The organism is uncultured Dechloromonas sp. (assembly GCF_945957265.1).
Lineage (GTDB): Bacteria > Pseudomonadota > Gammaproteobacteria > Burkholderiales > Rhodocyclaceae > Azonexus.
Window position 1 is genome coordinate 1 of record NZ_CAMFKO010000017.1, and the last position, 56,205, is coordinate 56,205.

Genomic DNA, 56,205 nt, shown 5'->3' on the forward strand with positions numbered 1-56,205 from the left:
GGGGCGCGGCAGTTTCCTGCCAAATGACCGTTTACACAAAAATTCTTACACGCCCCGACGCTCAGCCATTTTCTGGTGCTCGTCAGCAGCCCGGCGAACACCTTCGTCTGTCAATTCATCGAGAACGGTCTTGTGAAGTTGTTGCATTTGCATTTCAAGTGCCAGCCAATCCTTCCATGCAGCGCTAAACTTTGCATATAGAGCCTGCTCTTCTGCATCGGACGGCAGCGACTCATATCGCTTGATCGCCTCAGATGCCCTTTGCGTGGCGTCTAACTTTCTCTTGTAAGCAACCTGTAGTTCTCCGCGCTTTTTGTCCAACGTCGTTTGCCTCTCGGCAGAAATGACGGCATACAAGTTTCGCGATAGATCGGTAATGGCCTCCCTAACTACCAGAAGCGAATCAACCGAAGGCATTCTGTTGCCTCCGATATCCTCAATGGATGTCGTGTTTTTATTGAGCCCATGAAGACCGACCAAGGCTATTACCAGAAGGGAAAGAATGGCCCCAGCCACCAGACCCAGTAATTTTATTTTGATTGTCATCGCCAAATTTTCCTTAGTGTTGAGTTTGTGGTCCGGCCTTGCTCATGATGTTTAAGGTCACCTCGAAATCAAATCCCCGATCCGCCCTCTGCAATGAGTCAAACTCCTCTAATACAAATGCCTTCGCCAACAGTGCCGCATGTTCTTTCCCCTCGAGTAGCGATTGCCGAATCCGCTGTCCATATTTGAAATGCCCTTGGACGAATTTTTGAAGTATTTTGCGAAAGCACTCAGGTTGATTACCCGTAACGGCTAGCAGTTGTTAATCCGGCGGTGGATTCCGAGGTGCATCGACACGGCTTTGTTCAATCAGCGCTCTGGTTACTTCAAGATCATGCTCGCTGTCTTCATATCGCTTGGCAATTGCATGAACATCGTCCTGAATGGATACAAAGGCATCTAGCAACTCGGGATCGAAGTGTTTGCCTCCACCATTAACCATAATTTCCATGGCCTGTTCGTGCGGCATTGGCTCTTTGTAGACTCGGCGGCTGATTAGGGCGTCGTAGACATCCGCCAGCGCCATCAGCCTCGCCGAAAGGGGAATTGTTTCACCCGACAAGCCACGCGGGTAACCTGAACCATCCCATTTCTCTTGATGCGACAAAGCAATTTCGGCGGCCACCTCAAGAACAGGAATGCGCTGACCAACCCTTTCCATGGCCTTCTCGATAGCCTCATATCCCAGAGTGGTGTGGGTCTTCATGAGCTCAAACTCGTCCGGGGTCAGTTTCCCAGGTTTGAGCAGAATGCGATCCGGTATGCCGACTTTACCAACATCGTGTAAAGGGGCTGCCTTGAACAGAAGATCAATGACTTCGTCCTCCAGGGCGGAGGCGAAGCGAGGGTGAAGACGTGCCTTTAGGGCGAGTGCGCGTACATAGTTCTGGGTACGAAGAATGTGATTGCCGGTTTCGTTGTCGCGTGTTTCCGCGATTGAGGCCAGTGCAATCATCGTCATTTCTTGTGCCACCCTGGCTTCCTCCGCCCGGCGTCTGGCCTCTTCACTCCGGCGGGCGACCTCCTGCTCGAGGTAGGAATTGCGATCGCGCAAAAAGTCGGCTGCCGCTTTCAGGGCGAGGTGGGTTTTTACTCGGGCATGCACGATGGGCGGACTAATAGGCTTTAGGATGTAGTCCACTGCACCATTCTCCAATCCGCGGGCCTCGTCGGCCGGATCGGATTTTGCTGTCAGGAAAATGATCGGGATGCGTGCCGTGTCAGGATCTGACTTGAGGCGCGAACAGACTTCAAAGCCATCCATTTCCGGCATCATTACATCGAGCAGGATCAGATCTGGCTGCGGCTGCGCGTGAGCCAGCATTAACGCCCGCCCCCCTGATGCTGCAACTTTGACGCGGTATTCGTCAGCGAGGAGGGAGTCCATCAATTCGAGGTTTTCGGGAGCGTCATCTACCACCAGAATGAGGGGCCTGCTATTTCGTTCGATGTATGTCATACGTCCCCCCTAAGGTTTGAGTGAAAAAGCGTCTTGGCCAGTTCAAAGTCGTAGGTTCGGACAGCACGGCACAACGCTTCAAATACGTCGGGCCGATAATGGCGTGCGATGTCGACAGCGTGAGACTCCAGAAATCGGGAAGCCTTGGCATCATCGTTTTCGAGCAAAACGGCCAATTGCACGCGCCACTCCATATCCTGTTGTGGGGTATTTGCCGGAGCAATCATCTCTGTGGGCTTTAGGACGTTCTCAATTGCGTGACACAGATTTTCCAGTATGCGTTCAACGTCATGGAGCATGCCGGCCAGGTTTTCCATCGGATTGTGCGCATGAATGTCGACTTCCAGTCGGGCGGCTATATCGGCCAGTTCCTTCGCCGCAATCTGGCTGGCCAGTCCTTTCAGCGTATGCGCCAAACGTTCCGCATCCTGCGCTTTGCCTTCGAGCAACAATTGTCGTATTTCACCCGCCGCTCCCCGCTTATTTTCGAGAAAGCGACCGAGGAGTCGGGCATAGCGTTCGGCGTCGCCGGCAGCCAGACTCAACCCGCGATCGACATCCAGCCCGTCGATGCAGGAGGGCAATCCAGCCCCCGCCCCCCGTGCTGAATTTTCTCTATGATGGAAGCGTTTGCTGGAAGCCACGATCTCTGTTTTCATCCATTTACGCAGCAGGGCGTAGAGTTCATCGCAAATGATCGGCTTGGCAATAAAGTCGTTCATCCCAGCAGCAAGGCAGCGTTCCCTGTCTTCCTTCATTACATTGGCGGTCATGGCGATGATCGGAATCTCGGACACATTTGTCAGCGCACGGATTTGCTTCGTCGCTTCAACACCATCTAGTTCGGGCATCTGCATGTCCATAAGAACCAAGTCATAGGAACTCTCCTGAACCATAGTGACCGCTTCTCTTCCATTCTCAGCAATGTCGACAATCAGCCCGGCTATTTCCAGAAGTTCCTTGATCAATTCCTGATTAACCGGATTGTCCTCGGCTACCAAGAGACGTTGTCCCATAAAGCCGCCACCGAGTTTCTCCTCTGGCCTTTCGGGTATGTGCAAGATGCCTCGTTCGGAGTCCAGCATGCTCATAATGGTATCGAGCAATACGGAAGGAGAAACTGGCTTAACAAGAATGTTGCCAATCCCGGCAGCTTCGGCTTGATTGAATACCTCCTCGCGGCCGTAAGCCGTTACTAGCGCAATAGCTGGAGGTGGGTTGAGTTTTAACTCGGAGATTCGGCTAGCCGCCTCGATACCATTCAACCCGGGCATTTTCCAGTCGAGAAGAATGATACGGAATGGTTCGCCGCGGGCCTGGGCTTCCTGAAAGGCGCTGACCGCCGCGCTACCTGAACTGACCGTCGCGACTTGAAAGCGCAGGTGTTCAAGCTGCTCAGCCAGCGCTTGACGCGCGCCATCGTGGTCATCAGCCACCAGAACCCGGATACCCCGCAAGCTAAGTGCTTCGGGGCGTGGAGATTTGTCCTTGCCGATGCCTAGGCGGATGGTGCACCAGAAAGTTGAGCCAGAACCGAGTTGACTGTCTACGCCGACTTCGCCATGCATCATCTCGGCAAGCCGTCGCGAAATGGCTAAGCCGAGTCCCGTGCCTCCGTACTTCCGGGTAGTGGAGGCATCTGCTTGTTCGAAGCTTTGGAACAGTTTTTGTCTTTGCTCCTCGCTCAGACCAATTCCGGTATCGCTAACCGCAAGGCGCAGTACCACCTCGTTCTCTTCGCGGCGAACTACGCTGGCCGATACGCATATTTCGCCACGCTCGGTAAATTTGACCGCGTTGTTTCCATAGTTGATCAGTATCTGGCCGAGTCGCAACGGGTCGCCGATCAAGACGGAGGGAACGTCGGGCGCGATGTGGAAGAGCAACTCCAGCCCTTTGTCGCCTGCTTTTTCCCCGATCAGGTTGGCGACGTTACGAACGACACTATCAAATTCGAATTCAGTCTCTTCAATGGCCAGTTTCCCGGCCTCGATTTTTGAAAAATCGAGGATATCGTTGATTATCCCCAGCAAATAGGACCCCGATTGCAGGATCTTTTGTACATAGTTCTCCTGCCGCTTCGATAATGGAGTTCTCTGCAACAAATGACTCATGCCGTAAATAGCATTCATCGGAGTCCGAATTTCGTGGCTCATGTTGGCCAGGAATTCTGATTTCGTTCGAGCCGCTCCGTCCGCTCGTTCCTTGGCAACTAATAGTTCGGCGTTTGCCTCTCTTAGTTCGGCTGTTCGAATTTCTACCATCTCGGCCAGATAAAGCCGATGCTTCTCGAGTTCAACCTCGTTCTGTTTACTAGCCGTGATATCGAAAACGACACCGATAAGGTAGTCGGCATGACCGTCGCTGCCGATGTGGGCAGACCCCCTTTCACTCACCCAATAAATCAGGCCGTTTGCGGCCTTTATTCGATACTGCATTTCATAAGCTCGACGATTGTTGACCCCCGCTGCAACGGATTTCTCAACAAGCTCAATGTCATCCGGGTGAATGATGCTTGAGTACGACCGAACCTTGTTATCGATAAGATCTTCCGCTGGATAACCGGTCATTTCCACAAAGCCCGGGCTGAGGTAATTCATTGTCCACTCAGTGTCCAATTGGCAAAGGTAAACAAATCCCGGAATACTTTCGATGAGTCCTCTGAAGCGAAATTCGCTGTCCGCCAATTTCGTTTCAGCTTCCTTGCGTTCAGTGATGTCAACTGTGATTCCGAGATAGCCGGTCGTCGCATCTTTCTCATCCAGTAGGCTGGAAAGAGAAAGAATGACAGGTATAGACCTTCCCTCGCGCGTTACGTAAGTCCATTCACATTCTTCGCCAATATTGCTTTCCACACATTGGACAAGAACATCAAATGTTGGCTCGAACGCTTGTCCGGACTTAACGTTAATCATCCCGGCGATGTTTTCTAGTTCTTCCTTCTTGTGCCAGAGAAGTGGCGTATGAATACCAATCACTTCATCAGCTCGATAACCCAGCATTCGCTCGGCAGCCCGATTAAAACTCGTAATAAGGCCATTTTTGTCTGTGGAGATGATTGCGTAGTTAGCACAATCCAAAATTGCTTGGCGAGCCAAGGTTGCACGGATCAACTCGGCATCGGCATCCATCTGCCGTCGTGCGGTGACACGAAAAGCCAGATATCCGATCAACTGCAACGATATGAACAATAGTGATGGCAACATGAGACTTGAGAGCCATCGCTGCACGATTGCCGTTCGGTCTGTCGATGCAGCAGCCCAGACATCATGATTCCCAACGTGCTCAACGGCACCGTAGCGTACAACCCCTCCACCCTCGACGCCGCTCTTGGGAGTTTCATGCCAACCTGTGGCAACCTTGGAAGACAAGGCACGCAGCGCACTCATGGTGGCATTGTCCAGCGGGGTGGCGTAGACACGCTGAACGACTTCAGCGGGAGTTGATATCGTAACCCCGCTAGTGAAGAGCAAATACCCGTGACTGCCTATCAGCGAAGCCCTTACCCCTGAGGGTAACGCCATGTTCTCCCAAGCGGCTAACCCACCTTGCACCCGAAACCCGGATGTCATTACCCCTATTACGTTCCCGCTTTCATTACGCAGCGCAATTCTCATTGGCACCACCCATTCGCTCAGTTGCTTCATGAAGTAGGGGCGACCAATGATCATCCGTTGTGCATTGAGAGCAAAGAGGAAACTTTCTGCGGAAGAATCGCTTGCGAGCAAGTTAGGTAAGGGAGTGCCGGCCTTGACGCCACTGACCAGAATAAGCTGACCATCCGTTCGTGCAAGGCCATAGCCTGCAATACCCAAATCAACCGCCCTGATGCGTTCGATCATGGCACGACCGTTTTCCGGATTTGCCAGCGTTCCCTTAGCTACCAGTTCCATGCCGAAGGCCTGCAAGGACGCCTCCTGACTAGCAGCTGTCATGCGAACGCTCTGCGCGAGCATTGACGTTACATGGATAACTTCCTTACGTACTTCGTCAACCGTCTGTTGCCAGAGTTCGTAACTGGTATAGAGAAAAATGAGAAATCCGAGCCATCCGAAGATGCTAAAAAGGCCGCGCAGCGCCTTGGTTTTCGTTTCTGGCAACGGATTTTGACCTGAATGGCTCATGCCACTAGCTGGAGGAAACTGCATTCGATGAGCTTGTCGGTCATGTGCAGCCTCCTTTAGCGGTACATCAACGCAATCATGGCAATTCAGGCGCTTTTGATGTTTCCGATTATACGAGACTTTCTTTGTCGCACGATGTTCCACCATCCCATTCTGGGATGGTGGAACATCTCCAACCTCTTGTTCGCCATAGAATTGAGACAAAATCTTTCGGCAACGTTAGTGGCAATACTGCTAACCATCTGACCGAGCTACCACCCGACTAAAAGGCTTTGAGCGGACTTACATCAGATGAAATCGCCTCAGGAATTTGAATTAAAACTGGAACGTCATTTTCTACATCTGACGATGTTGGTTAACCGCCATCTGATGGATCATCTACGTCGAATCTCAAACGAGCTTGAGATGGATTTTCAGAGTGCTTATCTCTGGGGGACGTTATCCCAAATGAATCTACCTTACGCTCGTATGGGATTGCCATCTTTAAGTCTGAACATCAATGCTGTGGAAGCAAACTCTCTTGGCGAGCTTCAAATCGTGCCCGTGCGACTGGCCGATCTAAGCCAAGTGACAAAACTACCAAAAGAAACCGTGCGACGAAAACTGGAAAACCTACGCCAACGTGGAAAGGTCGAGAGAAACGAAAGGGGCGAATGGTGGATTACAAGACTGGCGTTGACGAGCGAACTTATGAGTTCACGAAGGAAACCATCCGAAGATACGTTAAGGTGGCAGAAGAATTACGATGGATTCTCGACGCTCCTTGAGGATGTAAGAATTTTTGTGTAAACGGTCACCCGGCAGGAAACCGCCACATTGCTGCCCGATGCCAGCCGAAGAGCCAAGGTCGACATTGGCCGATCAACCGCCTGTTGCCGATGGCATTAGGTCGGTTTCAACAAGCTGCATTTCGATACGCCTGTTTGATGGACGTCGATTGAATAGCTCAAACCAAAAAAGAAACACATCGATCGACAGGGGACCGAAGTCCCCTGTTGAATTCGTGTCAGTTACAGTTCCTCAAGTCCTGCATTTGAAGATCAGACTTTTTCACCCAACCGACAAACTTTCCAGCCCCTGCATCCGGATTAGGCTTCGAGTAGTCCGGAACAGTTGCCAACCCGACATATTTCCCACCACTGGCTTGTGCGACCGTATAGGCCAGGTTTTCATTAAAGCCAGCGACCTTGTTGGTGGCACTTTGATCTACGTAGGCAACTACACCAGACTTCGCAGCGATCACGCACTGACCGGCCCACTTGTCCTGAACGGGCACTGGTGCAGGAGCTGCAGCAGGCTTGTTTGCGATGCCGTAATTCAGCGTCAGCTGGGCAACATACGTGTTGAACTCGGACATGGTGTCGTTCGAGCATTTCCAGTTCGAGCACGATGCCGTCTTGCGATCAATGTACTGAGCCTTGGCTTGCAGTTCAGAGAACTTCTCTTGCATGAACTTCGGATTCTGCTTCAGGTTGTTAATCTGACGTTGAATGTTGTTCAGCATCTCAAACGTACAGTTCTCAGCATTCCAGTTACAGGCTTGAGCAGCCGTGACAGACAGCAGGCCACACAGGGCCGCTAATAGCTTTTTCATGTGCGCTCCTTGATTCCGAATGCGCTGCACTCGGGCTTACTTCATGTATTTGACGGTGACCGTACCGGCCAACTTGTTCTTGGCAATCTCGTAGTCGGGATTGAAGGTGGCGAGGTTATGCAACCCGATGCCGACCGCCGCGCCCAGTCCGACCACAGCAGCCGGACTGAAGGTCGCTGCCATCGCCGCCGAGCGGTATTCGGAATAGACACGACATTTGAGACCCTGCTTTTCCAATCGCCCTTCGATTTTTTCGACGACGGCACTGATGTTGGAAACCGCGACAACCTGGAACGACTCGTGCTGCATAGCGAGCGTGTCGAGCTTTTCCAGGGTGAGTTCGTCGGCCGTAAATTTCTGAATATCAATCGACATGCTGATCCTTTGAGTGTTGGGCGATTAGTTCGCCGGTTGCGGATTACGGGGAAACGACTGGGCCTGCGGTGCGGCCCTGATGCTTCATCCATTTCCCATAGGCGGAAACAGCGATCACCGAGAGAGCACCTGCAACAAACGTGATCGCATAACTCGCCAGGGTTTCGAGGGGTGATTGGTTGTACATAGAAACGGCTCCTTAAATGGGTCGTAAATGCCGTGGTCGTGAATGCATCATATCGTCACGATTCGCGGCATGGCAAGGGTTTCCGCAAAGCTCGATCTCAACCAGGACCTCGTGAAACTGGGTAGCGCCATCCGCGCACGACGGATGGCTTTAGCTCTATCCCAGGAGGCCCTGGCCGACTATGCCGAGATCGATCGCTCCCATATGGGCAAGATCGAACGGGGCGAACGGAATGTGACCTTCTTGAACATCTTGCGGATTGCCAAGGCCATTCAGTGCCAGCCGTCTGATCTGCTGATCGACGCAGGACTCTGATGGATCAAGCGGAAGTGAGGGCTTCTGCCTTGGCTTCCAGTTTCTGACCCAGCGTAGCGTGCTGTGGCGTTGCTGGAACAGGTGACGTTGGTAGCGAGTCTGCCTCCGGTGATGTAGAGAAGAACTCCTCAACCACCGCACCGCCATCTTCCTCCCCATCTTCAAACGCCCCATTCCCCAGCCCTTGCTTGGCCGCCTGATCCAGAGCATCCTGATCAAACCCAGCCTGCCGACGTGCCTGATCCAGTTGTTTGGCCTGCAGCAGCATCTCCTCCGTCGACAACCCCGATCTCGGGGTGATATCCACGTAGTAGATCGGCGTGCCCATACTCTGCCGCGTCGATTTCCCACGCAAGCGCAATTCAAGCGCTAGGCAGGACAGCTTGTTTCCCGAGATCGCCTGGAAGTATTGCAGTCGCGCACTCAGTGTCCGGATACTGTTGAAGCCGGTCGTCCGGAAGACAAAGCTCCCAAGCGGATCATCATCACCCAACGCAACATTCAAGCGTCCGTAGGGTTTGCAACCGGCCTTCGCCAGCGGACAGGCATCCGGCGAAGGACACGGAAACGATTTGATGCCCTCTTCCGTCTGCCGCTTGCAGCTTTCGCCATTTCCGACACAGAGCGGACGACCGGTTGTCCGGTCAAACAAGCTATATTCGGCCCGGAAGTTGAGATCGGGGTCGTTGAACAACAAGCGGATCGGAATACTGCGAATTTTGTCTCCTTGTTCCTTACGCAGGGTTTCATCCAGCGGATGCGGCAACCAGCCATCCTTGTTCTGTACCTGGCTGGTGATGGTGAATTGATCGTCCTTCTCTGGCAGACGCTTGCCGTTCTTCTCGATCACCTTGCCGATGGAAATTCTGCCCAGTACGGGTGGCGTGATGGCTAGACCTTTCAACATAATTTGTGACTCCTGTAAAAAAATGCCTTCCGCCTGCACCGCTTGGGTTGCAGGTTGGGAAGGCGGATTGCGCTGTAATGGGATACCTGAGTCGATCAGGTCATCGGGAAGCGCCGGCTAGCGCGGGTCAGACGCGACCATGAAGATGACGTTCAGCCAGAACATCACGCGCATGCGCGTCGATGGCCATCCAGTCCACCGTCTTGCACGCATAGCCTTGGATAAAACGCCCGATTGCTTCCCGTTTCTCTCCTTCGCTCAGGCCATAGGCCTCGTCGCTATCAACATCAGCGAAAGACCAGAGCGCAGGGGAACCGAAATGCTCGAATTCGCGCATCGCTGCGACGAGGCCGTGCTTTATTGATTCGGGTAGGTAGGCCAGCGCTGACTGACAGGCATTGAGCAGCCGATCAACGGCGGACGATTGCGGCAGAAAGTTGAACGATTCCATGTCTCTCCATCCTTTTAGCCAGCAACAGAGATAAAGGCAGCGGCCTGCTCTTTATGATGACAATCGCCACACATCGCATCATCTCGGTCGTCAAATACCTCGTCAGCAAATATCGCCCGGCCTGATGCTTCCCCAATGACGATATGCACGTTGTCGCTGCCACAGTCTGGGCACGCCAGCGTGACGTCACTCATGGTTTTTTCCATTGCTTGCCTCTTGTGATCAAAAATGAGGTTGATGGGTATCGCTCAGGCCACCAGGAAGCGCCGGCTGCCGGTTTTGGTGACGGCGTAGCGTTGCTGCAGATCGGGCTGATCCTTGAGCAGTCGGGTGATATCGAGCCCGACGCTGTCCTTGGCTTTCTTCCAGGTGACGCTGCCGGTTTCGAAATTCGCCTTGGTGGCACTGCCCATGGCTTGCTGCAGGGTTTGCTTGAGTTGTGCTTCCAGTTTTTCGGCTTCGGCGATGCTTTGCCGAACCGAGAGCCAATCGGCGAAGGTGGCTGACAGGTTGCGCTCCTCGGTACAGTCGAGCGTCTGACCATCGTCGCCCGGATAGAGGCAACGTAAGGCCAAGTCGGCTGATTCGGTGCCATCGGCCGGTGGCGGCGTATCGCTCTCGACGTAGTGCCAGAAGTGCCGTTCGAGTTCGATCAATCGGGTAATCAAACGCTCATCGCGTTCGACCCGATGGATTTCGAGGTGTTGTCCACCAAGCAATACGGCCACATCGGCGGCTTGCTTGCCGGTGACGGCCAGCTGGTGCATGACCTGGAGTTGAACGTATTCAGGTACGCCGTCCTTCCAGAGCTTTACACCGTTGATACCGGCGGTCTTGCATTCGAGGATTTGTACCTCGCTGGAACCGGTGACTTCGCGGTCAATGTTGGCCAGCATCCAAGGCAGGCTGGGATCGGGATGCTGCAGGACGGCGTTGATGCGCCGTACCCGATTGCCTGTACGCCGGGTGTAGTGGGCAGCGACGATCGGCTCTAAGATGTTTCCCCAGTAGGTTGGGTTCTCCTCATCATGCGGATCGACCCTGGGCAAATTGCCATCACGACCGGTCTTCTCCAGCCACAGTTCCAGTTGGCTCTTATAGGGATTCAGTCCGCAGGCCGTTGCAGCATCCGAACTGCCAATGCCTTGTTTGCGAACGGCCAGCCAATCGTCACGAGGCAAGTCCTTGGTCTTGACCAGTTTAAGTGCCGGACGATGTTTGATCGGGATGGCATTGGGTAAGGCGTTGGGTTGCATGAGTTTGCTCCTTCCAGAAATGCAAAATGCCCAGTCCGCCAATAAACGGAACTGGGCATGTGCGAGGGATGAATGGTTAAACGCGGATTCAGGTGACGATCAGGCGACGAGTTGCAGGGCCGTATCGAGAGCGCGTTGCTTGAGGACGGCCCCCTGGCCGAACCAGGCAGAATCCATGCGGTATTCGGTGCTACGGGCACGGCGTTCGTGATCGACGTACTCCGTCACAGCGTTAAGTAATCCCCACGCAGTGTTCTTGGCGGCATCAAGTTCAGCCCCCTTGCCTTGTCCGTCGTAGAGGGCTTGCACCCGCTTCAAGGCACGTTCGTTAGCCAGTCCAGCCGGATCGATGGTGCCGGGCTGGACATCGCACATCACGCGCAGGAAGTAATTCATGGCTTCATGGCTCTTCACTTTGCGTTCGGCCAGTGTCTTCATGCGGTACATAAAAGCGTCATACTGGGATACGGCAATACCGAGTTGCTGCTTCACTGCCTGCGGATCGAACCGGGTGCTGTGCGGCACCTTGATCGCCTGACTCGCACCATTCACGGCAATGGTCAGTGTGTTGTTGCAGACCACACGGACGGTCGTGGGAGTTGCCGTGGTGGCGAGGGTTCCGTCACATGAAGTGGCCAACAAGAGGTAACCCCTAACTTGATCGTTACCCTTCAAGGCAGTGGATTGACCGGTCTTGGCAAGCGCCCAGAACTTCTTGCCGCCTTTCAATACACCAGCCGTCTCCAGCTGGTAGCCGGAAACGGTCGTGAGATCACGGTAGAACTCCAGGACTTCCTTGGGTTGAACCACCTGATAACGTTGCGAGACGACCGACAGGGCTTCCTTGGTGTCCGAGCGATACAGCACCTTCTGCTCTTCGAAGGAATGAATAGTGCCGAGACTGCCGATGCTGTCGGCCATGAAGCGAACCGGGGACTCCTGGATGGTCCAGTCCATGCCGGCGGATTTGGCCCAGACTTCGATGGGTTGTTTGGCCGGAAGACGATTGCCGAGGCCATGCCACGGTTCGGCGCCGACATAGGCCATTTGTTGGACGAGGTGTGCCATGAGATTTCCTTTCGGGAATGAATGCGCGCAGCCGCTCAACCGGATGCACGGCAGAGACGGGAGGCGTTGAATGAATGGGAGGAAAGACGAGAACTGCGATGCCGTCCATTGCAGACGGCAGAGGTCAACCAAGCCGATCAGTACGTGGTCGACTCGGGTGCGGTGAGGCTAAAACAGTGGCCGCAAGCAAGGCAGCGGTAGTTATCGAGGATGCGACGGTCGACAAATTCGCCCAATCGGGCACCAGACAGACCGCCGGCAGTACCGCCAACCACGGCGCCGAAAAGTGCACCGAGGACGCCGCCGAAGACCATACCTGGCGGACCGGCAACGATTCCGACAGTCATGCCGATTTCGATACCGGACAGGCTGCCGGTAGCGCCACCAACACAGCCGCCGACCGTGCCGATCAGGCCGGCAGTCTTGCGGGCACGATTGCGAGTGGTGATACGTGCAGAGTGACAGTTTGGGCATTGAATGTTCATTGTCTGACTCCTGTAGATGAAAAGGACGAACGAAATCAGCGAACGCCATTTCTGGCACTCGCTGATTTGAACGTAATGAGGAGTTAGGTACGGAGGCCAGCTGGTTGATTCTGGCCAATCTGCCATGTTTTGCGGCAGACGATCACCTTCTCAAGGAGGTGATATGTGATTGAAAAAAACTAAAATCCACAGGATATTGCGTGGGATCACTCAGCATGATCATTTCAAGCCATACATTCCCGGCTCGCAAAACTGGCCTGGTAGATAGTCAGAAAACGCGTGCGCTTCCCTGCGAAGGAGTGGCATGCAAATACTTCCTGCCCTACTCCACCCCAAGTTATCATGCTGAATTGATTAACAGGTGGTCGGTATAGTGTTGATCGCCACCGGAGCAACCAAGGAGCAACGGACAATGAAAAACAAAAAAGCCACTCCGAAGAATGGCTTAAGTGTTTGATTTTACTGGTGCCCCCGAACGGAATCGAACCGCTACCTGATGATTACAAATCAACTGCACGACCTTCATGCTACGGGGGCCCTTTGCAACGGGCCGCAATTATAGCCTGATCATCGAACATGAGCACATTGACGAATCCATTCGAGATTGCCCGCGAAACACTGCGGCTGCTGGCCGCCCGGCGCATTGCGCCAACTCCGGACAATTACCTGACGCTTTATCACGAGATTTCCGGCACCAAGGCGACCGCTCCCGGCTTCCCCGACACACAGCTCCGGTCGCTTGCCGCAGCGCTTCCCAGGACATCGCCAGACCAGCTGCGCCTGGCCAGGCAACTGGACGATGCCGTCAAGGCCGCCAATTGGGATGCATACAAAGGACATCTGGTCGAATTTGTCACGGCCTTATCGAGCAGCCAGAAGCTTGCCTGGTCCGACCTGATTGCGGACTTGCTGCGCCAGTGGGATGCCAAGCACCAAGGGCTCACGTCGGCACGCAAGCGCGAGTCGCTCGAACACGTCCTGGCCGGCAGTGGCGCCAATCCGGAAACCTTGTTCAACCGCCTTCAAGGACTACTCAAGTCATGGGGGCAGGGGCGGGATCAGGACAAACCGGAGGCGAGCACGGAAACCGCTGCCGAGGGCGGCCAGCCCGCCCCCGCAAGCGCGACCATGCCTGTTCAGGTCGAAGATTTACTGCCCGAATTACGCGAACTGTTCGCGTTTACGCTTGAAACGGCGATTGCCACGCAACTTCTTGAAACGCCGGCCTTATCGGTAGACGCGAAAACGCTGGCGCAGGATATCCGCGCGGCGGTCACGGCCAGCCAGCTTGCCGAGTTTCTGACGCGCCTGAAGCGCTTCGCCTTCAAACTGGAGTTGCTGGCCGAAGACCAGGCCGAACTGCGCCAAAGCCTGCTGAGCCTGCTCAGATTGCTGGTCGAGAACATTACCGAACTGACGCTCGACGACCATTGGCTGCACGGGCAGATCGAGGTCGTGCGGGAAATCATCGGCAAGCCGCTTTCGCAACGCGCCCTGGACGACGCTGAACGGCGCCTGAAAGAAGTTCTGTTCAAGCAGAGCCAGCTCAAGGCGAGCCTGTTCGAGGCCAAAGAAGCGATCAAGCAGATGCTGGCCGGTTTTGTCGACCATCTCGCCGACTTTGCCGAAGTCACCTCCGACTACCACGACAAGATCGAAAGCTACGCCGGGAAAATCACGTCAGCCAAGGACATCACGGAGTTGGGCGGCGTCCTTGACGAGGTCATGCGCGAGACGCGCGCCGTTCAGATCAACGCCCAGCGATCGCGCGACGAACTTCGCTCCACGCAAGAGAAGGTCAAGGAGTCCGAGGCTCGCATCCAGGAACTCGAACGAGAACTGGAAGCCACCAGCGACCTGGTGCGCCACGACCAACTCACCGGCGCCCTCAATCGACGCGGCCTGGAGGAAATATTCTCCAAGGAGTCGGCGCGCGCCAAACGCCACGAAACCCAACTGTGCGTTGCCCTGCTGGACATCGACAACTTCAAGAAACTGAACGACAGCCTGGGGCACGATGCCGGGGACAAGGCCCTGATTCACCTGGCCAACGTCTGCCGCGAAACCCTGCGCCCCCAGGATACGGTTGCGCGCTACGGGGGTGAGGAATTCATCATTCTGCTGCCGGACACCCTGATCGACGAAGCCGTCACGGCCCTGACCCGCCTGCAGCGGGAACTAACCAAGAAATTCTTCCTGAGCGACAACGAGAAGGTGCTCATCACCTTCAGTGCCGGCGTAACGCCGCTACGCCCCGAAGACGGGCAGCACAGCGTGATCAAGCGTGCCGACGAAGCCATGTATCAAGCCAAGCAGACGGGGAAGAACCGTGTGGTGGCGACAAACTGACACGACAGCAAAAGACTCCCGAGGAACCCTATGCTTGCGCTCTGCCCGGACTACTATCCGAAATTCCAATGTATCGGGTCGACCTGTGAAGATTCTTGCTGTATCGGCTGGCGGGTCCATCTGGACAAGGCAACTTATCACTTTTACAAACAGAACCAGCATCCCAATCTGCGTGAACGCTTCAAGAATACGATTCAGCGAACAGATATAAAGGGCGACACCCAGCATTTTGCCGTCATCGAGATGGCGGAGAGGGGGCGCTGCCCTTTTCTTGACCCGGACAATCTCTGCGCCATTCATCGCAATCTCGGCAGCACGGCACTCAGCAACGTGTGCGCGACATTCCCGAGGCGGGCGAATCTCAGCGGCAAGCAGCTGGAATACTCGCTATCGCTGGCGTGCCCGGAGGCCGCGCGCCTCGTGCTGCTGCAAAAGGAAGCGATGGGGTTTGTCGAGATACCGATCGACACCACCCTGGCAAGTGCCGCCCCCCCGGCCGAACTCTCACCTCACGAAGAACAAAGCAGCCTGCTGCTCAACGACCTGCGGGCGCTCATCATCGGCATTCTGCAGTTGCGCGAATTGCCCGTCGATCATCGACTAATCCTGCTGGGCCTGCTGCTCGAGGACTTCGAGGCGGCATCCCTGGCCAACGAAGCCCTGCCGCCGGTGTTGCACCGTTACGTCGGATTGCTCGGCGCCCCGGACTTGCTGCGGAATGAACTGGATAAAATCGAGCCCTGCCTCGCCGTCAAGATTCACCTCGTCGCCCACCTGATCGGCGACATACCGACACCCGCCCATAACATTCGCTTTCGCACCCTGCTGGACGAGGCGGCCCAAGGCCTGAAATTCGAGTCCTCGCAACACGACGGGCAACATGAGGCCTACGAACGCGACTACCGCCCCTACTTTGAAGCGCACCCCCACATTCTCGAAAACTACCTGGTTCACTACGTCATTCACAACCTCTTCCCCGTCGTGCGCACGTCGGTTGTCGTTCAATACCGGGAACTGATCTGCGACTATCTGGCGATCACGACCTTGCTGTTCGGACAAGCCGTTTTTCACCGGGGGATGACCGATGCGCTGGCCGTCAAGACGATTCAATCCTACACACGCTTCGCCGGCCACTACTCCCAGTTCAAGGAGACCGTCGCGCGCACCCTTGAACAGCAGCAGCTATCCGATCTGCGCCGGCTGTTCCAGCTGATCGCTCCCCCCAAATCAAGCCGGGCGCCAGCGAGCGCTGCATAATCCCTGCGACACTTTGCCGAGGCCAACCCTGATGCCCACAATCTACGTAGGAATGACCGTCGATGTTCTGCACCACGGACATATCAACATCATCACGGAAGCCAGCAAACACGGCGAACTCATCGTCGGCCTGCTGACCGACGCGGCCATCGCCAATCACAAGCGACTCCCTTACCTGAGCTACGAGCATCGCAAACAGATTCTGCAGAATATCAATGGCGTAGCACAGGTTGTTCCGCAGAACGAATGGGATTACGCCCCCAACCTGCGCAAGTACAAACCCGATTTGATGATGCATGGCGACGATTGGCACGAAGGCCCGCTGGCCCCCTATCGCGAGCGCGCATTGGCCGCACTGGCGGAATACGGCGGGCGCCTGATCGAAATCCCATACACCCCGGGCGTCTCGTCGAAAGCCATCATTGCCCAGATGCAGGCGCTCGGCACCTCACCGGAAATACGTCGCCAGACGCTCAAACGCCTGCTGGGCGCGAAACCGATTTCCCGCTTCATCGAAGCGCACAACCCCATTTCCGCCCTGCTCGCGGAACATGTGAGCATCCAGCGTGACGGCGCGATCCGCCAGTTCGACGGCTTCTGGTCGAGTTCCCTGACCGACTCGACAGTCCGGGGGAAGCCGGATATCGAAGCGGTCGACATCACCAGCCGACTCTCCAACATCAACGACATCTTCGACGTCACCACCAAGCCGCTGATCATGGACGCCGACACGGGCGGCAAACCGGAGCACTTCGAACTGCACGTCCGCAGCATGGAACGACTGGGCATCTCGGCGACGATCATCGAAGACAAGACCGGGCTGAAGAAAAATTCCCTGTTCGGAAACGATGTCGTACAAAGCCAGGACGACATCCCCCACTTCTGCGAAAAGATCCGCGCCGGACGAGCCGCCCGCGTCAGCGAAGATTTCATGGTCATCGCCCGCATTGAAAGCCTGATCCTGGAGCGCGGCATGGATGACGCCATTGCGCGCGCCCAGGCCTATGTCGAGGCCGGCGCCGACGGCATCATGATCCACAGCCGGCGCAAGACCCCGGACGAGGTTTTCGAATTCGCCCGCCGTTTCCGCCAGGATTTCCCCAGCGTGCCGCTGGTATCCGTACCCACCAGCTATAACAGCACCACCGAAGAACAGCTGGCGGAGCATGGATTCAACATCGTCATCTACGCCAACCACCTGCTGCGAGCCGCCTATCCGGCCATGGAAAAGGTCGCCCGACAAATTCTGGAAAACGGCAGATCGGCCGAAACCGACCGTGACCTGATGGACATCAACGCCATCCTCGAACTGATCCCGGGAACCCGCTGATGATAGACCCGAAGGACTTCGCCGCCGCACTGCGCGATGCCGGCATCCAATTCATCACCGGCGTCCCCGACTCCCTGCTCAAGGACATCTGTGCCCACCTCACGGCAAGCCTGCCGGCGGAAGCGCACCGGATCGCCACCAACGAAGGCTCGGCTGTCGGCCTCGCCATCGGGCATTACCTGGCGACGGGGAATCCGGCCATGGTCTATATGCAGAACTCCGGGCTGGGCAATATCGTCAACCCGGTCGCCTCCCTTGCCGACCCGCTCATCTATGGCATTCCGATGCTGCTGATGGTGGGCTGGCGCGGAGAAATGCTTCCGGACGGCAAGCAGATCAACGACGAACCCCAACACGTCAAGCAAGGCCGGATCACGCTGACGCAACTCGAAACGCTGGGCATTCCCTATCGCATCGTTGATGCCCAAACGACGGACATCCAGGGCTGCATCGCGGCAATGCGCGACCAATCGGTGCAACGTAACGGCCCTGTTGCCATGGTCGTCCGCAAACAGACTTTCGCCCCCTGCGCCCTGCCCGCCCGGAATGAAGCTGCCGAGCAGCCCAGCCGCGAAGAGACCATTCAGACGGTGGTCGACATACTCCCCCCCGATGCGGCCATCGTTGCCACGACCGGCATGGCATCCCGGGAGCTCTTCGAATACCGGCGCGCGCTCGACAGCGGCCACCAGCGCGACTTCCTGACCGTCGGCGGCATGGGGCATGCCTCGCAGATCGCCGTCGGCATTGCCCAGGCCCGACCCGATCGCCGGGTCGTCTGCCTGGATGGCGACGGCGCCATCCTGATGCACCTGGGCGGCCTGGCCCTTGCCGCACGGCAAGGCAACCTGCTCCACCTGGTCATCAACAACGGCGCTCACGACTCGGTGGGCGGGCAACCGACACTGGCCCGCGAACTCGACCTCGCCGCCATCGCCCTGGCGCTGGGCTACACGCACGTCGAGTCGGTTGGCAGCCGTGCCGAATTGGGCGATGCACTGCGGCGCGCCCTGGCTTCCGCGGGCAGCGCCTTCGTCGAGGTGCGCTGCCGCACCGGCGCCCGCGCCAACCTCGGGCGCCCCGACATACCGCCCTCCGACAACAAGCGGCACTTCATGAATTTTCTGGCAGGAACGATGGATGAATAAGTCCGACGAGTCGATTGCCGGTCTGGTCGCCCGACGCAATGCCGAAAAATGCCTGTTCACCGCCGGCCCGGCTAGCCTGCTCACGGAAAACCTGACCGGGCTCCGCCCCTGTTTCGGTCGGGGAGACGCCGATTACGCCTCGCTGGAAACGACGGTGCTGGATGCGTTGAAGGCGCTGTCCGGGCATCGTGAAATTGCCCGCCTGCAGGGCTCGGCCAGCCTGGCGCTCGAACTGGCCACGCTCAACTTCCTCGCCGGGCGCGTCCTGATCGTCTCCTCCGGCTACTACTCCGACCGTCTGCAAGCCATGGCCGAGGCGGCGCAACGCCAAACCGGACGCATCACGCACATCGGCAGCATTGCATGGAGCCAACTGCCGGAACTCAACGAAGGCTTCGACTGGCTGGTCGCTTGTTACACCGAAACCAGCGTCGGGCTGCGCCTGCCGATGGCCCAGCTCCTTGCCGCCAAGCAGCGTGCCGGCGCCCGGATGCTGCTCGATGCCACGGCCTCGATCGGCCTGGAGACGGGGCACGAGCACGCGGACGTCATCGCCTACTCGTCGTGCAAGGGCCTGTTCGGCCTTACCGGTGCCGCCTTCATCGCCTTCAACGAGCACCCGGGCTATGCGCCGGATTCGTTCTATCTCAATCTCGACAACCACCTCGAGCGGCGGATGACCGGCCCCTACCATGCCATTGCCTCGCTGGCCGACGTATTGCCGAGGCATGCCGATTTCCGGTCGGCCGTCATGCAGAACAAGGCCGCCTTCATGGCCCGGATGCGCCCCTACCTGACGCGCCAGGAAGACCAGCAACCGGCGCTGTGCACCCAGATCAGCGCCACGATCACCTCGACGGACCCCAGAGCCATCCTATATGCTCCGCGAGGCAACCAGGGCGGCAGCGTGGTATGCCACCTCGGCGAAGCCCACCTTGGCGCGGCCGCGCGCGGAGACATTCTGAATCTTCTGGAGCTCGATCCAACACCATGACCGCAGGACAAGCCCCCTCGCATCAAAGGCGGATCATGGTCGACATGTCCGCCACGCTGCTGCACCACGGTCACATTCGCCTGCTCAAGGCAGCCAAGCAACTGGGCACCGTGGTCGTCGCGCTGACCACCGACGACGAGATCCGCAAGAAAAAGGGCTACGACCCCGAGCTCAGCTATGCCGAACGCAAGGAAATCCTCGAAGCAATCCGCTATGTCGACGAGGTCGTCCCATGCAACTGGCTGATCGAGAACGAGCTGCTCGAACGCCATCGGATCGACCTGCTGGTTCATGGACACGACAACGCCAACCCCATTCCAGACGACAAGCTCGTCATCCTGCCGCGCACCGAAGGCATCAGCAGCAGCGAGCTGCGCCAGCGGGTCGTCCATGCCCTGGCACAAATCGGCGAGAACCCGCGATGAGTCATGAAAACTGGCAATCCATCTGGGCAAGGCGCGGCACCTCGGATGCAAGCGGGTTATCGCTCGAAGAGCTGCTGAGACTGGACGGATTCGATTCGGGCGCCGCCTGCATCGACCCACAGGATTGGCGCAGCTATGCCCAAGACCTGGCGAACCGCCTGAACATCCGCGAAGGCCAATCCGTCTTCGAAATCGGCTGCGGGGCAGGCGCCTTTCTCGCCGCGCTGTCCGAAACGCGATCGATCGTCGTTGGCGGCATCGACTATGCCGAAGGGCTCATCGGAAACGCCCGTCAAGCCCTCCCGCAGGGCTCCTTTCAGGTTGGCGACGCCGAAGCGCTTGAGCCGGCGCCGCCTGCGCACCACGTCATCGCCAACAGCGTGTTTCAGTACTTTCCCCTTGGCAAAGCCGGAAACATCCTGCAGCGGATGCTGAGCAAAGCCGCGATGACAGTCGCCGTCCTGGACATTCCCAACCGCGAGACGCAGGCGGAATGCGAAGCCGTCCGTCGCGCGGCCCTGCCGGAGGCCGAGTACGAGCGCAAGTATGCGGGGCTGGAGCACACCTACTTCGACCGCGACTGGTTTGCCTGCCAGGTGAATCCGGATGAATGGCGCTGCGAAACAATCGATGGCTTCATCCCCAACTACACCCAGAACCAGTTTCGCTTCGCCGCCCTCTACCGACGCGTCACCCCCCTGATCACCCCCACGGAACGCATCTGACCCCCATGCCCGCTTCTCTCGCCTCGTCACCCAGACAATTCACGTTTTTCCATACCGATGGCTGCGAACGACAGACGGTGGAGCCGATCGCCGACGAGGCGGCACGACGCGGCTACGCCGTTCGCTTCACGGAAGACATGGGGGAACGAGCCGACATAGGCGTCTATTGCCAACACGCCTGCCGGCCCAATGCCAATTTTTCCGTCATCACCCTGCACGACCTCGCGCAACGGCATGACATCTGGCCACGCTTCTGGCAGACCGAGCCGTGGAACGACTTCGATATCGGCCTGGTGCCCGGTGAAACCTGGGTAGATCGCTGGCAATCGCAGGCCGACTTTCCGGTTGCACGCCCAAGACTTGGCCTCTTCAATCTCGGCTGGCCGAAAGCCGATCTGGTCTTTCGCAGCCGCACTCGCTTTGCCGAGGCGGCCGCCGAACTACGCCAGAAGCTGGGCTTGCAGCACGAACACTCCGTGCTGTATGCCCCGTCCTGGGAAAACGACGGCAAGCAGGACGATTTCGTCAAAGCCTTGAGCGAGTTGCCCGTCAACCTGTTGCTCAAGCAGGCCCCGTGGTCCAATGACTATCCGATGGTCCTCGAAAGCATACGGGCCATGAACGCCCTTCATCGGGGTTGCGCACCCAATGTCCACATCATCGACCCCGATGTGAGCATCATGTATTGCCTTGGCCTGGCCGACGTTCTCGTCTCGGACGAATCCAGCGTCCTCACGGAGGCCCTGTTGCTCGACGTGCCGGGTGTCGCGGTTGTCGACTGGCTGATTCCCGACCGCATTCCTTCGCGCTTTGCCGAAGTGCCCTACGATTACGTCATCAAGACGCAGAAAGCCGATTTGCGGCAAACCGTCCAGGAAATTCTGGCTGCGCCCGCCGCCTACCGCGCAGCCACCGCCCAGGTGAAACACCAGCAATTCAGCAACCTCGGGCAAAGTGCAAAAGCCATTGTCGACACTATCGAGGCCGCCCTTGGCGGCCATCCGCTTCCCTATCCGCCTTGCGCACCGCGCGTCGACCTGGATCGCCAGCAGTTTCGACTGGCGGAAGCCCTGATCCAGCAGGGAAAAGCAAGCGAAGGACTGCAGCAACTCTTCGCCATGGCCAATGCCGGGACCGCATGCTGGGAAGTGTTCAACTATCTTGGCTTGCTGGCCTACGATGAAGGCAAGATCGACGATGCCGCGCTTTTCCTGGAAGTCGCTGCCGACCGCGCCCCCGATCCACGAGCACCGCTGGCCAACCTCATCGACCTCCAGTGCGGCCGACAAGACCGTGAGAAGGCACTCGCGGCACTCGGCGCCTACATGCAGCAAACCGCCACCTCGCCGCAGCTCTTCAAGGCCATCCAGGTCTTCCTGCATATGCTGAACGCCCCGTCGGCAGCCCACTAGCAGCCTGACAGCCAACAACCTACCAGCCCTCATCCGAATCCGCCATGAAGCATACCTACGACACCCAGAGGAATCTGTGGACCCGCCCCGACTTTTCCGGGATCGCCTATTCAGACGGCTCCGAAATCGAGGCCCGCTTGTTGCAGGTCATGCGCTCGGTCAAGGACAAATCCGTATTCTCCATTGAGTTGGCGTCGCATATCAGTGACTGGGCAAGCGAATACCACCTGACGGCCAGCCGGCACTGCCTGATGCGGCCGATCCCGTTCGAGGCAGGCCAGAGCGTGCTGGAACTCGGTTGCGGCTGCGGTGCCATTACCCGCCACCTGGGGGAGCTCGGCCTGAATGTGACGGCCGTGGAAGGGGGTGCCAAGCGTGCCGAAATTGCTGCCGAACGCGTGCGCGACCTTCCCGATGTCAAAGTGGTTTTCGACGACCTGGTGCAATTCCAGTCCGACGAAAAATTCGACTGGGTCACATTGATCGGCGTTCTCGAGTATTCACCGATGTTCGCCCCCGGAGACGACCCGGTCAGCGCCTACCTCAAGCAGGCGCTTTCCTACCTGAAGCCGGGCGGCCGACTGGTCATCGCCATCGAGAACCAGTTGGGGTTGAAGTACTTCAACGGTTGCGGCGAGGACCACGTCAACCTCCCGTTTTTTGGCCCCCAGGGCCTGTATCAACGCGGAGGACCGGTCACTTTCGGCAAGCGGCAGCTGAAAAAACGTTTGCTCGATATCGGCTTTTCCGGGGTGGATTTCTTCTACCCCTACCCGGACTACAAGATTCCTCAGGCGATCATCTCCGAATCCGCCTTCATGACGCCGGAATTCAAGGTCGCCGACATCTTGTTGCGCATGGATTCCAGAGACTATACCGGACGTCCCTTCCGTCTCTTTTCCGAGCAACTGGTTGCCCGCGAACTGGAGGACAACGGCGTCCTCTCGGATTTCGCCAATTCCTTCCTGCTCATCGCCCGTCAGACCGATCCGGTTGCTGCGCCCCCCGACGAAGCCATTGCCTGGTGCTTCAGCCTCAACCGTTTGACGCGCTACAAGACGGAAACGACCTTTCACGTATCCGGCGAACGGATCGAAGTCAGAAAAAACCGCGCCGCCCCTCCGCACCTGAGGCAATCGGTCCCCCCCGGCAAGATCACGCACCACCTGGGCAACGCGCTTTATCATCGGGGGCGGCTGCAAGCCTGGCACCTCCTCAAGGCCAAGTTCCGCCCCTACAACGAGGCCGAACTGGCTGCCGCCTTCTTGCCGCATGCCCGCTACCTGCTTGATCGAAGCGAGCAAACCCCGGGGAGCAACCCGGCGCTTCTGGAGTCGTGGCTAACCGCCGGCACACTGCTCGACCTGACGCCTTTCAACGTCATCGAAACCAGCAACGGCCCACAAGAAATCGACATGGAATGGGAGGTGCCCGGACAAGTCCCAACCGGATGGGTTCTTCTGCGCAGCATAGCCAATTCCCTGATGCTCGGCATGACGCCGGACGAAGCAGAACAGACGACCCTGGGCGGACTGACCCAAAAGATTCTGGCCGGACTGGGAATGCAGTACGCTCCGTCAAGCTTCAGGCAGTGGGCCCGGCTTGAGCAGGAATTCATCGAATCCGTTTGCGGCGTAAAAACCCGCCTGCTCCCCCCCGACATCTCGATCTCCCAACTCAGCTCCTACCGCAAGCTCGACATCGACCGCTGGGGCACCCAGCATTCCACGCCAGGCGGCCGAACTGCACCGCCCAAACAGATTGTCGCATCGGATGTGCAGTCGCCCGACCCCTTGACGCCAACCGGACATGTCGCGGTAAGCGCCGTGGTCATGTGCTACCAGCAACATGACATCGTTCAGCGCACCCTGCAAAGCCTGCTGACCCAGGACTATCCGATTGACGAAATCATCGTCAGCGACGACTGCTCGACGGACGGAACGATCGAGATGATTCTGGCGATGGAGCCACAGCTGCGCCAGCGCTGCAACAATCTGCTCATCCGCCAAAATCCGAAGAACCTGGGCATCGTCGGACACTTCAACGTGCTTTTCGAACAGGCCCGCAACGAATTCATCGTCTATTTTGCCGGTGACGACATTTCGGAACCGCAGCGTGTCCGCCGCCTCGCCGAACACTTCCGCAGCCAGGATCGTCCGCGCTATTACCTGATCCACAGCGATGTCCGGATGATCGATGACGCCGACAATCCCGGTGACGTCCTCAAACCACCGGTCATCACCGGTCGCCTCGACCTCATGGAAACGGCACTGTCGGCGAGCCTTCACATTGGCGCCACCGCCGCATTTACCCGTGCGCTGTGGGCCGACTACGGAGGCTTCGAGGAACGCTGGGTATACGAAGATCTGATCCTGGGCTGGCGCGCCGCCATGCACGGCCATTATCACTATCTTCCGGAGCCCCTCCTGCGCTACCGCGCGGGTGGCGTCACCTTTAAGAACATGTCGCCTGAAAAACAGCGGCGGCATCTGCTCTCGCTGTATCGCCAGCGCCTCATCGACACGAACGTCGCCGAAGCTGCAGGCCTGAGAACCGACTTGGGCGACGTACGCTACCGTCTTTCGGTCAACCTCAATGCGCTGGAATCGTCGCAAGCGGTCTCCGAATTCGATCTTTCCTACGTCCAGTGGCGGGCCGCGCGACAAATCCTGCCCGAGGACTTGCGCCAGATAGGCCAGGAGCTGTCGACGCTGGCGGACAACGCCCCCCGATTCCAGATCGTGATGCGCCTGCCGGCCGATTCGACCCCGGCCCTGGCCGACACGCTGGACGCGCTGAACGGTCAATATTATCCCCATTGGCGCGTCGACCTGGTCACAACCCTGCCCGCCCCGGCAGGGATGGATGCAGTTGCCTGTATTGGATGGCACACGATCGATCCAGCCGTCGATGCCGCCCAGGCAATCAACGCGATTGTCTCGGCCCAACCGGGCGACTGGACCCTTGAACTCCCCCCCGGGGCCCAGCCGGATCCGCTTCTGTTCTGGCGTCTCGCCCGCGAGATTTCCCGAAATCCGGATGCCGTGGCGTACTTCGTCGATGACGACTGCCGCGACCAATTCGGCGAACGTTGTGCGCCGCGCTTCAAGCCGGGCACCAATCCCAGCGCCTTGAAATCCGCCGACCTGGCCGGTCCGCTCTGCATCCGCCGGGACACCTGGCAAGCCATCGGCGGTGCCCCTGTGCAGTCGGGCAGCCCGTGGTTCGCGCAGTTGCTGGGCATTGCCGATCAAGCCGGCTGGCAAGCCATCCGGCACGTGCCAGATGTATTGCTGACCTACCCGAACGCCTTCCCAAGCGATGCGCAAGCCTGCCTGGAAACCCTGATCGCCCATCACGACGCCAAAGGCTGCCCGATCGAAATCGTGCCGAGCACCGAGTGCAGCTGGAACATCCAGCCGCTCCCCGCCGAGATGCCCGCCGTCAGCATCGCGATCCTCTCCTGCGGCCAGGTCGATCTGTTGTCCCGCTGCTTCGACAGCATACTCAGCCAAACCAGCTATCCAAGCGTCGAGATCCTGGTCGTTCTCGATACGCTTAACGCCGACCCCGGCCTCGGCGACTGGCTCGCCACCCAGGAGGCCGGCAGCTTTCCGATTCGGACAATCCGCTCCAGCGAAGCGCAGACTTACGCCGAACGCTGCAATCTCGCCATGCGGGAGGCTCGCCATGAACATGTCGTGCTGATGCGCGAAGAAGCCGTCATCATTCAGCCGGCCTGGCTGGAGGAATTGACCAAAACCTCGATGGAAAGCGGCATCGGCGCCGTTTCGCCCCGTATGGTCCTGCCCGGCAGCGGCAACATATCCCACGCCGGCTTATATCGTGGACTGGTCGGCTTGGCCGGTACCCCCGCCGACGAGCAAACCAGGCTTGGCGAACACGGTTATCTGGATACGCTCAGCGGCGCCCGGGACGTAGAGGTGCTGCCGACGGGATGCTTCCTGATCCGGAAAACGGCATATGAAGCATGCGGCGGCATGGATGGCGCCGCCTTCGGCGATCACTTTGCCGAAATCGACCTGTCGCTGAAACTGGCGGGCAATCGCTGGCGTATCGTATTCCAGCCCCTGGCAACCCTGGTTTATGGTGGCGCAACCCCCATCCCCGAACAACTGGGCATGAGTTCGCGGGCAGAGCAAGCCATTCGCGCCAGCAACGCCGAAAGGCTGCTGGTCGAAAAATGGGGAGGAGGCTGCGCAAACACAGGCTACCTGAACCCCAACCTCTCCCTGGCCAAGGGCAAGCCTATCCTCGAAACGGACACCCACCCGCAGTGGCAGTATCTGCCCACGGACAAACCCCGCTTCCTGGCGAGGACACTCCCCAACGGCCAGGGCATCTTCCGGGTTACCGCTCCCCTGCGGGCATTGCGCAAACAAGGCCTGGCTGCCGAATGCGTCTGGGAGCAGGAAGCATCCCGCGAGCCGAGCATCTCCGAACTCGCCCGCCTGGCGCCGGACAGCCTGGTTGTCCAGCACTACGTTCAGGAACGTCAGCTCAAGAGCCTGAACGATTGGTCACGCATCAAGAACCGTCCATTCACGGTCTTTGCAATGGACGATCTGCTGACCAACCTGCCCGCCGACAACTTCATGCGCCAGTTCATGGCCCCCAACAGCCGCGCCTGTCTCAAGTACGCCCTGGACCGTTGCGATCGCCTGGTCGTGTCGACCGATTTCCTGGCCGATTACTACCGCAGCTTCATCAGCGACATTCGCGTTGTTCCGAACCGCCTGGAACAGGAAATCTGGCTGCCACTGACCAGCCGGAAACGCGTCTCGCCCCGCCCCCGCATCGGCTGGGCCGGCGGCACGACCCACCACGGCGACCTGCTTCTGCTCAAGGAAGTCATCGAACAAACCCGGGGCGAGGCCGACTGGGTGTTCTTCGGCATGTGCCCGGATGAAATTCTCCCCCTGGTTGCCGAATTCCACCCTCTCGCCGCCTTCCACGACTATCCGGCGCGACTGGCATCGCTCAACCTGGACATCGCTGTCGCGCCATTGCAGGATCATCCGTTCAATCATGGCAAGAGCAATTTGCGCCTGCTGGAATACGGCGCACTGGGCATTCCGGTAGTGTGCAGCAACTTGACGCCCTATCGCGACAGCCCGGCCTGCTGCGTGCCGAATGACCCGGTCGCCTGGATCGAGGCGCTACGCGAGCGCATTCACGATGCTCCTGCGCGCGAAGCCGAGGGCTTGGCGCTGAAACGCTGGGTACGCCAGCATTACCTGCTGGAAAACCATTTGTCTCAATGGCTTACGGCGCACCTGCCAGGCTGAAACACCAAAAACAAAATTTTTTAATAAAAAGTACTAAAGTTCTTCAAGGAAAGGTCGTTAAGGAACTTGTCAGCGAATTAATCGCCGTACAACCGGGACAACAGAACGCGGTAATGCAAGTAGGTCGCTCCCAGTACCAACATACTTAGGAGAATCAAAATGGCTGTCATCAACACCAATGCCTATTCGCTCAATGCGCAACGCAACGTCGCCAAGAACGACGTCGGTCTGGCTTCCGCCCTTGAGCGCCTGTCCTCCGGTCTGCGCGTCAACTCCGCCAAGGACGACGCCGCCGGTCTGGCCATCGGCCTGAACATGGATGCCTACTCGCGTACGATCAGCTCCCGCATCCGCAACAACTCCGATCAGATTTCGGCCAACCAGATTGCTGACGGCGCGCTTCAATCGCTGGGCGACATCGCCCTGCGCGCTCAGGAACTGACTGCCCAGAAAACCAACTCGCTGCTGGGCACCACCGAAAAGGGCTACATCGACAAGGAAATCGCTGCGCTCGCTACCGCTGCCAGCACCGTCGTTACCAACGCCACCTTCAACGGCACGACCCAGGTCAGCCTGACCTTCACTTCGGCCACCATCGGCACGACCGCTGCCCTGACCTCGATCGCTTCCGCCCGCGCCACGGCCGGTGCCAACATCAACGCCGCCCAGTTCCAGATCGAAGCCGACCGCTCCGCCTACGAAAACCAGATGGCTGCCAAGAGCCGCATCATGGACGCCGACTTCGCGGAAGAAACCGCCCGCCTGTCCCGTCACCAGGTTCTGCAACAGGCCGGCATGGCGATGGTTTCGCAAGCCAACGCCGTTCCGCAAAACGTCCTGGCGCTGCTGCGTTAATCACGGATCTCCCCAATCCGGTAATGGGTGCAGCGGCGGAAACGCCCTGCACCCATTCTGCCATTCACACCGGGAGTACATATCATGAGCATCGGTGCAATTCAGGATAGTGGAAACATGGGAGCGGCTGCCACCAGGCTGCCAGTCAATACGCAGCAAGCCCGACCGACCCAGGCTGCCCCCCAGGCAAACCGGGCGGATAGCGGAAGCGATCAATCCGCAAACCAGAGCCGCCAGGGCGGGTCCCTCTCGGTCGAGCAGGCGGTTGAACGTTTGAAGCAGTTCGTATCCACCGCAGACGCGGATATTAATTTCGCGATCGACAGCAATTCCGGCGTATCGGTTGTGAAGATCGTGGACCGGAGCACCAAGGACATCATCAGGCAAATTCCTTCCGAAGAGGCAATCAGCCTGGCAATGGCCCTGGATAAACTGCAAGGCTTGTTCGTTCGCGAAAAGGCCTGATTTTTGCTTTATTTCAGGGTCTGCAATTAGGAGTATCGATCATGGCAAGCGTATCTTCCCTCGGCGTCGGTTCCGGGCTCGACCTGGAGTCTATGGTCACCAAGCTGATGAGCGCGGAGCGTGCGCCCATCGATGCCCTGACGACAAAGATCACCTCGGCGCAAACCAAGATTTCGCTGTTCGGCACGCTGAGCACCAAGCTCTCGGCTCTGCAGACAGCCGCCGATACCCTGCAATTTCCCAGCCGCCTCGCAGCAACCAAGGCCACCAGCGGCGACACCTCCATTGTGACCGCCACCAGCGCCTTTGGCGCCACCGCGGGAACGTACGGCATCGAAGTCACCCAACTGGCCTCCGCCCAAAAAAGCTTCACCCAGGAATACACCGCCGGCACCACCTTCACCCCCGGCAGCCTCAGCTTCACCGTGGCCGGAACGCCGGCCGCATCGATCGACCTGAACGAGGTCGGGAAAACCAGCTATACGCTGGATGAGGTGCGCGACAAGATCAACGCAGCCAAGATCGGCGTCACGGCAACCGTCGTCAATACCTCGAGCGGCGGACAGCGCATGATCCTGACCAGCGACAACTCCGGCGCGACAAACGGCTTCTCCCTCACCTCCGGGCTCACCGCCTCGGGCGGGCAGGCCAACCTGGATGGCGCCAATTTCGACACGACCACGCCGGGCCTGGCCCGCGCGTCGGCACAGAACGGCCTCATCAAGATCGACGGGGTCGAGGTCTCGTCCGCCACCAACGTATTCACGAATATTGCCGGCCTCAGCATTACCGCCAGCAAAGTGAGCACCCCGGGCGTTGCCACCTCGCTCAAGGTGGAAACCGACAACGACAAGGTTGTCTCGGCGGTCAAAGCCCTGGTCGACGCGTACAACGGCATTGCCAGCACGATCAAGAGCAACAGCGCCTACAACAGCGCGACCAAGACGGCGCAACCGCTGAATGGCGACTTCGCGGCCCGCACGATATCTTCCGGCCTATCCGGCACCCTGACCACCGTCCCGGCCGAACTCGCCAGCGCGACCTACAAAACCTTGAGCGAACTGGGCGTTTCCATTACCCAGACCGGTCAGCTGACGCTGGATGAGACCAAGCTCCGGCAAGCGCTCAGCAAGTCGCCCTCGGACACGCTCACCACGCTGCAGGCATACGGAAAGGCATTCAGCGACTCCGCCGGCGGCATACTCAGCAGCGAAGGCGTCCTGACCAAACGGGTCTCCAGCCTTAACGACGCCGTCAAGATATACAAGGACAACCAGGCCTCGCTCGAAGTGCGCATGGTGGCCATTGAAAAACGCTTCCGCGCCCAATTCACCGCCATGGATAAACTGGTCGCCCAGTTCAAGTCGACCAGCAGCCAGCTTACGCAAATTTTCAACAAATCCAGCTCCTGATGACAATCGGGCTTCGCCGATAACGTAAGATAGCCATCCTGTTGCCTCCCTTCGCCTGCCCTCGCCATGTTTTCTGACCCGATTGCCTCCTACCGCCGCATGGACCTCGAGTCCGACGTATTGGGTGCCGATCCGCATCGGCTCATCGTGCTCCTGTTCGATGGCGCAGAGGCAGCCTTGACCAGGGCACAGGCCTGCCTTGCCACCAAGGACATCAACGGCAAGTCCGACGCCTTGGTCAAAGCCATCGAAATCATCAACGACGGCCTTGCCGCCAGCCTGAACACGGAGTCGGGTGGCGAACTGGCAGGCAACCTCAAGGCCCTGTACGACTACATGGTTTCCCGCCTGATTCACGCCAATATCCACATGGACCCGATCGCGGTATCCGAGGTCCAGAAGCTGCTCGGAGAAATTGCCGGGGCATGGCGCGAACTGGGCATCAAGCTCAGACAACCGTCGCAACCGGGCTGAACGCGGGGGTTTCGTCCACATGCTCGCACCGGGAGTTGCCTCGAGACCCGACCTGACCGCCCTCGTTTCGCTATTGACCCAGTTGATAGGGCAAGCCGATGCGGGAGACTGGGAAGCCGTCGTCCTCATGCAACCCGAGGTATGCCTGCAACTGGCTCAACTCGAGCGCCTGTATCAATCACCGGCCGCCGCCAGCACCACCTCGCCTGCGGATCGAACCAGGCTCGCGGAAATCGTCGCCTTGATCAACAAGGCGGAAGCGGTGTGCGCCACGCGCCGCGAGCAGATAGCGCCACTGGTCAATAGCCTGAAAGCGCTCCCCGACTCGATCCAGGCATGATCCCGCCAGACGTCGCCAGCGCGCTGCGACTGCAACTTCCGGATCAGGCACGCATTGCGGCGGAACAGCCGCAGAACCAGCCGGTCGCCTCCATCCAGCGCCTGACCGACGCCTTGACCGACCTGGCGCCTGGCCAGCGCATCATGGCCGAAATACAGGCACTGCTGCCGAACGGCACCTATCGCGCCGTCGTCGCCCAGCGCAACGTCACGCTGGCGCTCCCTTTCTCCGCCAAACCCGGCGACACCCTCGAACTGGAAGTCGCCGAAAGCAACGGCAAGCTAACGCTGGCCTTCGTCGCCAACCGCACGGACAGCGATGTTGCGGCAGCATCGCCCAACGAATCGGTGCCGACCACGCTGAGCCCGGCCGGGCGACTGATCGGCCAGCTCATCGGCAACAAGGAAAACGAAGGCCAGCGGGCAGCCCCCGCGCCACTCAACGGCAGCCAGCCCCTGGTCACCGAGATGCCGGAATCCGGCGCCGAACTGGCGCCGGTACTCAAGCAGGCGCTGACCCAGAGCGGCATGTTCTACGAAGCGCACCAGGCGCGCTGGGTGGCCGGTCAATTACCGACCGAGACCCTGAAGCAGGAACCGCAGGGAAAACTCCCCGCCGTGGCGCAATTGCCGCATGCACCAGCCCCCGCCGCCACCACCGCCACCGTCGGACCCGATGGCGAAGCGCAAGGCGCGCCGGCGCCCAGCGCCACCAGCCCGATCGGCGCAAGCCTGCCCGCCACCAACGCGCCGGAGCTCAAAGCGGCCGGCAGCCCCATCCCGGAAGGCGTCGCCTCGCTGGTTCGGCAGCAACTGGATGGCTTGGCAACGAACAATTTCGTCTGGCAAGGCCAGATATGGCCAGGCCAGCAAATGCAATGGGAAATTGCCGACAACCCCGAGCGCCAGGGATCGGGAGAGTTGGGCACGGAAAGGGAATGGCAAAGCCGGCTCAAGCTGAGCCTGCCGTCGCTGGGTTCGCTGGATGTCATGCTGCGCCTGCAACCGGGCGGAAAGATAGCCCTGTCGGTGAATGCGGACTCGGACGGCGCCGAGGATCGGCTGCGCGGCAACATCGAGCGGCTGCAACAGCAACTCTCATCGGCCGGCCTCGAGCTTGCCCAGATCGCCATCAGCCATGACCGCGGCAGCGAATGACCCGGTGCGCGAGGCAATCGCCCTCGCCTACAGCCAGACCGATGCAGCCCCCCGGGTGGTGGCCAAAGGGAAAGGGCTGATCGCCGAAAAGATCATTGCGCGCGCCAGGGAACATGGCGTTTATGTCCATGAATCGCCCGAACTGGTCGCACTGCTGACCCAGGTCGACCTGGACGAGCATATTCCGCCGCAACTCTACATGGCGGTTGCCGAACTCCTGGCCTGGCTGTACCGCATCGAACACGGGGAAGGCGCACCGCCACGCGGCGCCTGAGCGAAGCAAGGGCAACGAGAAATGCGCGAAGCGGCGCAATGCTATACCATATTCGCATTTCGCCCGATAGTTACCAAACGGCATGCCTTCAAGCCTCGACGAACAGACGCCGCACGAATTCGAAATTGACCGGTTCGACGAGTACGCCCAATACGCCCTGAATCAGGCGCCGGAAATTCACTACTACCTTGGCCAGTTGGCCAGGCAAGGCGACCTGATCAGCGCCTACCTCGACGACGGGCGACAGAGCTTCCTGACCACCCTGCTGGCGGTGGAGACGGAAAGCGGCGAACTCTTTTTCGACGCCCCCCAATCGCCGGAGCAATCCAGCGCTGCCGTTCAGGCGCAGCAAATCACCTTCATCGTCCGCATCGAACGAATCAAGGTGCAGTTTCGCCTCAACGCACTGCAGGCGACCACCCGCGACAATCGCCCGGCGCTCAAGGGCGCGATCCCGAGCATGCTGCTGCGCCTGCAGCGCCGCGAGCACTTCCGCCTCGAACCGCCGGGCGGGACGCCGATCCGCTGCGGCATCGCCATCGACGGCACGAACACCGGAATCCACCGCCACGACCTGCCCGCCCTCGACATCAGCGGCGGCGGCATCAGCCTGGAAGCGCCGATCGGCCTGCTGGAAGATCTCGAACCCGGAAGCATATTCAAGGATTGCCGCCTGGACATCCCGGACGAGTGCGTCCTGCAGATCAACCTGCAAGTGCGCAAGGTCGTGGAGATATCGTCAGCCAGAGGGCCGCACACCCTCCGCATCGGCTGCTCCTTCGTCGGCGTTCCCGCCATGCGGCAGGGCATGATCGAGCGCTATATCACCCGCATCGAACGCGAACGCACCGCCAGGAATTCCGGCCTGGTCGATTAGACCTGGATGTTCATCACATCCTGGTAGGCGGAAACCAGCTTGTTGCGCACCTGCACCATTTCCTGGAACGACACGCTGGCCGTCTGCAAGGCGATCATGACCTCATGAAGGTTCTGGCTGGTATCGCCGGCGGCAAGTTTTTCCGCCATCTGGTTGGCCTGCTGCTGGGTTTCGTTCACCTTGTCGATGGAGCTCTGCAAAATCTGGGCGAAATCGGAACCGCCGGCAGCCGGTGCCGCGGGCGCTGCGGCCTTGCCGGACGCCTGTGCCGCCGTGGTGCGCAGCGCACTCAACATTTGTTCGATTCCGTTCGTATCCATGATGTGCTCCAACCTAGTCGGCCATTAACAAGCAATTCCCAGGCCAATCAACCCTCGAAATACCCTTCATCGCGATACTGCTGCAGTTTGTAGCGCAAGGTACGCTCCGATATCCCCAGGCGCTCGATGGCCTTCTTGCGCGAACCGCCCACTTCGGTGAGCGTCCGCAGGATATGGTCGCGTTCCAGGTCCTTCATATTATCGACCTTTTTTGCCGCTTCCGGCACGCCAGGCGACGTGCCGGGCGCCGCGGCAAGCGGGCTGGCTTGCGCCACCCCGTCCACCGGCCGGACCACCAGATTCAGGGCTTCCGGTCCGATGGCACTGCCCGATGCCATGATCAAGGCGCGCTGAATGACGTTCTCGAGCTCGCGGATATTGCCGGGCCAGGCGTGCGCGGCCAGCGCCGCCTCGGCGCCGGACGACAGCGACATGCCGGTCCGCCCGAAGCGCCCGCCATGCTCGGTCACGAAATGGCGGGCGATGGCGACGATATCCTCCGGACGCTGCCGCAGCGCGGGAATGGCGATGGGGAACACGTTCAGCCGGTAATAAAGGTCTTCGCGGAAGACGCCCCTGGCAACTGCTTCCGCCATGTCGCGATTGGAAGTCGCGACAATGCGGATGTTCAGGGCCACCGGCTTCTTGCCGCCGACCCGCTCGACTTCGCGCTCCTGCAACACCCGCAGCAACTTGGCCTGCAGCCCCATTGGCATCTCGGTCACCTCGTCGAGCAGCAAGGTCCCGTCCTGTGCCTGCTCGAACTTGCCGGCCTGCGCCTGCTGGGCGCCGGTAAACGCGCCTTTTTCGTAACCGAACAAGGTCGCCTCGAGCAGGCTGTCCGGGATCGCCGCGCAGTTGATGGCGACGAAAGGACCATCCCGGCGCGCCGAATGACGATGGATGTAGCGAGCAACCACTTCCTTGCCGACGCCCGATTCACCGGTGAGGAGCACTGTCGCATCGGTCTGGGCGACACGCTGGGCGATGGCGAACAGCTCGCGGCTGGCCGGATCGTTGGCGACAACTCCCGCTCCACCCTCCGCGGCCGGCAATTCGTACTTGTCGATGTGGGCGAGCAAGGCCTGCGGCTCAAACGGCTTGAGCAGGAAATCGCACGCCCCGGAACGCATCGCATCGACCGCCTTGTCGACCTCGGCATAGGCCGTCATCAGAACCACCGGCAGGTGCGGCAGGCGGGCACGAACCTCCTTGAGCAGGGTGATGCCGTCCATCGGCATCATGCGCACATCGCTGACCACGATGGAAAAGGCCTGCTCCGCCAACACCTTGAGCGCGGCTTCGCCGCCATCCACCGCGACGTAGGCGCGCCCGGACAATTCGAGCGTATCGCCGATGGCCTCGCGCAGACTGGGATCATCCTCGACAACGAGGATGGGCAAGCGATGATCAGACATTCTCTTCTCTTTCTCTCTCTACGGGCGCGACCGGCAGGGTCAGCACGAATTCGGCGCCTTCGCCCGGCTCGGAGACCAGGTCGATCGTCCCGCCATGGGCCCGCGCCACGCCGAGCGCAATGGCCAGGCCAAGGCCCGTGCCCTGCCCCTTGGTGGTGAAGAAGGGCTCGAAGATGCGCGACTGGGTTTCCCGGGAAATGCCCGGGCCGCTGTCGCGCACGCCAATCGCCAGCAAATCGCCGCGCCGATTGCCGGACAGGCAAATTTTGCCGCCCCCCGGCATGGCTTGCATGGCGTTCTCCAGCAAATTCACCAGCGCACCGAACAGCGCCTTGCGGCTGCCGACGATGGTCGCCCCCTGGCATGCATCATCCACAGCAAATTCCAGTCCATGCTCGCGCATCAGCGGCTCGACGGTCTGCGCCGCTTCGGCCAGCAGGTCGCCGGCCTCGATCACGTCGCGCCCGATGCTTTCGCCGCGCGCGAAGAGCAGGACATCCTGGATCAGCCGTTCCAGCCGCCGCAACTGGCCGCCGGCCTTCTCCGAAAAACGCGCCCGCGCCTCGTCGGCCACGCCGGGCTGGCCAAGATTCGACGTATAGAGCAGGGCCGCCGCCAGCGGCGTCCGCAACTGGTGCGCCAGCGACGCCGCCATCTCGCCCATGGCCGCCAGCCTTTGATTGCGCTCCAGTTCGGTCTTCATCTGATGCGCCGCCGTCACGTCGTGCACCAGCAATATCTTGCCGCCGGCCGACGGCAAGGCGCTCTCGGCGATCGAAACCCGCCCGCCGCCGCACAACCATTCGCCGACGGTCAAGGTCGGCTCGAGATGATCGCGCGCCACATCCCCCCAGTGGCGACCCACGGTATCCGCCCCGAAGAAGGTGATCGCGGCCGGATTGACGGCCACCGCGACGGCATTGGCATCGAGCAGCACGACACCGGCCGGCAAGGCATCCAGCAAGGACGACAGGCGCTCGGAAAGCGCCTCCTTCTCCTGAAACTGCCGGCGCAACTCGCCGTTGGCCACCGCCAGCTCTTCGGTCAGCGAGGTCACGCGGGCCTGCAGGGCCTCGTATGCCTGGGTCAACTCGGCCGAAACCTGGTTGAACATGGCGAAGGCGCGCTGCAATTCGGCTGTCTTGTTGTCTGGCTCTGGCGTCACGGGAATTGCCTGGGCGGCTGGCATTGAAAAAAGATAGGGTGAATTCAGGCGCGGTAATAGTAGAATATTTCTAGGAAAATTTGGCTTCTCAATTGATTCTTCTTCTGTTTCACCGCATTTCAACCGAGTATTGATGGCAGCAACTACCGAGACGACAGCAGGAAACGCACCGGCCGCAAATCCGGCCGAACGCCTGCGCGACGCCTTCAACCGGCTCGGCAGCCAGCAGAAGCTCGTCCTCATGGTCGCTCTTGCCGCCATCGTCGCGGTCATCGTCGGCACCATCCTGTGGAGCCGCCAGCCCAACTGGAAAGTCCTCTTTTCCAACCTGAACGAGAAAGATGGCGGCTCGATCGCCGCCGTTCTCGAACAGCAGAACATCCCGCACCGCTACAGCGACACCGGCGCCCTGCTCGTTCCCGCCGAACGCGTCCATGAAGTCCGCCTGAAACTGGCCTCGCAAGGCCTGCCGCGCGGCGGCATGGTGGGCTTCGAACTGATGGAGAACCAGAAGTTCGGGGTCAGCCAGTTCGCCGAACAGGTCAATTACCAGCGCGGCCTCGAAGGCGAGCTGGCGCGCACCATCCAGTCCATCGGCTCGGTCCAGTCGGCGCGCGTCCACCTGGCGATCCCCAAGCCCTCGGTTTTCGTCCGCGAAGAACAGAAGCCGACCGCCTCGGTGATGCTCAACCTCTACCCCGGCCGCAACCTGGATGCCGGACAGATCGCCGGCATCACGCACCTGGTGTCGTCGAGCGTGCCGCAATTGCCGGCCGCCAACGTCACCGTCATCGACCAGAGCGGCGCCCTGCTGTCGCAACTGAAGAGCAAGCTGACCGAAGCCGGCCTCGACCCGGCCCAGATCAAGTACGTGCGCGAGGTCGAGAACAGCATCATCAAGCGTATCGACGAAATTCTCGCCCCGCTGCTCGGGCAGGACAACTTCAAGGTGCAGGTCGCCGCCGACGTCGATTTTTCGCAGACGGAACAGACGGCCGAGAGCTTCCGCCCGAACAACACGCCGGAAAGCACCAGCATCCGCAGCCAGCAGAACAACGAGTCGGCCAACGTCAACCAGGCCGCCGGCGGCGTCCCCGGCGCGCTGACCAACCAGCCGCCGGTGCCGGCCACCGCCCCCCTGACCAGCCCGGCCACCGGCAATGCGCCGGGGCAACCCGGAAAGCCGGGCGAGCTCCAGGGCAAGATCGATGCCGCGGGGGTCACGGCCCCGCTCAATGCGGCCGGCCAGCCGATCAGCACCAGCAAGAACGCGACGATCAATTACGAGCTGGACAAGACCATCCGCCACACCCGCCAGGGCATGGGCAACATCCGCCGCCTGTCGGCCGCGGTCGTCCTCAATCACCGCAAGGAAGTCGACAAGGCCGGCAAGCAGATCACGAAGGCGCTTCCCGACGCGGAAATGAAGCAGATCAACGAACTGGTGCGCGAAGCGATGGGCTACAGCAAGGAGCGCGGCGACACCCTGTCGGTCGCCAACGCCCCTTTCACAGCCGTCGACAAGAGCGACAGCGAACTGCCGATCTGGAAGGACCCGGAGAACGTCTCGTTCGCCAAGGACATCGTCAAGTACCTGCTGATCGCGGCCATCATCGGCTTCCTGTACCTGAAGATCATCCAGCCGCTGCTCAAGACCATGTTCCCGCCGCATCATGAAGGCGAGCGGCACGGTGCCGGCGAAGGCGCCGGCGGCATCTTCGGCGGGGCCGAGGCGGGCGCCGAGGAAGGCGGCGAAGAGGGCGCCACCCAGGTGCACATCGACCATTACGCGGTCAAGGTCCAGAAGGCGCGGGATATCGCCGACCAGGACCCGAAGGCCATTGCCAACATGATCAAGGACTGGATGGGCGTCAATGGCAACTAGCCCCGAGGAAGGACTGGAAAAGAGCGCCACGCTGCTCATCGCGCTCGGCGAGGATCGCGCGGCGGAAGTGCTCAAGCACCTGGGGCCGCGCGAAGTCCAGAAGATCGGCCATGCCATGGCATCGCTGAAATCGGTGCCGCGCGCCAAGGTCGAAGGCATCCTCGACGAATTCCTCCAGGCCTCCGAAGAGCATGCCGCCGTCCACGTCGACACCGACAACTACGTCCGCTCCGTGCTGACCAAGGCGCTGGGCGACGACAAGGCCTCCAACCTCATTTCGCGCATCCTGCAGACGGGCGAAACCTCAGGCATCGAGGGCCTCAAGTGGATGGACGCGGCAACCGTGGCCGACCTGATCAAGAACGAACACCCGCAGATCATCTCGACCATCCTGGTGCACCTGGAACACGACCACGCCAGCGAAATCCTGAATCACTTCACCGAGCGCCTGCGCAACGACGTGGTTCTGCGCATCGCCACCCTCGAAGGCATCCAGCCCGCCGCCCTGCGCGAGCTGAATGAAGCCATGATGCGCATCCTCGCCGGCTCGGCGAGCGTCAAGCGGACGGCGATGGGCGGCGTGCGGACCGTTGCCGAAATCCTCAACTTCATCGGCACCGCCAACGAAACGTCGGTGGTGGACGCCATCCGCGAATACGACCCGGATCTCGCCCAGAAGATTCTCGACGAGATGTTCGTCTTCGAGAACCTGATGGACATCGACGATCGCTCGATCCAGCTGATCCTGCGCGAAGTCCAGTCCGACTCGCTGATCCTGGCCCTCAAGGGCGCCTCGCCCGAATTGCGCGAGAAGATTTTCAAGAACATGTCGCAACGCGCCGCCGAAATGCTGCGCGAAGACCTGGAGTCGAAGGGTCCGGTTCGACTTTCCGAAGTGGAAGCCGAACAGAAGGAAATCCTCAAGATCGTTCGTCGCCTCGCCGACGAAGGCCAGATCGTGCTCGGCGGCGCCGGCGGCGAGCAGATGGTTTAACCGATGTCGCGCATCATTCCCAAGGAGCAGCTGGCCGGCTATCAGCGCTGGCAGATCGGCTCCTTCGACAAGCCAGCCGAGCCAAGCGCGCCGCCCGCCAGCGAGACCGCCGGATCGCCGTCGATGCAGCCCGCGGCCGAATCCGGGCAACTCGACGCGGGCATGGTCGTCGACATTCCCTTCCCGACCGCCGACGACCTGGCGCGCATCAACGATGCCGCGCGCACCGAAGGCTACCAGGCCGGCTACGAAGAAGGCCTGGCCGCCGGGCAGGCCGAGTTCGACGCGCGCACGGCGGAGCAGACCGCACAGTTCTCGGCCATCATCGGCAATCTCCAGGTTTCGCTGGCCCACCTCGACCAGGAAGTATCCGACCAGTTGCTCGACCTCGCGCTCGAGGTCGCCTCGCAAGTGCTCCGCAGCGCGCTCAAGGTCGAACGCGAGCGCCTGCTGCCGACCATACGCGAAGCCCTGGCCGAATTGCCGCTGCACCACGGCACCATCTCGCTGCACCTCAACCCGCTGGATGCCGAGGCGCTCTCCGCGACGCTCAAGGATCAACTGCCCCATACCGGCGCCCACATCGTTCCGGACGTGGCCGTTTCCGAAGGCGGCTGCCAGGTCCGGGCGGGCAGCAGCGAAATCGATGCCTCGATCGAAACGCGCTGGCGGCGGGTTCTCGAGGCCATCGGCATTGAACCGACGCCATGGCTGACGAAAACCTGAGCACGCCGCCGCCCGACCACATCGGTCGCTGGCGGCGCTTCCTGGCCAACTGCCAAGCAGCCGCCAGCCAGGCCCAACCCCTGTGGGCGACCGGCCGCCTGACGCGCATCAACGGCCTGGTCATGGAGGCATCCGGCCTCAAGCTGCCGCTCGGCAGCACCTGCCGCATCATCCCGGGCGGCGGAACGCCGGTGGAAGCCGAAGTCGTCGGCTTTTCCGGCGAGAAAGTCTACCTGATGCCATCCGACGACGTTTTCGGCCTCGCTCCCGGCGCCCGCGTCGAGGCGGTCGATGTGCCGCAGACCGGGCCGCGCGTCGACTTCCCCCAGTTCAAGCGGCGCCGCGCGATCGATCGCGCCAAGCAGGTGCCGGTCGGCGACGAACTGCTCGGCCGCGTCGTCGACGGCGTCGGACGCCCGCTGGACAACAAGGGCCCGCTCGCCATTTCGACCACGCGCTCGCTGCAGAGCCGCCCCTTCAACCCGATGATGCGCGCCGCCATCGATCAGCCGCTCGATGTCGGCATACGGGCGATCAACGCCCTGCTGACCGTCGGACGCGGCCAGCGGATGGGGCTTTTCGCCGGCTCCGGCGTCGGCAAGTCGGTTCTCCTCGGCATGATGGCGCGCTACACCGAAGCCGAGGTCATCGTCGTCGGCCTGATCGGCGAACGGGGTCGCGAGGTCAAGGAATTCATCGAACAGATTCTCGGCGAGGAAGGCATGCGGCGCTCCGTCGTCGTCGCCGCGCCGGCCGACACCGGGCCGCTCATGCGCCTGCAGGGCGCCGCCTATGCGACGACCATCGCCGAATACTTCCGCGACCAGGGCAAGCAGGTCCTGCTGATCATGGACTCGCTGACCCGCTTCGCCATGGCCCAGCGCGAGATAGCGCTGGCCATCGGCGAGCCGCCGGCGACGCGCGGCTACCCGCCATCGGTCTTCGCCCGCCTGCCGCAGCTGGTCGAGCGCGCCGGCAACGGCCCGGAAGGCGGCGGCTCGATTACCGCCTTCTATACCGTGCTCGCCGAAGGCGACGACCAGCAGGACCCGATCGCCGACTCGGCGCGCGCCATCCTCGACGGTCACATCGTGCTCTCGCGCACGCTGGCCGACGCCGGCCACTACCCGGCCATCGACATCGAACAGTCGATCAGCCGCGCCATGGTCAACCTGATCGATGCGCCGCACCTCGACCAGATCCGCAAATTCAAGGTGCTCTTCGCGCGCTATCAACGCTCGCGCGACCTGATCTCGGTCGGCGCCTATGCGCCGGGCTCCGACCCCGTTCTCGACCAGGCCATCGCGCTCTACCCGAGGATGGAAGGCTTCCTGCAACAACAACTGGCCGAGCAGGCGGACTTTCCGGCCAGCCTTGAAGCGCTCAGAACGCTGCTCTGATAACCCATGCCCCAGACATTCTCGCTGCAGCCCCTGCTCGACCTGATGCAAACCCGCACCGACGAGGCGACCCGGACCCTCGGCAAGCTGATCGCGGCGGAACAAAGCCAGCGCAGCCGCCTGCAGATGCTCGAGCAATATCGCGAGGAATATGCCCAGCGCCTGCGGGAAGCCGTCGCCCAGGGCATTACCCGCCTGGTCATGCTCAACTACCAGGACTTCCTGGCCAGGATCGACGAAGCCATCGAGCAGCAGCGGCTTGCCGTGCAGGACTCCGAACGCAACACCAAGGCGGGCCAGGCGCACTGGCAAAGCCAGAACAAGCAACTGAAGGCCATCGACACCCTGTCCCAGCGGCATGACGCCCGTGAGCGCTATCGCGAAAACAAGATCGAGCAAAAGCTTCAGGACGAGTTCTCCACGCGGAAATACGGCAGCAAGGATCCGTCCGACCCGGATTCCTGACAGGCACGCATATTGCTGACAGCTGGCTGAACGATCTTTTCGAGGATTTGGCCATGGGCCTGAGTGTTATTTCACAGCTAGCGACCGTCATCAGCGCAACGCCAGCCGCCGGCTCAATTGCCGCCGGCGACGCCCTGCCCGGCGATTTTGCCGCCCTGCTGGCGGGCCAGGCGCTGCCCGCGCTGATGTCGCTGGGCGGCGATGCGGCCATCGTCCCGAAAACCCTTGCCGACGACACCGCCAAGCAGGACCCGGCCACCGGCGACACCGCCGCCGACACCGGCGTATCCGTGCTCGATCCGGCGGCGCTCATCGCCATGCTCGGCAACGCCCAGGGCCAACCCGTCACCCGCAGCGAGCCCCCGAAGAAGGAAGCCAACGACGAGACGCTCGCCGCAGCGGCGACCGGCCAATGGCTGCCGGGCAACATCCCGGCCGAATCGAAACCCCGTGATCTTCCCGTTCCGGACAAGGCCTTGCCCGCGCAACGCGCCACCCTGGGCACTCCGGGCCCGCAGGCCGCGACGGCGCCCCACGCCAGCGACCCGGCGCCGGCAAGCAAACCGGCGCTCGACACGGCAAATATTGCCGCTGGCAGCGAGCCCGGCACCAGCCAGGCCCCGGCATTCAGCGAGGCGATCGCCACCTCCCTTCAGCAACGGGGCGTCGCGCCGAGCGTTCATTCGACCGCGACCGCGACCACGAACACAGCCACGGGCAGTGTCCCCGCCCACCTGCACAGCTCGGCATGGTCGCAGCAATTCAGCGAAAAGGTGGTCTGGATGGCCAGCCACGATGTGCAAAGCGCCCAGATCAACATCAACCCGCCGCAACTCGGACCGCTGCAGATCACCCTGAGCCTGAACGGCGACCAGGCCAGCGCCGTATTCGCATCGCCTCATGCCGAGGTGCGCCAGGCGATCGAAAGTTCCATGCCCCAACTGAAGGAAATGCTCGCCTCCGCCGGCATCAGCCTGGGCGACACCAATGTCGGGGCGAATCTGGCACAGCAAAACCAGAACAGCCCTTTCACCACGCCAAACAGAACCCAAGCGACGCTTGAAAACGCTATACTCCCGGCCAATGACAATGCGCCAGGCGCAGGTGTCGCAACGCCCCTGCAACAAGGCCGGGGCCTTGTAGACCTGTTTGCCTGACGGACAAGGAAACTCTAGACAGGAGGGAACATGGCCAAGGATGCCAAGCCAGCGGAAGAAGGGGCGGAAGTCGCTCCCAAGAAAAGCAAAAAACTGTTGATCATCATCTTGGCTGTCGTTCTGGTGGTTGTCCTGGCCGGCGGTGGCGCGGCCTTCATGCTGCTCAAGAAGGGCGATCACGAGGAAGGCGACGAGGAAGTCGCCGAAGAAACCGCCAAGCCCAAGAAAAAGGACAAGAAGAAGGATGCGCACGCCGCGCCGGTCTTCGTCAACCTCGACCCCTTCACGGTCAACCTGGTGCCCGAAACCGGCGACCAGTACCTGCAGGTCATCCTTTCGCTCGAACTCGAAGATGCAGCGGCGGATCCGCAGCTCAAGGCCTTGACGCCCAAGATCCGCAACAACATCACCTTGCTGCTGTCCTCCAAGAAGGCGTCGGAGCTGTTGCCGAAGGAAGGCAAGGAGAAGCTGGCCGAAGCGCTCAAGGAGGAGATCAACTCGGTGATCGAGCCGCCGAAGAAGAACAAGAAAGGCGAAACCACGCCCTCCGAGGGCCCGGTCAAAGCCGTTCTTTTCACCTCTTTCATCATCCAGTAAGGAGCCATGGCAGGCGACTTTCTCTCACAGGATGAGGTTGACGCCCTACTCAAGGGCGTCACCGGCGAGACTGACGAACCTGAGGACAGCGCAGGTGAGGGCGGCGGTGTTCGCGCCTACAACATCGGCACCCAGGAACGGATCGTCCGCGGCCGGATGCCGACCCTGGAGTTGGTCAACGAGCGCTTTGCCCGCTACCTGCGCATCGGCCTGTTCAACTACATGCACCGGAATGCGGAAATCTCGGTCGGCCCGATCCGCGTCCAGAAATACAGCGAGTTCATCCGCAACCTCGTCGTCCCGACCAACCTGAATCTTGTCGTCGCCAAGCCGCTGCGCGGCACCGCGCTGTTCGTATTCGACCCGAACCTGGTTTTCCTGGTCGTCGACAACATGTTCGGGGGCGACGGGCGCTTTCACACGCGCGTCGAAGGACGGGACTTCACTCCGACCGAGCAGCGCATCATCCAGGGCCTGCTCAACGTCGTGTTCACCGAATACAGCAAGTCCTGGAAACCGGTTTACGACATCAGCTTCGAATACATCCGCTCGGAGATGAATTCGCAGTTCGCCAACATCGCCACCCCCTCCGAAATCGTCGTGTCGACGACCTTCACGCTGGAGTTCGGCGGCGCGACGGCGGACATGCACATCTGCTTCCCCTATTCGATGCTGGAGCCCATCCGCGACCTCCTGTACAGCACCATGCAAAGCGACCAGCTGTCGTCGGACAAACGCTGGATCGGCACCCTGCGCAAGCAACTGCAGGGCGCCGAGGTTGAAATCGTGGCCATGCTGGGCTCGGGCAAGGTATCGCTGGGGCAGATACTCAAGCTCAAGGTCGGGGACGTCATTCCCCTGCACATCCCGGACAAGATCGAAGCCTTGGTCGATAGCGTTCCGCTCATGGAATGCACCTACGGCCAGCTGAACGGTCAATATGCTTTGAAGGTCGAGCGATTCATCGCCGCACCGCCGGAAGCCCCCAACGTGGAACCGGCACCAGGAGAAAACAATGGCTGACGAAATGGAAAACATCGAGAGCAACGCCGCCGAAGAAGGCCAGATCAGCGAAGACGACTGGGCTGCCGCAATGGCCGAACAGGCCGTTTCCGACGCCCCGGCCGAGCAGTTCAATGCCCAGCCGGCGAACATTTTCCCCTCGTTCGGCGGCAACAGCGGCAATGGCGGCATGATGAACGAACTCGACATGATCCTGGACATCCCGGTCCAGATCACGGTCGAGCTCGGCCGCACCAAGATCACCATCAAGAACCTGTTGCAGCTCGCCCATGGCTCGGTCGTCGAACTCGATGCCATGGCCGGCGAGCCGATGGATGTCATGGTCAATGGAACGCTCATCGCCCAGGGCGAGGTCGTCGTGGTCAATGACAAGTTCGGCATCCGCCTGACCGACATCATCACGCCATCGGAGCGGATGCGTAAGCTCAATCGCTGAACGCGCCGGGGAGTTTCGATTAAGATAGCGGGCTACGATCTCCGCTAGCGAAACCCGCCTTGTTACGCACCCTCTTCCTGCTCCTTCCGGCCGTCGCCCAAGCCGGCGAAGCCGCTCAACCAGGCGTCTCGCCGGGGACCTACCTGCAGGCCGGCTTTGCCCTGGCCCTCATCGTCGCCCTGCTTGCGGCGACCGCCTGGCTGGCCCGCAAGGTATCCGGCGGCAAGGGCTTCGGCCAGGCCGGCATGAAAGTCATCGGCGGCGTCGCCCTCGGCCCCCGCGAGCGCATCGTGCTGGTCGAAGTCGGCAACGACTGGCTGGTCATCGGCATCGTTCCCGGCCAGATTCGCACGCTGCACCGCCTGGACAAGGGCAGCCTCCCGGATGCGACGCCCGCCTCCACGACCGACAAACCTTTCGCCCAGTGGCTGCAAACCGTCGCCCATCGCTCACCACATGATTAAGCGCCTGCTCGCCTCGCTCCTGCTCTTGCTCCCCACCGGACTGGCGCTGGCCCAGGCCGCGGGCGGCCTGCCGGCGATCACCAGCGCACCGGCCGCCGGCGGCGGCACGACCTACTCGCTGACCATCCAGACGCTGCTGCTGATGACGGCGCTGACCTTCATCCCGGCCTCGGTGCTGATGATGACCGGCTTCACGCGCATCGTGATCGTGCTCTCGCTGTTGCGCCATGCGCTGGGCACGCAGACCACGCCGCCCAACCAGGTCATCGTCGGCCTGGCCTTGTTCCTGACCTTCTTCGTGATGAGCCCGGTGCTCGACAAGGTTTATACGGAAGCCTACCTCCCGCTGTCGGAAAACAAGATCAACGTCATGCAGGCCGCCGAGCGTGCCGCGGCACCGATGCGCGGCTTCATGCTCAAGCAGACGCGCGAAGCCGACCTGGCGCTGTTCGCCGGCATCGCGAAGATAGACAAGATCGACAAGCCGGAGGACACGCCGTTGCGCATCCTGATCCCCGCCTTTGTGATCAGCGAACTCAAGACGGCCTTCCAGATCGGTTTCATCCTGTTCATTCCCTTCCTGGTCATCGACATGGTGGTCGCCAGCCTGCTCATGTCGATGGGCATGATGATGATGTCCCCGGTCATGGTTGCCCTGCCGTTCAAGCTGATGCTGTTCGTCCTGGTCGACGGCTGGCACCTGATCATCGGCTCCCTGGTCCAGAGCTTTACGCCATGACGCCGGGAACCGTCATGGAGATCGGCCGCCAGGCGATCGAGGTCACCTTGATGATTTCGGCGCCGCTGCTCGTCACCGCGCTGGTCGTCGGCCTGATCATCAGCATCTTCCAGGCGGCGACGCAGCTGAACGAATCGACCCTGCAGTTCGTTCCCAAGCTGGTCGCCATGTTTGTCGTCCTGCTGCTGGTCGGCCCGTGGATGCTGCAGTACCTGATCGACTACATCCAGCGCCTCTTCGGCAGCATTCCGCAACTCATCGGCTAAGCCATGATCAGCGTCGGCTCCGCCCAGATCGATGCCTGGATCGTCGCCTTCATCTTTCCGCTGAGCCGCATCCTGGGATTCATCGCGACGGCTCCGCTGTGGAGCACGGCCGGGGTGCCCAAGCGCATCCGCCTGACCATCGGCATCGCCATCGCCGTCGCCCTCGCCCCCGGCCTGCCGCCGATGCCGGAGGTGCAGCCGGCTTCGCTGGCCGGGCTGTGGATCATGGCTCAGCAGATGTTGATCGGCATCGGCATGGGCTTCGCCGCCAAGATCGTCTTTACCGCATTCCTGTTCGCGGGCGAATTCATCGGCAACCAGATGGGGCTTGGGTTTGCCACCTTCTACGACCCCTTGAGCGCGTCGCAGACGCCGGTCGTCTCGGAATTCATCAACCTGATCGCGCTGCTGCTCTTCCTGTCGCTGAACGGGCACCTGCTCTACCTGGCGACCCTGGCCCAGAGCTTTGCGGCCATTCCGATCAGCAGCCTGCCGGTCGGCGCCGGCTCCTGGCTGAACATTGCCGAACTCGGCAGCAAGATATTCTCGGCGGGGCTGCTCTTGTCCCTGCCCATCATGGCGGCGCTGATGATCACCAACGTCGCCCTGGCCGTGCTGACGCGTGCCGCGCCGCAGCTAAACCTTTTCGCACTGGGCTTCCCGCTCACCCTGATCGGCGGCTTCCTCGTCCTGGCGATCAGCCTGAACTACCTGGCCTCGCCGTTCCAGGGCATTTTCCAGCTTGGACTCGAATCGATGCTCGGGGCTATCGTCCCCGGCAAACCGTAGCCCTCAGTTCAGCATGAACGAATCGGCCTGCTGGGGCCTGACCAGCTTGATCGTCCCTTCGGCGATACGCCGGGCACCGATGGTCTGCGAATCGATGCCTTCGGTGTATTCGAGAATCTGGTAGCCGCCGAATCCCTGCTCGCGCTGTATCTGGTTGGCCCGGCGCTTGAGTATCTGCATCGACTCGCCCGAGCCGCCGGTATGGTAGCGCTTCATCTTCATCGAGAATCGATAGGTCTCGTCGTCCAGCCGCGCCTCCTCGATCTCCCAGTTCGGCGCCAGCGGGTCGTAGTAGGCATAGATCGCCGCGCCGACCAGCAAGGTAGACAGCGACACCGAGGTATGCGCGGTCAGGCGGATGGCCTGATCGGGAATCAGCGGCGAACCACCCGTCCTGCCGGTATTGGTGCACCCGACCAGGGCGACGCACGCCGCCACCCCCAATAGAAGTCTGGTTTTCATAGGATGTTGAACAGGCTCAGCTGGCTGATTTCCTTGAAGGTCGTTTGCGCCGCCTCAAGCTGCACCTTGTAGTTCGCGAAGCGCGAAATGGCCTCGGTGTAGTCGAGATCCTGCAGGTCGGAAAGACGCTGGGTGTACTGCAGGTTGCGATCCTTGCTCCCCTCGATCAGGGTCTCCAGGGAGTTCTGGCGAGCACCGACCGTGGCGCGCACGTTGGCGACGTGGGAAATGGCTGAGCGCAGGTCGCCGATCGACTGGTTGTACGCCGCCGCCGTATAGGGAACGCCGCTGGTCGGATCGAGGATGTCGATCATGTTCTGCAGGCTGTCGAAGACGCTGCGACCGGTGACGTTGCCCGAGGCGTCCTTGACCCGCATGAACACGTCGAGACCGTTCTCGCTGATGGCCATTTCAGCGGACTGGGAAACCAGCAGCGACTGTTGCCCGGCATCGCCGTTGTAATTGACCAGCGTCCCGCCGCCCAGGGCGTAGGGTTGCGTCGCGCCGACATTGTTCTGGAAGGGCTGGGTCGTCGACTTGAAGCCGGCGAAGACATACAGACCGGTCCCATCCTGCGTATTGGCCAGGCTGACCAGGTTCTGCATGCGCTTTTTCAACTCGGCGGCGAGCATGCCGCGATCCGAAGCGCTGTAGGTCGGATTGCCGGCATCGCTTGCCCGCGCGAATATCGCGTCCAGCTCGTTGTTCACGCTGTCCAGCGTTCCCTCCAGGAAGGTCAGGGACGACAGGGCGTTGTTCTGGTTCTCGAGCATCTGGGTGGTGACACCCTTGGATTGCTCCACCTTGAGGGCTTCCGACGCCGCGATCGGGTCATCGGCCGGCGTCAGCACCCGGCGTCCGGTGGACAGCTGGTTCTGGGTCTTGTACAGGTCGAACTGCCGGTCCTGGATACCCTGCTTGCCGCTGGTGAAAATCATCGAGGTACTGACACGCATGAGCTTACTCCTTATCTGCCAAGCGACAGGATCGTGTCGAACAGCTGATTGCCGATCTCCAGTATCTTGGAAGATGCCTGGTAGGCGCGCTGGAACTTCAGCATTTCAGCGGCCTCTTCATCCAGATTGACCCCGGAAAGGGCTTCGCGCGCCGATTGCGCCTGCTTGAGCACGGAAGTCTGCGCGTCCATCTTGACCTTGGTCTCCCGGGTCATGATGCCGTTGTCGGCGACCAGGCGGGAAAAGGCCGCCTGGAAGGTCGCCGTGCCGCCGGAGACGGTGTTCTGCGTCTGCAGCTTGGCGAACAGCACCGCATTCCGGCCATCCTGGACGCCCGCCGTATTGCGCTGCACCGTGAACTGGTCGCCGGCCGCCGGGCTGCCCTTGATATCGAAGCTCATGCCGCTGAAGCTGATCTTTGCCAGCGTCGCCGTGCCGGCGGTCAAGGGCACGTTGCCCGTACTCGGGGCCGAGGTGGTGCCGTCCGAATAAACGGCCGTCCAGGTCCCCGGGACGCCATTGAGCGTGGTCGCCGTCGCGCTCAGCGTCACGGGCAGGCCCGCCGCGCTGTAGCCGGTCGTCACGCTGCCCTGCGAGATGGTCATCGAACCGGTGTTGGTCTGAGTCGGCGCCGTACGGACCGGCGCGGCCGCGGCGACCAGACGTGGGTCGGCGGCGATCCGGCTGTCTACGCTGATCGTCATCGCCGCGTCGGCCACCGGCTTGATCACGAAGGTATCGCCGCTGTTGCCGACCGCGCCGATGCTGATCGACACGCCATCGACGGTCACCGACCCGGCACCGCTGCCGGTGGCGACCTGCTGCTGGTCGCTCAGGCGGGTGATGGTGTAGGCGCCGGCGGCGCCGAAGGTCACCTGATAGTTGCTGTTCGTCAGGTTGGTGTAGAAATTCCCGGAATTGCTCGGTGCGGCAAGGCTTGCCGATACGGCGCCGCTACCGGTGTTGCCGGCGTTCGGCAGCACCATGGGGGAAGGCACCGAGAAGAAATTGCCGACGAATCCGACATCCCCCGCAATACTGCCCTGCAGGTCCTGGCCAAGCCCGTGCTGTGCGTTGAAAGTGAGCGCCACCGAGGCGGCAATGCGACCCAGCTCGTTACCCACCGAATCCAGCGAACGATTGCGGAAATCGACCAGCCCGCCCAGTTGCCCGCCGACGATCAGCGAATCCGGCATCTGCAGCGTCCCGCTGTTGGTCTTCAGGCCGACGACGATCTTCGACGGGTCGGAGGTCGAGGCGGTCGCCGTCAGCTGCATCACCTGCGAGCCGACGACCAGTTGCTGGCCGTTGCCGATATAGACGTTGTAGCTGCCATTGGAGTTGGTGCTCGTCTGCACCCTGATCCGCTTGTTGAGCTCGCTGACCAGCTGGTCGCGCTGGTCGAGCAGGTCGTTGGCCGGCTGTTGATACGCGGCTTCGGCGACCACGATGCGCTGGTTCACATCGGCGATCTGGGCCGCATAGGTATTGATTTCGCTTACCGCGTCCGTGATGCGGCCATTGACCTCGTCGGCGATTTCGCTGATCCGGCTCTGGATGTCCTGAAAGCGGGTCACCAGCGTCTGCGCGCTGCTGATCATCGACTGCCTGGCCGGCAGGAGCGACGGATTCGAGGCGACCTGCTGGACGCCGGCAAAAAAGCTCTGCAGCGCCGGCGACAGGCCGGCATTGGGATCGGCCAGCAGGTTGTCGATCTGGCTGATTTCGCTGTAGAAGGCGTCCAGCTGGCTGACCTGGGTCTGCGCGGTGTTGACCTGGGAATTGACGTAGCTGTCGTACATCCGCTTGACGGTCTGGACGTGGACGCCCTGCCCCATGGCGCCGGCGCCGGTATTGACCGCGATGTTGGTCGCCTGCGTCGCCGTCTGACGGCTGTAGCCCGGCGTATTGGCGTTAACCACGTTGTGTTCGGTCGTCAGCAAGCCCATCTGCGCTGCCGCGATGCCACTGACCCCGATGCTGAAAATTCCTGTACCCATCATGTCACCTCTAAGAGGTTAACGGCCAAACCACCGTAAAGTTTAGGCAGCCGTCAACCGATCAATGCCTGCCGCAACGCGGGGCCGTTGATGATGCGCGACAACTTGTCGGCATACATCGGATCGGTGGCATAGCCAGCCTGCTGCAAACGTTTCGCAAACTCCGTGCCATCCTGGGAGCCGATCACCGCGCCAAAGCGCGAATTGTTGCGCAACAGGTTGGCGTAATCGCGGAAAGCTTCCTCGTACGAGCCGTAGGCCCGAAAACGCTCGACCGACTGCTGCGCCTGGCCGTTGACGTACTCCGTCGTCGTCGCGTCCGTCGTCGCGCCGTTCCAGCTCTTGCCGGCCTTGATGCCGAACAGGTTGTAACTGGGCGAACCGTCGGCCCGCCGTATTTCCGAACGCCCCCAGCCGCTTTCCAGCGCCGAATGGGCGACCAGAAACTGCGGCGGCACGCCGGTCGAGCGCGACGCCTCGACGGCATGCGGCCATACCCGGTTGACGAATTCCTTGGAACTGGCCGGCGCATCGCTTGCGACAGCCGGCGCGGCCGTCGCATCGGCACGCGGATAGGCAGCCGATGTCGGCAGGTTGCCGAGCACCGTCTTGTACTGCAGGTGGCGACCGTCGGAAGCGGCAAGCGGCAAGTCGCCGGCGGCAGCGTTTGCCGCCCCGGCCGCATTGGCCTCCGGCGAGGGGCTGACCAGCGTGCGCCCCAGCTGCTGCTCGATCAACCGGGCGAAACCGACGCCCTTGCCGTTGGACGAAAGGTTCTGCGCCATCTGCTGGTCGAGCAGGCTGGTGTAGAACTTCGATTGCTCGCTGTTGAGCATGCCGTCGTCCGGCACGGTGTCGCGCATGCTCTTCATGACCATCTGCAGGAACATGGTCTCGAACTGCTGCGCAGCCGCCTTCAGCCCCTCCTGGGGATTCTTGGCGAACTGGCTGCGCAGATCCTGCGCCGACTGGACATCGAAAGCCGCCCGGTTCGGCGTGTTCTGGATTTTCATCGACATCGCCGGGATCAGATGATTTCGAGATCGGCGCGCAGCGCCCCGGCAGCCTTCATGGCCTGGAGGATGGCGAGCAGGTCGAGCGGATTGGCGCCCAACGCGTTCAATGCCTTGACCACGTCGGCCAGGTTGGCGCCGGCCTTGACGTTCATCAGGCTGCCGTTGTCCTGCTTGACCTGGATGTCGGCGCCCTGCCCGAATTGCGGCTGGCCGGCATCGACCACCACGGACAGGCTGCCGTGCGCGACGGCGCAGGCCTCCAGGGTCACCTTCTGGTTCATGACCACCGAGCCGGTACGCGGATTGACGATGACCTTGGCCATGCCCGCCACCGGCTGGACGTCGATATTCTCGACCCGCCCCAGGAAGGCGACGCGCGCGTCGGCATCATCCGGGGTGCGCACCGCGATGCGCCGACCGTCGATGGCCTGGGCGGTGCCGGGAGCCATGGCCCTGTTGATGGCATCGACCACCTTCTGGGCGGTGCCGAAGTCGGTCGTCGACAGTTCGTAATAAACCACGCCGCCCTGCCCGACCGCGGTCGGGACGGCGCGCTCGACGCTGGCGCCGCCGGGAATGCGTCCGGCCGACAAGTGGTTGACCGTGACCTTGGAGCCGCCCGAGGAAGCCCCCGCACCGCCGACCATGACGTTGCCCTGGGCGATGGCGTACACCTGCCCGTCGGCGCCCTTGAGCTGCGTCATCAGCAGCGTGCCGCCGCGCAGGCTCTTGGCGTTACCCATCGACGACACGGTGACGTCGATGTTCTGCCCTTGCCGCGAGAAGGGCGGCAGGTTGGCGGTGACCATGACCGCCGCCACGTTCTTGAGCTGCAGCTTCTGCGACTGCTCCTGGGTCAGGTTGACGCCCAGTTGCGACAGCATGTTGGCGATGGCCTGCGTGGTGAACGGGGTCTGCGTGGTCTGGTCGCCGGTGTTGTCGAGACCGACCACGATGCCGTAACCGATCAGCTGGTTGTTGCGCACGCCCTGGATGCTGGCCAGGTCCTTGATCCGGTCGGCCAGCGCCGGCTGGCACCACAGCGGCAGCAGACAGGCGGCCAGAATTGCCGTCTGCCGGAACAGTTTGCCGCTTTTCGTCTTCATGATGCGCCTCCGGATGAAATCTCTTAGAACGGCATCACACTAAGGAAGAAGCGTGCCAGCCAACCCATGACCTGGCCATCGCTGATCTGCCCGGCAGACTTGTACTCGAAGCGGGCATCGGCGATCTTGGAGGATTCGACGGTATTGAAGGCGTCGACGAAGCTCGGGTTGATCACCCCGGAAATGCGGACGAACTCCTGCTCGTGCCCGATCGCCACCTGTTTTTCGCCGGATACCAGCAGGTTGCCGTTGGGCATGACATCGATCACGGTCACCGTCATGTTGCCGGTGAAGATGTTGTTGTTCGCCGCCTCGCCCTTGCCGCTGAAGGCGTTGGCGCTTTCGGCGCCGAGGTCGAGACCGACCAGGCCCTTGCCGGGCAGCTTGCTCAGCCCGGTAATCGACGCCGAGGCCGTGTTCGACTTGTCCAGCTTGTTGTTGGACTTGGTGGACGCCGTCGTGCTTTCGGTGATCTTGACCGTAATCGTGTCGCCGACGTAGCGCGCGCGGCGATCCTCGAACAGCGGCCGGCTGCTGGCCGCCTGGTAGATCGAGCCGTTGCCGCTCGGCATGTCGAAACGCGCCGAGGGGCGTGCCGTCATCGGTTGATGCACATTGGTCGGCGGCACCGTCGTACACCCGGCCGACGCCAGCAACGAGGTCAGCACCAAGATCAGGACAGGGCGTTTCATGAGATCACCTTACAACTGGGTCAGGCGCCCGAGCATCGCATCGGAAGTCGACACCACCTTGGAGTTCAGTTCGTAGGCGCGCTGGGTCTGGATCATGGTGACCAGTTCCTCGGCCACGTTCACGTTGGAGGTCTCGACGTAACCCTGGTTCACGATGCCGGCACCGTTGGTTCCCGGTGTATTGGGCGTCGGCGTGCCGCTCGCCGCGGTTTCCTGGAACAGGTTCTGGCCCATGCTCAGCATGCCGGCCGGGTTGATGAAGGTGGCCAGCTGGATGCTGCCGATCTGCGTCGCCGCCGCCGAGCCCGGCTGGGTCACGGTCACCGTGCCGTCGGTGCCGATCGACATGCTCAGCGCGTTGGCGGGAATGGTGATGTTCGGCTGCAGCGGGTAGCCGTCGGAGGTGACGATCTGGCCCTGGTTATCCTTCTGGAAGGAGCCATCGCGGGTGTAACCCGTCGTCCCGTCCGGCAGCAGCACCTGGAAGAAACCGTTGCCCTGCACGGCAAGATCGAGCGTGTTGTCGGTCTTCTGCAGGTTGCCCTGGGTGAAGATGCGCGCCGTGGACACCGGACGAGCGCCGGTGCCCAGCTGCAGGCCGGCGGGAACCTGGGTCTGCTGCGACGACTGGGCGCCGGGCTGACGCATGGTCTGGTAGAGCAGGTCCTCGAACACCGCGCGCGAGCGCTTGAAGCCGTTGGTGCTGACGTTCGCCAGATTGTTGGAAATGACGTCCAGCTGGGTCTGCTGGGCATCGAGACCGGTACGGGCAATCCATAGGGAACGGATCATGATTCAGGTCCTATCAGGCATTCAGGGAGAGCAGCTGATCGGCGCGCTGGGCGTTCGTATCGGCTGTCTGCAGCATCTTGATTTGCATTTCGAACTGACGCGACAGGCTGATCAGATTGACCATGGCGTCGGTCACATTCACATTGCTGCCTTCCAGCGTTCCGGAAGCCAGCTTGATATTCGTATCGGCATCGGCCGGCTGGTTGTTGCGCAGGCGGAACAGGCCGTCCGAGCCGCGCACCAGATCGGATTCCGGCGGATTGACCAGCTTGATCCGGCCGATCGCATTGGCATTGTTCGGCGTGCCGAAGGCGGGGACCACGGAGACCGTGCCATCGGGCGCGATCTCGATGTTGTTGTCGGGCGGCACGTTGATCGGCCCGCCATCGCCGGCCACGGTGTAGCCGCTCTTGGTCTGCAGCAGGCCGGTGACATCGACATCCAGGCTGCCGGCGCGGGTATAGGCCTCACTGCCATCGGGCAACTGGACGGCGATCCACCCCTTGCCGCGCACCGCCACGTCGAGATTGCGGCCGGTGAACATCAGCGGCCCTTCGTCCATCACGTCGCTGACCGACGCATCGACCGTAAACGCCCGCGTCGGCATTCCCTCGCCGACCACCGGCACGGCGCGGAAGCGGTGCTCCTGCGCCTTGAAACCGATGGTGCTGGCGTTGGCGAGGTTGTTCGCCGTACCGGCCTGCTGCATGAACACATGCTTGGCGCCGGTCATTGCGGTGTAGATCAGGCGATCCATGTCAGCGACTCAATCGACGGTTTAGCGCAGGTTCACCAGCGTCTGCATGACCTGGTCCTGCGTCTTGATCGACTGGGCATTGGCCTGGTAGTTGCGCTGCTGGGTGATCAGGTTGACCAGTTCGGCCGTCAGGTCGACGTTGGACTCCTCGATGGTCGAGGAGGAAATGACCCCCAGGTTCGAGGTGTTGGGGGCACCGACCAGGGCCGGGCCGGATACCGAGGTTTCCGACCACTGGTTGTTGCCCAGCGCCTGCAGGCCGTTCGGGTTGGTGAAGTTGGCCAGCACGACCTGCCCCTGGGCAAAGGTCTGGCCGTTGCTGTAGCGCCCCTGCACCACACCGTCGCTGCCGATGGACAGGCCGATCAGGTTGCCGGCGGCATAGCCGTCCTGCTCCAGGCGATTGGTGCCGAACGGGCTGCCGAACTGGGTGCTGCCGGTAAAGTCGATCGGAAAGGTCTGCGTCGCCTGGGCGCCGTTGGGCGGCTTGCTCTGGCTGGCCACGACATTACTGATATTGACCGTCACGTTCATCGGCGAACCGGAAGTGATCTGCCCGTTGGTACCGAAGGTCAGCGTGCCGATCGGGGCGGCGCCGCCGTTGTTCTGGTTGGTCGTCCCATCGACGTTGGCATAGACGTCCCACTGCCCCGACACCGCCGTCTTGCGGAAGTAGAAGGTCATGGTGTGGTCGTTGCCCAGCGAGTCGTACATCGACAGGGCGGTCGAGTAGTTGTAGGTCAGCGGGTCCGGCGTGAAGGCGGTGGTCGAGCCGGCGGCACCGCCGTTGACCCAGGGCGAGGTCGGCGTCGACTGCCGCGAATCGAGGTTCAGGTTGGCCTTGATGCCGTTGAAGCTGCTGCTCGTGTTGTAGCCGGTTGCCTTGGGCGACAGCGCGGAGGCGGAAATCTGCAGCGGCGCCGGGGTCGACGGCACGATGACGCCGGAAAGCGCCGCGTAGCCGGTCAGCTTCAGGTTCTGGTCATTGACGATATAGCCGTTCTTGTCGA

55 protein-coding genes and 1 tRNA gene (1 of these 56 only partly in view) are annotated in these 56,205 nt (G+C 60.9%); 32 read left to right on the forward strand and 24 right to left on the reverse strand.

Going from position 1 to position 56,205, the window contains the following annotated elements; genetic code table 11:
- Positions 1 to 45 precede the first annotated feature (45 nt).
- The 3 genes from Q0P59_RS10590 to Q0P59_RS10600 form a co-directional block, all read right to left on the reverse strand.
- Positions 46 to 546 carry an MCP four helix bundle domain-containing protein gene (locus Q0P59_RS10590; RefSeq protein WP_295006435.1) on the reverse strand — a complete coding sequence of 167 codons (501 nt, stop codon included), beginning with the start codon at positions 544 to 546 and terminating at the stop codon, positions 46 to 48.
- Between the two features lie 262 nt (positions 547 to 808).
- The gene (locus Q0P59_RS10595; RefSeq protein ID WP_295006436.1) at positions 809 to 2,005 is read right to left on the reverse strand and encodes a two-component system response regulator; all 1,197 of its coding nucleotides are present in this window, start codon (positions 2,003 to 2,005) and stop codon (positions 809 to 811) included.
- Entirely contained in the window at positions 2,002 to 6,129 is a 4,128-nt protein-coding gene (locus Q0P59_RS10600) for a response regulator (protein ID WP_295006437.1), read from the reverse strand. Before Q0P59_RS10600 ends, Q0P59_RS10595 begins: the two co-directional genes overlap by 4 nt.
- Before the next feature lie 291 nt (positions 6,130 to 6,420).
- On the opposite strand from Q0P59_RS10600, the gene Q0P59_RS10605 reads away from it, so the two are divergent.
- Positions 6,421 to 6,918 carry a hypothetical protein gene (locus Q0P59_RS10605; protein ID WP_295006438.1) on the forward strand — a complete coding sequence of 166 codons (498 nt, stop codon included), beginning with the start codon at positions 6,421 to 6,423 and terminating at the stop codon, positions 6,916 to 6,918.
- A gap of 217 nt (positions 6,919 to 7,135) precedes the next feature.
- On the opposite strand, the gene Q0P59_RS10610 is transcribed toward Q0P59_RS10605, so the two are convergent.
- Together Q0P59_RS10610 and Q0P59_RS10615 are read right to left on the reverse strand one after the other, a co-directional pair.
- A complete protein-coding gene (locus Q0P59_RS10610) occupies positions 7,136 to 7,723 on the reverse strand; it encodes a hypothetical protein (protein ID WP_295006439.1) in 588 nt (195 codons plus the stop codon).
- Between the two features lie 36 nt (positions 7,724 to 7,759).
- Positions 7,760 to 8,098, reverse strand: coding sequence for a hypothetical protein (locus tag Q0P59_RS10615; protein ID WP_295006440.1), 339 nt, complete (start codon positions 8,096 to 8,098; stop codon positions 7,760 to 7,762).
- A 229-nt stretch (positions 8,099 to 8,327) separates the two neighbouring features.
- Between Q0P59_RS10615 and Q0P59_RS10620 the strand changes: the two genes are divergently transcribed.
- Complete coding sequence (locus Q0P59_RS10620; RefSeq protein WP_295006441.1) at positions 8,328 to 8,600, forward strand: helix-turn-helix transcriptional regulator; 273 nt, start codon at positions 8,328 to 8,330, stop codon at positions 8,598 to 8,600.
- 4 nt (positions 8,601 to 8,604) lie between these two features.
- On the opposite strand, the gene Q0P59_RS10625 is transcribed toward Q0P59_RS10620, so the two are convergent.
- The 7 genes from Q0P59_RS10625 to Q0P59_RS10655 form a co-directional block, all read right to left on the reverse strand.
- Positions 8,605 to 9,507, reverse strand: a complete 903-nt coding sequence (locus Q0P59_RS10625) for a hydrolase or metal-binding protein (RefSeq protein ID WP_295006442.1) — start codon at positions 9,505 to 9,507, stop codon at positions 8,605 to 8,607.
- Positions 9,508 to 9,634: 127 nt separating this feature from the next.
- Entirely contained in the window at positions 9,635 to 9,958 is a 324-nt protein-coding gene (locus tag Q0P59_RS10630) for a hypothetical protein (RefSeq protein ID WP_295006443.1), read from the reverse strand.
- A 14-nt stretch (positions 9,959 to 9,972) separates the two neighbouring features.
- Positions 9,973 to 10,152, reverse strand: a complete 180-nt coding sequence (locus Q0P59_RS10635) for a hypothetical protein (RefSeq protein WP_295006444.1) — start codon at positions 10,150 to 10,152, stop codon at positions 9,973 to 9,975.
- Positions 10,153 to 10,206: 54 nt separating this feature from the next.
- Positions 10,207 to 11,214: a lambda-exonuclease family protein gene (locus tag Q0P59_RS10640; protein ID WP_295006445.1), complete on the reverse strand. Its 1,008-nt coding sequence runs from the start codon at positions 11,212 to 11,214 to the stop codon at positions 10,207 to 10,209.
- Positions 11,215 to 11,313: 99 nt separating this feature from the next.
- Positions 11,314 to 12,282, reverse strand: a complete 969-nt coding sequence (locus Q0P59_RS10645) for a DUF932 domain-containing protein (RefSeq protein WP_295006446.1) — start codon at positions 12,280 to 12,282, stop codon at positions 11,314 to 11,316.
- A 137-nt stretch (positions 12,283 to 12,419) separates the two neighbouring features.
- Positions 12,420 to 12,767: a hypothetical protein gene (locus Q0P59_RS10650; RefSeq protein WP_295006447.1), complete on the reverse strand. Its 348-nt coding sequence runs from the start codon at positions 12,765 to 12,767 to the stop codon at positions 12,420 to 12,422.
- A gap of 463 nt (positions 12,768 to 13,230) precedes the next feature.
- A tRNA-Thr gene (locus tag Q0P59_RS10655) sits at positions 13,231 to 13,304 on the reverse strand.
- A 39-nt stretch (positions 13,305 to 13,343) separates the two neighbouring features.
- Here Q0P59_RS10655 and Q0P59_RS10660 point away from each other — a divergent pair.
- From Q0P59_RS10660 to Q0P59_RS10740, 17 genes are all read left to right on the forward strand, one after another.
- A complete protein-coding gene (locus tag Q0P59_RS10660; RefSeq protein ID WP_295006448.1) occupies positions 13,344 to 15,116 on the forward strand; it encodes a diguanylate cyclase in 1,773 nt (590 codons plus the stop codon).
- Positions 15,117 to 15,146: 30 nt separating this feature from the next.
- Entirely contained in the window at positions 15,147 to 16,373 is a 1,227-nt protein-coding gene (gene fliB, locus Q0P59_RS10665) for a flagellin lysine-N-methylase (protein WP_295006449.1), read from the forward strand.
- Between the two features lie 31 nt (positions 16,374 to 16,404).
- Positions 16,405 to 17,703 carry a phosphoenolpyruvate mutase gene (aepX, locus tag Q0P59_RS10670; protein WP_295006450.1) on the forward strand — a complete coding sequence of 433 codons (1,299 nt, stop codon included), beginning with the start codon at positions 16,405 to 16,407 and terminating at the stop codon, positions 17,701 to 17,703.
- Positions 17,703 to 18,851, forward strand: a complete 1,149-nt coding sequence (aepY, locus tag Q0P59_RS10675; protein WP_295006451.1) for a phosphonopyruvate decarboxylase — start codon at positions 17,703 to 17,705, stop codon at positions 18,849 to 18,851. Before aepX ends, aepY begins: the two co-directional genes overlap by 1 nt.
- A complete protein-coding gene (locus Q0P59_RS10680; RefSeq protein ID WP_295006452.1) occupies positions 18,844 to 19,845 on the forward strand; it encodes a hypothetical protein in 1,002 nt (333 codons plus the stop codon). Before aepY ends, Q0P59_RS10680 begins: the two co-directional genes overlap by 8 nt.
- Positions 19,842 to 20,270: an adenylyltransferase/cytidyltransferase family protein gene (locus tag Q0P59_RS10685; protein ID WP_295006453.1), complete on the forward strand. Its 429-nt coding sequence runs from the start codon at positions 19,842 to 19,844 to the stop codon at positions 20,268 to 20,270. The genes Q0P59_RS10680 and Q0P59_RS10685 overlap by 4 nt, the downstream gene beginning before the upstream one ends.
- Entirely contained in the window at positions 20,267 to 20,995 is a 729-nt protein-coding gene (locus tag Q0P59_RS10690) for a methyltransferase domain-containing protein (protein WP_295006454.1), read from the forward strand. The genes Q0P59_RS10685 and Q0P59_RS10690 overlap by 4 nt, the downstream gene beginning before the upstream one ends.
- A gap of 77 nt (positions 20,996 to 21,072) precedes the next feature.
- Positions 21,073 to 22,407, forward strand: a complete 1,335-nt coding sequence (locus Q0P59_RS10695) for a CDP-glycerol glycerophosphotransferase family protein (protein WP_295006455.1) — start codon at positions 21,073 to 21,075, stop codon at positions 22,405 to 22,407.
- A 44-nt stretch (positions 22,408 to 22,451) separates the two neighbouring features.
- Positions 22,452 to 27,716 carry a glycosyltransferase gene (locus tag Q0P59_RS10700; RefSeq protein ID WP_295006456.1) on the forward strand — a complete coding sequence of 1,755 codons (5,265 nt, stop codon included), beginning with the start codon at positions 22,452 to 22,454 and terminating at the stop codon, positions 27,714 to 27,716.
- Between the two features lie 159 nt (positions 27,717 to 27,875).
- Positions 27,876 to 28,571 (forward strand): flagellin, encoded by a 696-nt coding sequence (locus tag Q0P59_RS10705; RefSeq protein ID WP_295006457.1) that lies wholly within the window; start codon positions 27,876 to 27,878, stop codon positions 28,569 to 28,571.
- An 84-nt stretch (positions 28,572 to 28,655) separates the two neighbouring features.
- Complete coding sequence (locus tag Q0P59_RS10710; RefSeq protein ID WP_295006458.1) at positions 28,656 to 29,036, forward strand: flagellar protein FlaG; 381 nt, start codon at positions 28,656 to 28,658, stop codon at positions 29,034 to 29,036.
- 41 nt (positions 29,037 to 29,077) lie between these two features.
- On the forward strand, positions 29,078 to 30,448 hold the full coding sequence (gene fliD / locus Q0P59_RS10715; protein ID WP_295006459.1) for a flagellar filament capping protein FliD: 1,371 nt from the start codon (positions 29,078 to 29,080) through the stop codon (positions 30,446 to 30,448).
- 66 nt (positions 30,449 to 30,514) lie between these two features.
- Entirely contained in the window at positions 30,515 to 30,922 is a 408-nt protein-coding gene (gene fliS, locus Q0P59_RS10720; protein ID WP_295006460.1) for a flagellar export chaperone FliS, read from the forward strand.
- A gap of 73 nt (positions 30,923 to 30,995) precedes the next feature.
- Entirely contained in the window at positions 30,996 to 31,262 is a 267-nt protein-coding gene (locus Q0P59_RS10725) for a hypothetical protein (protein WP_295006461.1), read from the forward strand.
- Positions 31,259 to 32,419 (forward strand): flagellar hook-length control protein FliK, encoded by a 1,161-nt coding sequence (locus Q0P59_RS10730; protein WP_295006462.1) that lies wholly within the window; start codon positions 31,259 to 31,261, stop codon positions 32,417 to 32,419. Before Q0P59_RS10725 ends, Q0P59_RS10730 begins: the two co-directional genes overlap by 4 nt.
- A complete protein-coding gene (locus Q0P59_RS10735) occupies positions 32,400 to 32,693 on the forward strand; it encodes an EscU/YscU/HrcU family type III secretion system export apparatus switch protein (RefSeq protein ID WP_295006463.1) in 294 nt (97 codons plus the stop codon). Before Q0P59_RS10730 ends, Q0P59_RS10735 begins: the two co-directional genes overlap by 20 nt.
- 82 nt (positions 32,694 to 32,775) lie before the next feature.
- A complete protein-coding gene (locus tag Q0P59_RS10740; RefSeq protein ID WP_295006464.1) occupies positions 32,776 to 33,570 on the forward strand; it encodes a flagellar brake protein in 795 nt (264 codons plus the stop codon).
- On the opposite strand, the gene fliE is transcribed toward Q0P59_RS10740, so the two are convergent.
- From fliE to Q0P59_RS10755, 3 genes are read right to left on the reverse strand one after another with little or no spacing between them, the layout of a single operon-like run.
- A complete protein-coding gene (gene fliE, locus Q0P59_RS10745) occupies positions 33,567 to 33,890 on the reverse strand; it encodes a flagellar hook-basal body complex protein FliE (RefSeq protein ID WP_295006465.1) in 324 nt (107 codons plus the stop codon). The two genes, Q0P59_RS10740 and fliE, sit on opposite strands and share 4 nt — an antisense overlap.
- A gap of 47 nt (positions 33,891 to 33,937) precedes the next feature.
- The gene (locus tag Q0P59_RS10750) at positions 33,938 to 35,308 is read right to left on the reverse strand and encodes a sigma-54 dependent transcriptional regulator (RefSeq protein ID WP_295006466.1); all 1,371 of its coding nucleotides are present in this window, start codon (positions 35,306 to 35,308) and stop codon (positions 33,938 to 33,940) included.
- The gene (locus Q0P59_RS10755) at positions 35,301 to 36,473 is read right to left on the reverse strand and encodes an ATP-binding protein (RefSeq protein WP_366090627.1); all 1,173 of its coding nucleotides are present in this window, start codon (positions 36,471 to 36,473) and stop codon (positions 35,301 to 35,303) included. The genes Q0P59_RS10750 and Q0P59_RS10755 overlap by 8 nt, the downstream gene beginning before the upstream one ends.
- Before the next feature lie 133 nt (positions 36,474 to 36,606).
- On the opposite strand from Q0P59_RS10755, the gene fliF reads away from it, so the two are divergent.
- From fliF to fliR, 13 genes are read left to right on the forward strand one after another with little or no spacing between them, the layout of a single operon-like run.
- Complete coding sequence (gene fliF, locus Q0P59_RS10760) at positions 36,607 to 38,358, forward strand: flagellar basal-body MS-ring/collar protein FliF (protein ID WP_295006468.1); 1,752 nt, start codon at positions 36,607 to 36,609, stop codon at positions 38,356 to 38,358.
- Positions 38,348 to 39,352, forward strand: a complete 1,005-nt coding sequence (gene fliG, locus Q0P59_RS10765; RefSeq protein WP_295006469.1) for a flagellar motor switch protein FliG — start codon at positions 38,348 to 38,350, stop codon at positions 39,350 to 39,352. Before fliF ends, fliG begins: the two co-directional genes overlap by 11 nt.
- 3 nt (positions 39,353 to 39,355) lie before the next feature.
- Positions 39,356 to 40,078 (forward strand): flagellar assembly protein FliH, encoded by a 723-nt coding sequence (locus tag Q0P59_RS10770; protein ID WP_295006470.1) that lies wholly within the window; start codon positions 39,356 to 39,358, stop codon positions 40,076 to 40,078.
- On the forward strand, positions 40,060 to 41,478 hold the full coding sequence (gene fliI / locus Q0P59_RS10775; RefSeq protein WP_295006471.1) for a flagellar protein export ATPase FliI: 1,419 nt from the start codon (positions 40,060 to 40,062) through the stop codon (positions 41,476 to 41,478). Before Q0P59_RS10770 ends, fliI begins: the two co-directional genes overlap by 19 nt.
- Before the next feature lie 6 nt (positions 41,479 to 41,484).
- Complete coding sequence (gene fliJ, locus Q0P59_RS10780; protein ID WP_295006472.1) at positions 41,485 to 41,943, forward strand: flagellar export protein FliJ; 459 nt, start codon at positions 41,485 to 41,487, stop codon at positions 41,941 to 41,943.
- A gap of 53 nt (positions 41,944 to 41,996) precedes the next feature.
- Entirely contained in the window at positions 41,997 to 43,100 is a 1,104-nt protein-coding gene (locus tag Q0P59_RS10785; RefSeq protein WP_295006473.1) for a flagellar hook-length control protein FliK, read from the forward strand.
- A gap of 30 nt (positions 43,101 to 43,130) precedes the next feature.
- Complete coding sequence (locus Q0P59_RS10790; protein WP_295006474.1) at positions 43,131 to 43,697, forward strand: flagellar basal body-associated FliL family protein; 567 nt, start codon at positions 43,131 to 43,133, stop codon at positions 43,695 to 43,697.
- A 6-nt stretch (positions 43,698 to 43,703) separates the two neighbouring features.
- Positions 43,704 to 44,720, forward strand: a complete 1,017-nt coding sequence (gene fliM, locus Q0P59_RS10795; RefSeq protein WP_295006475.1) for a flagellar motor switch protein FliM — start codon at positions 43,704 to 43,706, stop codon at positions 44,718 to 44,720.
- A complete protein-coding gene (gene fliN / locus Q0P59_RS10800; protein WP_366090632.1) occupies positions 44,713 to 45,156 on the forward strand; it encodes a flagellar motor switch protein FliN in 444 nt (147 codons plus the stop codon). Before fliM ends, fliN begins: the two co-directional genes overlap by 8 nt.
- Before the next feature lie 59 nt (positions 45,157 to 45,215).
- Positions 45,216 to 45,620: a flagellar biosynthetic protein FliO gene (gene fliO / locus Q0P59_RS10805; RefSeq protein ID WP_295006476.1), complete on the forward strand. Its 405-nt coding sequence runs from the start codon at positions 45,216 to 45,218 to the stop codon at positions 45,618 to 45,620.
- A complete protein-coding gene (gene fliP, locus Q0P59_RS10810) occupies positions 45,613 to 46,359 on the forward strand; it encodes a flagellar type III secretion system pore protein FliP (RefSeq protein WP_295006477.1) in 747 nt (248 codons plus the stop codon). The genes fliO and fliP overlap by 8 nt, the downstream gene beginning before the upstream one ends.
- A complete protein-coding gene (gene fliQ / locus Q0P59_RS10815; protein ID WP_295006478.1) occupies positions 46,356 to 46,625 on the forward strand; it encodes a flagellar biosynthesis protein FliQ in 270 nt (89 codons plus the stop codon). Before fliP ends, fliQ begins: the two co-directional genes overlap by 4 nt.
- Positions 46,626 to 46,628: 3 nt before the next feature.
- A complete protein-coding gene (fliR, locus tag Q0P59_RS10820; protein WP_295006479.1) occupies positions 46,629 to 47,414 on the forward strand; it encodes a flagellar biosynthetic protein FliR in 786 nt (261 codons plus the stop codon).
- Between the two features lie 3 nt (positions 47,415 to 47,417).
- On the opposite strand, the gene Q0P59_RS10825 is transcribed toward fliR, so the two are convergent.
- The 9 genes in view from Q0P59_RS10825 to flgE are tightly spaced (at most 53 nt apart) and all read right to left on the reverse strand, a layout consistent with a single transcriptional unit that may run on beyond the window.
- Positions 47,418 to 47,876: a hypothetical protein gene (locus tag Q0P59_RS10825; protein ID WP_295006480.1), complete on the reverse strand. Its 459-nt coding sequence runs from the start codon at positions 47,874 to 47,876 to the stop codon at positions 47,418 to 47,420.
- Complete coding sequence (flgL, locus tag Q0P59_RS10830) at positions 47,873 to 48,832, reverse strand: flagellar hook-associated protein FlgL (protein WP_295006481.1); 960 nt, start codon at positions 48,830 to 48,832, stop codon at positions 47,873 to 47,875. Before flgL ends, Q0P59_RS10825 begins: the two co-directional genes overlap by 4 nt.
- Before the next feature lie 11 nt (positions 48,833 to 48,843).
- On the reverse strand, positions 48,844 to 50,832 hold the full coding sequence (gene flgK / locus Q0P59_RS10835; RefSeq protein WP_295006482.1) for a flagellar hook-associated protein FlgK: 1,989 nt from the start codon (positions 50,830 to 50,832) through the stop codon (positions 48,844 to 48,846).
- Between the two features lie 53 nt (positions 50,833 to 50,885).
- Positions 50,886 to 51,845: a flagellar assembly peptidoglycan hydrolase FlgJ gene (gene flgJ, locus Q0P59_RS10840; RefSeq protein WP_295006483.1), complete on the reverse strand. Its 960-nt coding sequence runs from the start codon at positions 51,843 to 51,845 to the stop codon at positions 50,886 to 50,888.
- A 14-nt stretch (positions 51,846 to 51,859) separates the two neighbouring features.
- On the reverse strand, positions 51,860 to 52,954 hold the full coding sequence (locus Q0P59_RS10845; RefSeq protein WP_295006484.1) for a flagellar basal body P-ring protein FlgI: 1,095 nt from the start codon (positions 52,952 to 52,954) through the stop codon (positions 51,860 to 51,862).
- Positions 52,955 to 52,977: 23 nt separating this feature from the next.
- On the reverse strand, positions 52,978 to 53,646 hold the full coding sequence (locus Q0P59_RS10850; RefSeq protein ID WP_295006485.1) for a flagellar basal body L-ring protein FlgH: 669 nt from the start codon (positions 53,644 to 53,646) through the stop codon (positions 52,978 to 52,980).
- A gap of 9 nt (positions 53,647 to 53,655) precedes the next feature.
- Entirely contained in the window at positions 53,656 to 54,438 is a 783-nt protein-coding gene (gene flgG / locus Q0P59_RS10855; protein WP_295006486.1) for a flagellar basal-body rod protein FlgG, read from the reverse strand.
- A gap of 13 nt (positions 54,439 to 54,451) precedes the next feature.
- Entirely contained in the window at positions 54,452 to 55,195 is a 744-nt protein-coding gene (locus Q0P59_RS10860) for a flagellar basal body rod protein FlgF (RefSeq protein ID WP_295006487.1), read from the reverse strand.
- A 21-nt stretch (positions 55,196 to 55,216) separates the two neighbouring features.
- On the reverse strand, positions 55,217 to 56,205 hold the 3' portion of the coding sequence (flgE, locus tag Q0P59_RS10865; protein ID WP_295006488.1) for a flagellar hook protein FlgE. It continues 322 nt past the right edge of the window; 989 of the gene's 1,311 nt are visible here — the last part of the coding sequence; its start codon lies beyond the right edge, outside the window; its stop codon occupies positions 55,217 to 55,219.

Bases quoted from the DNA above. Each gene is read 5' to 3' on its own strand.
- Q0P59_RS10590 (WP_295006435.1), bottom strand. From the start codon at position 546: ATGACAATCAAAATAAAATTACTGGGTCTGGTGGCTGGGGCCATTCTT.
- Q0P59_RS10595 (WP_295006436.1), bottom strand. From the start codon at position 2,005: ATGACATACATCGAACGAAATAGCAGGCCCCTCATTCTGGTGGTAGAT.
- Q0P59_RS10600 (WP_295006437.1), bottom strand. From the start codon at position 6,129: ATGAGCCATTCAGGTCAAAATCCGTTGCCAGAAACGAAAACCAAGGCG.
- Q0P59_RS10605 (WP_295006438.1), top strand. From the start codon at position 6,421: ATGAAATCGCCTCAGGAATTTGAATTAAAACTGGAACGTCATTTTCTA.
- Q0P59_RS10610 (WP_295006439.1), bottom strand. From the start codon at position 7,723: ATGAAAAAGCTATTAGCGGCCCTGTGTGGCCTGCTGTCTGTCACGGCT.
- Q0P59_RS10615 (WP_295006440.1), bottom strand. From the start codon at position 8,098: ATGTCGATTGATATTCAGAAATTTACGGCCGACGAACTCACCCTGGAA.
- Q0P59_RS10620 (WP_295006441.1), top strand. From the start codon at position 8,328: ATGCATCATATCGTCACGATTCGCGGCATGGCAAGGGTTTCCGCAAAG.
- Q0P59_RS10625 (WP_295006442.1), bottom strand. From the start codon at position 9,507: ATGTTGAAAGGTCTAGCCATCACGCCACCCGTACTGGGCAGAATTTCC.
- Q0P59_RS10630 (WP_295006443.1), bottom strand. From the start codon at position 9,958: ATGGAATCGTTCAACTTTCTGCCGCAATCGTCCGCCGTTGATCGGCTG.
- Q0P59_RS10635 (WP_295006444.1), bottom strand. From the start codon at position 10,152: ATGAGTGACGTCACGCTGGCGTGCCCAGACTGTGGCAGCGACAACGTG.
- Q0P59_RS10640 (WP_295006445.1), bottom strand. From the start codon at position 11,214: ATGCAACCCAACGCCTTACCCAATGCCATCCCGATCAAACATCGTCCG.
- Q0P59_RS10645 (WP_295006446.1), bottom strand. From the start codon at position 12,282: ATGGCACACCTCGTCCAACAAATGGCCTATGTCGGCGCCGAACCGTGG.
- Q0P59_RS10650 (WP_295006447.1), bottom strand. From the start codon at position 12,767: ATGAACATTCAATGCCCAAACTGTCACTCTGCACGTATCACCACTCGC.
- Q0P59_RS10660 (WP_295006448.1), top strand. From the start codon at position 13,344: ATGAGCACATTGACGAATCCATTCGAGATTGCCCGCGAAACACTGCGG.
- fliB (WP_295006449.1), top strand. From the start codon at position 15,147: ATGCTTGCGCTCTGCCCGGACTACTATCCGAAATTCCAATGTATCGGG.
- aepX (WP_295006450.1), top strand. From the start codon at position 16,405: ATGCCCACAATCTACGTAGGAATGACCGTCGATGTTCTGCACCACGGA.
- aepY (WP_295006451.1), top strand. From the start codon at position 17,703: ATGATAGACCCGAAGGACTTCGCCGCCGCACTGCGCGATGCCGGCATC.
- Q0P59_RS10680 (WP_295006452.1), top strand. From the start codon at position 18,844: ATGAATAAGTCCGACGAGTCGATTGCCGGTCTGGTCGCCCGACGCAAT.
- Q0P59_RS10685 (WP_295006453.1), top strand. From the start codon at position 19,842: ATGACCGCAGGACAAGCCCCCTCGCATCAAAGGCGGATCATGGTCGAC.
- Q0P59_RS10690 (WP_295006454.1), top strand. From the start codon at position 20,267: ATGAGTCATGAAAACTGGCAATCCATCTGGGCAAGGCGCGGCACCTCG.
- Q0P59_RS10700 (WP_295006456.1), top strand. From the start codon at position 22,452: ATGAAGCATACCTACGACACCCAGAGGAATCTGTGGACCCGCCCCGAC.
- Q0P59_RS10705 (WP_295006457.1), top strand. From the start codon at position 27,876: ATGGCTGTCATCAACACCAATGCCTATTCGCTCAATGCGCAACGCAAC.
- Q0P59_RS10710 (WP_295006458.1), top strand. From the start codon at position 28,656: ATGAGCATCGGTGCAATTCAGGATAGTGGAAACATGGGAGCGGCTGCC.
- fliD (WP_295006459.1), top strand. From the start codon at position 29,078: ATGGCAAGCGTATCTTCCCTCGGCGTCGGTTCCGGGCTCGACCTGGAG.
- fliS (WP_295006460.1), top strand. From the start codon at position 30,515: ATGTTTTCTGACCCGATTGCCTCCTACCGCCGCATGGACCTCGAGTCC.
- Q0P59_RS10730 (WP_295006462.1), top strand. From the start codon at position 31,259: ATGATCCCGCCAGACGTCGCCAGCGCGCTGCGACTGCAACTTCCGGAT.
- Q0P59_RS10735 (WP_295006463.1), top strand. From the start codon at position 32,400: ATGACCGCGGCAGCGAATGACCCGGTGCGCGAGGCAATCGCCCTCGCC.
- Q0P59_RS10740 (WP_295006464.1), top strand. From the start codon at position 32,776: ATGCCTTCAAGCCTCGACGAACAGACGCCGCACGAATTCGAAATTGAC.
- fliE (WP_295006465.1), bottom strand. From the start codon at position 33,890: ATGGATACGAACGGAATCGAACAAATGTTGAGTGCGCTGCGCACCACG.
- Q0P59_RS10750 (WP_295006466.1), bottom strand. From the start codon at position 35,308: ATGTCTGATCATCGCTTGCCCATCCTCGTTGTCGAGGATGATCCCAGT.
- fliF (WP_295006468.1), top strand. From the start codon at position 36,607: ATGGCAGCAACTACCGAGACGACAGCAGGAAACGCACCGGCCGCAAAT.
- fliG (WP_295006469.1), top strand. From the start codon at position 38,348: ATGGCAACTAGCCCCGAGGAAGGACTGGAAAAGAGCGCCACGCTGCTC.
- Q0P59_RS10770 (WP_295006470.1), top strand. From the start codon at position 39,356: ATGTCGCGCATCATTCCCAAGGAGCAGCTGGCCGGCTATCAGCGCTGG.
- fliI (WP_295006471.1), top strand. From the start codon at position 40,060: ATGGCTGACGAAAACCTGAGCACGCCGCCGCCCGACCACATCGGTCGC.
- fliJ (WP_295006472.1), top strand. From the start codon at position 41,485: ATGCCCCAGACATTCTCGCTGCAGCCCCTGCTCGACCTGATGCAAACC.
- Q0P59_RS10785 (WP_295006473.1), top strand. From the start codon at position 41,997: ATGGGCCTGAGTGTTATTTCACAGCTAGCGACCGTCATCAGCGCAACG.
- Q0P59_RS10790 (WP_295006474.1), top strand. From the start codon at position 43,131: ATGGCCAAGGATGCCAAGCCAGCGGAAGAAGGGGCGGAAGTCGCTCCC.
- fliM (WP_295006475.1), top strand. From the start codon at position 43,704: ATGGCAGGCGACTTTCTCTCACAGGATGAGGTTGACGCCCTACTCAAG.
- fliN (WP_366090632.1), top strand. From the start codon at position 44,713: ATGGCTGACGAAATGGAAAACATCGAGAGCAACGCCGCCGAAGAAGGC.
- fliP (WP_295006477.1), top strand. From the start codon at position 45,613: ATGATTAAGCGCCTGCTCGCCTCGCTCCTGCTCTTGCTCCCCACCGGA.
- fliQ (WP_295006478.1), top strand. From the start codon at position 46,356: ATGACGCCGGGAACCGTCATGGAGATCGGCCGCCAGGCGATCGAGGTC.
- fliR (WP_295006479.1), top strand. From the start codon at position 46,629: ATGATCAGCGTCGGCTCCGCCCAGATCGATGCCTGGATCGTCGCCTTC.
- Q0P59_RS10825 (WP_295006480.1), bottom strand. From the start codon at position 47,876: ATGAAAACCAGACTTCTATTGGGGGTGGCGGCGTGCGTCGCCCTGGTC.
- flgL (WP_295006481.1), bottom strand. From the start codon at position 48,832: ATGCGTGTCAGTACCTCGATGATTTTCACCAGCGGCAAGCAGGGTATC.
- flgK (WP_295006482.1), bottom strand. From the start codon at position 50,832: ATGGGTACAGGAATTTTCAGCATCGGGGTCAGTGGCATCGCGGCAGCG.
- flgJ (WP_295006483.1), bottom strand. From the start codon at position 51,845: ATGAAAATCCAGAACACGCCGAACCGGGCGGCTTTCGATGTCCAGTCG.
- Q0P59_RS10845 (WP_295006484.1), bottom strand. From the start codon at position 52,954: ATGAAGACGAAAAGCGGCAAACTGTTCCGGCAGACGGCAATTCTGGCC.
- Q0P59_RS10850 (WP_295006485.1), bottom strand. From the start codon at position 53,646: ATGAAACGCCCTGTCCTGATCTTGGTGCTGACCTCGTTGCTGGCGTCG.
- flgG (WP_295006486.1), bottom strand. From the start codon at position 54,438: ATGATCCGTTCCCTATGGATTGCCCGTACCGGTCTCGATGCCCAGCAG.
- Q0P59_RS10860 (WP_295006487.1), bottom strand. From the start codon at position 55,195: ATGGATCGCCTGATCTACACCGCAATGACCGGCGCCAAGCATGTGTTC.